This is a genomic window from Paenibacillus timonensis, assembly GCF_022427145.1.
In the GTDB taxonomy this organism is placed as follows: domain Bacteria; phylum Bacillota; class Bacilli; order Paenibacillales; family Paenibacillaceae; genus Fontibacillus; species Fontibacillus timonensis.
Genome location: NZ_JAKSXN010000006.1, coordinates 1 through 57,671, shown reverse-complemented (window position 1 = coordinate 57,671; position 57,671 = coordinate 1). Strand labels below are relative to the sequence as shown.

Annotated in this window: 44 protein-coding genes and 2 pseudogenes (1 of these 46 running past the window's edge); 26 read left to right on the top strand and 20 right to left on the bottom strand. The window is 55.4% G+C overall.

Annotated elements, in window-relative coordinates:
* From MJ257_RS03615 to MJ257_RS03590, 6 genes are all read left to right on the top strand, one after another.
* Positions 1–1,417, top strand: the 3' portion of a protein-coding gene (locus tag MJ257_RS03615) for a response regulator (RefSeq protein WP_240267950.1). It extends 218 nt beyond the left edge of the window; only the last 1,417 of its 1,635 coding nucleotides appear in the window; its start codon lies off the left edge, out of view; it ends in the stop codon at positions 1,415–1,417.
* Between the two features lie 184 nt (positions 1,418–1,601).
* Complete coding sequence (locus MJ257_RS03610; RefSeq protein WP_240267949.1) at positions 1,602–2,900, top strand: ABC transporter substrate-binding protein; 1,299 nt, start codon at positions 1,602–1,604, stop codon at positions 2,898–2,900.
* 66 nt (positions 2,901–2,966) lie between these two features.
* Positions 2,967–3,845, top strand: coding sequence for a carbohydrate ABC transporter permease (locus MJ257_RS03605; protein WP_240267948.1), 879 nt, complete (start codon positions 2,967–2,969; stop codon positions 3,843–3,845).
* The gene (locus MJ257_RS03600) at positions 3,845–4,669 is read left to right on the top strand and encodes a carbohydrate ABC transporter permease (RefSeq protein ID WP_240267947.1); all 825 of its coding nucleotides are present in this window, start codon (positions 3,845–3,847) and stop codon (positions 4,667–4,669) included. Before MJ257_RS03605 ends, MJ257_RS03600 begins: the two co-directional genes overlap by 1 nt.
* Positions 4,670–4,705: 36 nt before the next feature.
* Positions 4,706–6,844, top strand: coding sequence for an alpha-galactosidase (locus tag MJ257_RS03595; protein ID WP_240267946.1), 2,139 nt, complete (start codon positions 4,706–4,708; stop codon positions 6,842–6,844).
* 91 nt (positions 6,845–6,935) lie between these two features.
* Positions 6,936–7,790, top strand: a complete 855-nt coding sequence (locus MJ257_RS03590; protein WP_240267945.1) for a DsbA family protein — start codon at positions 6,936–6,938, stop codon at positions 7,788–7,790.
* A gap of 233 nt (positions 7,791–8,023) precedes the next feature.
* Here MJ257_RS03590 and MJ257_RS03585 read toward each other — a convergent pair whose 3' ends face one another.
* Positions 8,024–8,368, bottom strand: coding sequence for a GyrI-like domain-containing protein (locus MJ257_RS03585; protein WP_240267944.1), 345 nt, complete (start codon positions 8,366–8,368; stop codon positions 8,024–8,026).
* A gap of 7 nt (positions 8,369–8,375) precedes the next feature.
* A pseudogene (locus MJ257_RS03580) lies at positions 8,376–8,477 on the bottom strand (AraC family transcriptional regulator); the annotation flags it as partial.
* A gap of 213 nt (positions 8,478–8,690) precedes the next feature.
* On the opposite strand from MJ257_RS03580, the gene MJ257_RS03575 reads away from it, so the two are divergent.
* Positions 8,691–9,746 carry a copper amine oxidase N-terminal domain-containing protein gene (locus MJ257_RS03575; RefSeq protein ID WP_240267943.1) on the top strand — a complete coding sequence of 352 codons (1,056 nt, stop codon included), beginning with the start codon at positions 8,691–8,693 and terminating at the stop codon, positions 9,744–9,746.
* A gap of 235 nt (positions 9,747–9,981) precedes the next feature.
* On the top strand, positions 9,982–10,428 hold the full coding sequence (locus MJ257_RS03570; protein ID WP_240267942.1) for an Hsp20/alpha crystallin family protein: 447 nt from the start codon (positions 9,982–9,984) through the stop codon (positions 10,426–10,428).
* Positions 10,429–10,518: 90 nt separating this feature from the next.
* On the opposite strand, the gene MJ257_RS03565 is transcribed toward MJ257_RS03570, so the two are convergent.
* From MJ257_RS03565 to MJ257_RS03545, 5 genes and pseudogenes are all read right to left on the bottom strand, one after another.
* Positions 10,519–12,768 carry a molybdopterin oxidoreductase family protein gene (locus MJ257_RS03565; protein ID WP_240267941.1) on the bottom strand — a complete coding sequence of 750 codons (2,250 nt, stop codon included), beginning with the start codon at positions 12,766–12,768 and terminating at the stop codon, positions 10,519–10,521.
* Positions 12,737–13,969, bottom strand: coding sequence for a nitrate/nitrite transporter (locus tag MJ257_RS03560; protein WP_240267940.1), 1,233 nt, complete (start codon positions 13,967–13,969; stop codon positions 12,737–12,739). Before MJ257_RS03560 ends, MJ257_RS03565 begins: the two co-directional genes overlap by 32 nt.
* A 375-nt stretch (positions 13,970–14,344) precedes the next feature.
* Entirely contained in the window at positions 14,345–15,412 is a 1,068-nt protein-coding gene (locus MJ257_RS03555; RefSeq protein ID WP_240267939.1) for a bifunctional glycosyltransferase family 2/GtrA family protein, read from the bottom strand.
* A 1-nt stretch (position 15,413) separates the two neighbouring features.
* A complete protein-coding gene (locus MJ257_RS03550) occupies positions 15,414–16,079 on the bottom strand; it encodes a phosphodiester glycosidase family protein (RefSeq protein WP_240267938.1) in 666 nt (221 codons plus the stop codon).
* A 44-nt stretch (positions 16,080–16,123) separates the two neighbouring features.
* Positions 16,124–17,320: pseudogene (locus MJ257_RS03545) on the bottom strand (spore germination protein); the annotation flags it as partial.
* 134 nt (positions 17,321–17,454) lie between these two features.
* Between MJ257_RS03545 and MJ257_RS03540 the strand changes: the two are divergent.
* From MJ257_RS03540 to MJ257_RS24785, 5 genes are all read left to right on the top strand, one after another.
* Positions 17,455–18,879 carry an aldehyde dehydrogenase gene (locus MJ257_RS03540; protein ID WP_240267937.1) on the top strand — a complete coding sequence of 475 codons (1,425 nt, stop codon included), beginning with the start codon at positions 17,455–17,457 and terminating at the stop codon, positions 18,877–18,879.
* Positions 18,880–18,932: 53 nt separating this feature from the next.
* On the top strand, positions 18,933–19,265 hold the full coding sequence (locus MJ257_RS03535) for an L-rhamnose mutarotase (RefSeq protein WP_240267936.1): 333 nt from the start codon (positions 18,933–18,935) through the stop codon (positions 19,263–19,265).
* Between the two features lie 28 nt (positions 19,266–19,293).
* Positions 19,294–20,187: an aldo/keto reductase gene (locus MJ257_RS03530; RefSeq protein ID WP_240267935.1), complete on the top strand. Its 894-nt coding sequence runs from the start codon at positions 19,294–19,296 to the stop codon at positions 20,185–20,187.
* A gap of 196 nt (positions 20,188–20,383) precedes the next feature.
* Positions 20,384–21,793 (top strand): helix-turn-helix domain-containing protein, encoded by a 1,410-nt coding sequence (locus tag MJ257_RS03525; RefSeq protein WP_240267934.1) that lies wholly within the window; start codon positions 20,384–20,386, stop codon positions 21,791–21,793.
* A 269-nt stretch (positions 21,794–22,062) separates the two neighbouring features.
* Positions 22,063–22,248, top strand: a complete 186-nt coding sequence (locus MJ257_RS24785; protein ID WP_308193150.1) for a Spo0E family sporulation regulatory protein-aspartic acid phosphatase — start codon at positions 22,063–22,065, stop codon at positions 22,246–22,248.
* 33 nt (positions 22,249–22,281) lie between these two features.
* Here the strand turns inward: MJ257_RS24785 and MJ257_RS03520 are convergent, their stop codons facing one another.
* The 9 genes from MJ257_RS03520 to MJ257_RS03480 form a co-directional block, all read right to left on the bottom strand.
* The gene (locus MJ257_RS03520) at positions 22,282–23,253 is read right to left on the bottom strand and encodes an Rpn family recombination-promoting nuclease/putative transposase (protein ID WP_240267933.1); all 972 of its coding nucleotides are present in this window, start codon (positions 23,251–23,253) and stop codon (positions 22,282–22,284) included.
* 75 nt (positions 23,254–23,328) lie between these two features.
* Positions 23,329–24,909 (bottom strand): oleate hydratase, encoded by a 1,581-nt coding sequence (locus MJ257_RS03515; protein WP_240267932.1) that lies wholly within the window; start codon positions 24,907–24,909, stop codon positions 23,329–23,331.
* A gap of 172 nt (positions 24,910–25,081) precedes the next feature.
* On the bottom strand, positions 25,082–25,621 hold the full coding sequence (locus tag MJ257_RS03510) for a TetR-like C-terminal domain-containing protein (RefSeq protein ID WP_240267931.1): 540 nt from the start codon (positions 25,619–25,621) through the stop codon (positions 25,082–25,084).
* 234 nt (positions 25,622–25,855) lie between these two features.
* A complete protein-coding gene (mmsB, locus tag MJ257_RS03505) occupies positions 25,856–27,019 on the bottom strand; it encodes a multiple monosaccharide ABC transporter permease (RefSeq protein WP_240267930.1) in 1,164 nt (387 codons plus the stop codon).
* A 4-nt stretch (positions 27,020–27,023) separates the two neighbouring features.
* A complete protein-coding gene (gene mmsA / locus MJ257_RS03500; protein ID WP_240267929.1) occupies positions 27,024–28,553 on the bottom strand; it encodes a multiple monosaccharide ABC transporter ATP-binding protein in 1,530 nt (509 codons plus the stop codon).
* Between the two features lie 91 nt (positions 28,554–28,644).
* The gene (gene chvE, locus MJ257_RS03495) at positions 28,645–29,703 is read right to left on the bottom strand and encodes a multiple monosaccharide ABC transporter substrate-binding protein (protein ID WP_372489735.1); all 1,059 of its coding nucleotides are present in this window, start codon (positions 29,701–29,703) and stop codon (positions 28,645–28,647) included.
* Positions 29,704–29,919: 216 nt separating this feature from the next.
* Complete coding sequence (locus MJ257_RS03490) at positions 29,920–31,161, bottom strand: response regulator (RefSeq protein WP_240267927.1); 1,242 nt, start codon at positions 31,159–31,161, stop codon at positions 29,920–29,922.
* Positions 31,158–33,173, bottom strand: coding sequence for a cache domain-containing sensor histidine kinase (locus MJ257_RS03485; protein WP_372489734.1), 2,016 nt, complete (start codon positions 33,171–33,173; stop codon positions 31,158–31,160). The genes MJ257_RS03490 and MJ257_RS03485 overlap by 4 nt, the downstream gene beginning before the upstream one ends.
* Positions 33,154–34,152 carry a substrate-binding domain-containing protein gene (locus tag MJ257_RS03480; RefSeq protein WP_178020038.1) on the bottom strand — a complete coding sequence of 333 codons (999 nt, stop codon included), beginning with the start codon at positions 34,150–34,152 and terminating at the stop codon, positions 33,154–33,156. The genes MJ257_RS03485 and MJ257_RS03480 overlap by 20 nt, the downstream gene beginning before the upstream one ends.
* A 247-nt stretch (positions 34,153–34,399) precedes the next feature.
* Here MJ257_RS03480 and MJ257_RS03475 point away from each other — a divergent pair, with 247 nt between their 5' ends.
* Positions 34,400–36,949, top strand: a complete 2,550-nt coding sequence (locus MJ257_RS03475; RefSeq protein WP_240267926.1) for a beta-mannosidase — start codon at positions 34,400–34,402, stop codon at positions 36,947–36,949.
* Between the two features lie 93 nt (positions 36,950–37,042).
* Positions 37,043–38,968 (top strand): LTA synthase family protein, encoded by a 1,926-nt coding sequence (locus MJ257_RS03470; RefSeq protein ID WP_240267925.1) that lies wholly within the window; start codon positions 37,043–37,045, stop codon positions 38,966–38,968.
* Positions 38,969–39,040: 72 nt separating this feature from the next.
* Here MJ257_RS03470 and MJ257_RS03465 read toward each other — a convergent pair whose 3' ends face one another.
* Positions 39,041–39,460: a hypothetical protein gene (locus MJ257_RS03465; protein WP_240267924.1), complete on the bottom strand. Its 420-nt coding sequence runs from the start codon at positions 39,458–39,460 to the stop codon at positions 39,041–39,043.
* Between the two features lie 207 nt (positions 39,461–39,667).
* On the opposite strand from MJ257_RS03465, the gene MJ257_RS03460 reads away from it, so the two are divergent.
* From MJ257_RS03460 to MJ257_RS03425, 8 genes are all read left to right on the top strand, one after another.
* Positions 39,668–40,327: an MOSC domain-containing protein gene (locus tag MJ257_RS03460; RefSeq protein WP_240267923.1), complete on the top strand. Its 660-nt coding sequence runs from the start codon at positions 39,668–39,670 to the stop codon at positions 40,325–40,327.
* Positions 40,328–40,551: 224 nt separating this feature from the next.
* A complete protein-coding gene (locus MJ257_RS03455) occupies positions 40,552–44,010 on the top strand; it encodes a copper amine oxidase N-terminal domain-containing protein (protein ID WP_240267922.1) in 3,459 nt (1,152 codons plus the stop codon).
* A 154-nt stretch (positions 44,011–44,164) separates the two neighbouring features.
* Positions 44,165–45,136, top strand: a complete 972-nt coding sequence (locus tag MJ257_RS03450) for a phosphotransferase (protein WP_240267921.1) — start codon at positions 44,165–44,167, stop codon at positions 45,134–45,136.
* A gap of 308 nt (positions 45,137–45,444) precedes the next feature.
* The gene (locus MJ257_RS03445; protein ID WP_240267920.1) at positions 45,445–46,443 is read left to right on the top strand and encodes a glycosyltransferase; all 999 of its coding nucleotides are present in this window, start codon (positions 45,445–45,447) and stop codon (positions 46,441–46,443) included.
* Entirely contained in the window at positions 46,440–47,210 is a 771-nt protein-coding gene (locus MJ257_RS03440; RefSeq protein ID WP_240267919.1) for a GNAT family N-acetyltransferase, read from the top strand. Before MJ257_RS03445 ends, MJ257_RS03440 begins: the two co-directional genes overlap by 4 nt.
* Positions 47,211–47,365: 155 nt before the next feature.
* Positions 47,366–47,839 (top strand): RDD family protein, encoded by a 474-nt coding sequence (locus tag MJ257_RS03435; protein WP_240267918.1) that lies wholly within the window; start codon positions 47,366–47,368, stop codon positions 47,837–47,839.
* 84 nt (positions 47,840–47,923) lie between these two features.
* Positions 47,924–48,838: a polysaccharide deacetylase family protein gene (locus tag MJ257_RS03430; RefSeq protein WP_240267917.1), complete on the top strand. Its 915-nt coding sequence runs from the start codon at positions 47,924–47,926 to the stop codon at positions 48,836–48,838.
* 36 nt (positions 48,839–48,874) lie between these two features.
* On the top strand, positions 48,875–50,170 hold the full coding sequence (locus MJ257_RS03425; RefSeq protein ID WP_240267916.1) for an MFS transporter: 1,296 nt from the start codon (positions 48,875–48,877) through the stop codon (positions 50,168–50,170).
* Positions 50,171–50,192: 22 nt separating this feature from the next.
* On the opposite strand, the gene MJ257_RS03420 is transcribed toward MJ257_RS03425, so the two are convergent.
* Positions 50,193–51,920 (bottom strand): putative bifunctional diguanylate cyclase/phosphodiesterase, encoded by a 1,728-nt coding sequence (locus MJ257_RS03420; protein ID WP_240267915.1) that lies wholly within the window; start codon positions 51,918–51,920, stop codon positions 50,193–50,195.
* 366 nt (positions 51,921–52,286) lie between these two features.
* On the opposite strand from MJ257_RS03420, the gene MJ257_RS03415 reads away from it, so the two are divergent.
* The gene (locus tag MJ257_RS03415; protein ID WP_240267914.1) at positions 52,287–53,768 is read left to right on the top strand and encodes a glutamate synthase subunit beta; all 1,482 of its coding nucleotides are present in this window, start codon (positions 52,287–52,289) and stop codon (positions 53,766–53,768) included.
* Between the two features lie 71 nt (positions 53,769–53,839).
* On the opposite strand, the gene MJ257_RS03410 is transcribed toward MJ257_RS03415, so the two are convergent.
* Complete coding sequence (locus MJ257_RS03410) at positions 53,840–54,826, bottom strand: LuxR C-terminal-related transcriptional regulator (protein WP_240267913.1); 987 nt, start codon at positions 54,824–54,826, stop codon at positions 53,840–53,842.
* A 352-nt stretch (positions 54,827–55,178) separates the two neighbouring features.
* On the opposite strand from MJ257_RS03410, the gene MJ257_RS03405 reads away from it, so the two are divergent.
* Positions 55,179–56,309, top strand: coding sequence for an HD-GYP domain-containing protein (locus MJ257_RS03405; protein WP_240267912.1), 1,131 nt, complete (start codon positions 55,179–55,181; stop codon positions 56,307–56,309).
* Between the two features lie 100 nt (positions 56,310–56,409).
* Here the strand turns inward: MJ257_RS03405 and MJ257_RS03400 are convergent, their stop codons facing one another.
* Positions 56,410–56,568, bottom strand: coding sequence for a hypothetical protein (locus MJ257_RS03400; protein ID WP_240267911.1), 159 nt, complete (start codon positions 56,566–56,568; stop codon positions 56,410–56,412).
* Positions 56,569–56,812: 244 nt separating this feature from the next.
* On the opposite strand from MJ257_RS03400, the gene MJ257_RS03395 reads away from it, so the two are divergent.
* Positions 56,813–57,619, top strand: coding sequence for a formate/nitrite transporter family protein (locus MJ257_RS03395; RefSeq protein WP_240267910.1), 807 nt, complete (start codon positions 56,813–56,815; stop codon positions 57,617–57,619).
* Positions 57,620–57,671 lie beyond the last annotated feature (52 nt).

Below are 57,671 nucleotides of genomic sequence, written 5' to 3'. Positions count from 1 at the left end.
GTACGGCGATATTCGGGTCATCGTCATTAGCGGGTACTCGCAATTCGAGTATTTAAAGGCGGCGATCCGTTACCAGGCGTGCGAATATTTGCTCAAGCCGGTGTCTGTCCCGGAGCTGCGCGAATCGATGGTCCAGGCGATGGAAGCTCTCCGTCGCTACATGAGCTTGCAGCAGCAGCAAAGGGAAACCCGGGAAATGCGGCGGATGAAGCGCGGGGCTTTCCTGCAAAATATCACGGCGCAGCGGATCGCCAATCGGGCAGATATCCTTCAGCAGGCCAGAGAGATGCAAATGGATGCGGGCATCCGTTATCGGCTGGCCGTGATCCGGTTCCGCCGATTTTCCGAGGTGGCCCGCACCAGCTTCCACGGCAATGCCGAGTTGCTCATGTTCAGCATCGATAACATCTTGCGCGAAATTCTTGGCGACGATCAAATGCCCGCTTTCATCTCGGAGGAGGGGACGGGGTATTGTTTGATCGTACCGGCAAGTTCCTTCGAAGGCGAAGCTTTTGCAGCAGCCGGAACAGCCGGCGTCCCCGTGCGGTTCGAATGGCTGGAAGCCCTGCATGGAGCCGTTCAGCGCACGCTCAAGCTGGAGGTGTTAGCCGGCGTCAGCGGCGTATGCGAAGGGTTCGCGGAGCTGCCCGAAGCGTACCGCGCCGCCGAGGGTGCCCTTCTACGCCAAGCCTTCCATGGGTCGGGGTTGACGGTGTCGCTGGCCGATCATCCGGAACAGCCGCGGAAGACGGAGACCTTAACGTCGTTTGTCGCGCAGGAGATCCGTCAGGCGTTTGCTACCGGCAATGCCAAGGATCTCCGCAGGCTGCTGGATGAATACCTGGCGCGGCTGGACCGATCCGCCGACATCCCGATCGGCCAGGTTCAGCGAGAGCTCGCCATCATTCGGGAAGCGGCGGTGTCGGAGATGAGAGGCATCGCCGCGACGCATCCCGCGTTATATGATGCCGTCGCCGTTGCAGGGGTCAACGACCCCGGCGAGCTTCGCCGGCTTCTGGCCGGATGGGCGGATGCGGCCGAGGAGTACGGGGCGGGCCGCCGCGAAACGGATTCATCGCAGCTGATCCGGCACATCGTCGACTACCTGGATGCCCATTACTTCGAGGATATCAGCTTGATTGACGTTGCAACCCGGTTTCATTTGGATCCCAGCTACCTTAGCAAGTTGTTCAAATCGGCGACTGCCGAGAATTTCATTGAATACGTGACGCGCAAACGGATCGAGAAGGCCTGCGAGCTGTTACGTTCCTCCGAACGGAAAATCAGCGAGATCTCCGAATTGGTCGGGTACGAGAACCAGCGTTATTTCAGCCAGGTGTTCAAAAAAAGCACCGGGCAAACCCCCTCCGAATACCGCGACGCCCAGGCGGGCGAAACCGGAAACACAAAAAATTGAACATTGGACGCACAATTTATTTTATTCCGGCGGAAGCGGCGGACCGATACGATAAAGACAGGACGAAGGATGCCGGGTCCGAAGAGCGGATGCCCGCAGGCGCGGCCTTTCGTACCGACTTTAACGACATAGACGAGGGGGAAGAAAATTGAAAAAGTGGATGTCTATCAGCCTCAGCATCCTGATGTTAAGTTTTTTGCTCGCGGCTTGCGGCGGCGGGAACAACTCGGCAACGCCAACCGCGGATAATGCAGGCGGAAATACGAACGCCGCTCAAGGTTCAGGCAGTTCGAACGACTCCGGCGAGCCGGTGACGATCAAATTCATGCATTTCAAAAGCGACTTCACCGACCAGATTAACCAAATCGTGGAGCAATTCGAAAGCCAAAACCCGAACATCAAAGTCGAAGTGCAACCGGTAAAATACGACGACTACTATACCCTGCTGAAGACGAAACTGGCAGGCGGAGACATCATCGACGTGTTCACCCTGAACGCCGGCTTCAACACCCAGTTGTTCGCGGACGGCGGTTACCTGATGGATTTGACCGGCCAACCGTTCTTAAGCAACTTCGACGAGAATGTGGTGAAGGGTCAAGCGACCGACGGCAAAAATTACATCATGCCGCTGAATGCCAACCCGATCGCCGTGTTCTACAATAAAAAAATCTTCCGCGACTTGGGCCTTGAAGTGCCGAGAACTTGGGACGCCATGATCGCCGCCGCGGAGAAAATCAAAGCCGCGGGCAAAACGCCGTTCGCTTTGGGCTGGAAGGATGCCTGGACGCTGACGATGTGGGATACCCGCGACATGCCAAGCAATTCGGCGTTGATCGGTCAACCGGACTTCTTCGAGAAAATCGAAACCGGCGAAGCGAAATTCGCCGACAATCCGGCCGTGAAAACGACGATGGAGCATGCCCTGAAGCTGTATGAGCTCGGAAACAAGGACCAGCTTGGCGTCGATTACAACGGAGTCGTCGATCTTTTCGCCAAAGGGGATGTCGGCATGATGTACATGGGCACTTGGCCGTTGCCGGACATCGAGAAGAAGAATCCGGAGCTTTACAACAATGACCTCGGCTATTTCCCGTACCCTTTCAGCAATGACGAGAATGCCAACAAGCTTGATTTCAACGCGGATGCATCGCTGGCGATCGGCAGCAAGACGAAACATAAGGAAGCCGCTTTGAAATTCCTGGAGTTCATGAGCAGCAAGGAAGGCGGGGACGCCTGGGTAGAGAACATCAAATCGCTCAGCTACGTGAAGGGCACCTCGACGGATATCGCTCCGGCGCTGAAAGACCTGCAACCGTACTTCGATAACGCGCAAACCTACGATTCCCAGCTCTATTTGGCGAAAACGACGATCGACTGGCGCTCCCAGTTCGACCAGAACCTGCAAAAATTGTTCTTTAATAAAACGACCGTGGATCAGATCCTGGCCGATATGGACGATTGGGTCAGTAAGAATCACAAATAGAGCGAACTTGACGGAAGGCATGGGCAGGGGCCTGTGCCTTTCGCCGGTTTAGGAGAGGGTGAACCGATGGGAACTTTAAAACGCACGGCGAAAAATGAAATGTGGTACGTCTTGTTTATGCTGCCGGGCATGGCTCTATTCGTGCTGGCGGTCGTGATTCCGCTGGTGATGGGAGCCCGGTATTCATTCACGAATTGGGACGGGGTATCCGATTCCTTTGCTTCCGTAGGCTTTGATAATTACGTGCAAGCGTTCGGTGATTCGAGCTTTTGGGACGCCCTGTGGAACACGTTCAAATATGCGATTATTCTAACGATTCTGGTTAACGTGCTGTCTCTATTGCTGGCGTTGGTTCTGGACGCTTTCTTGCCTTTGCGCAACTTGTTTCGGACGGTCTTTTTCCTGCCAAGCGTCATCTCGATCGTGCTGGCGGGTTTCGTTTGGAGCTATAACTACAGCACGGGAATTCCGAATTTGCTGAGCCATCTCGGTCTTGAGGTTTCCAGTCCGCTCGGTAATCCGGATTACGCCCTGTTTGGTTTGATCCTGATCGCTTTGTGGCAGGGCGTCGGATCGCCCATGATTATTTACATCGCCGGCCTGCAGGGCATTCCGGGCGAGTTGTTCGAAAGCGCCCGCATCGACGGGGCGGGAGCCTGGAAAACGTTCCGGCACATCACGTTGCCGTTGCTTGCCCCTTCCGTGACGATCAACCTGCTGCTCGTGCTCACCGGCTCGCTGAAGGTGTTCGACCTCGTTTACGTCACGACGAACGGCGGTCCCGGCTTTGCGACGGAAGTGATGTCCACCTACATCTACCGGACGTCGTTCGCTTCGTTTAAGGGAGGGTACGGGATGGCGCTGTCGATGATGTTTTTCCTGATTCTCGTCCTCGTGACAGTCGTGCAGATGTCCATTTCCAGAAGACGGGAGGTCGAGATGTAATGAAGATGAAAGCAAACAAACTCGTCACGTTCCTCCTGTTTCTGGCACTGGCTCTCGTGTTCCTTTTTCCGCTGTATGTGGCTCTGCTGATGTCGCTCAAAACGGCGAAGCAAACGTTCGACAACTTCTACGCGCTGCCGTCCAGCCTCAATTTCGCCAACTACGTCCACGCCTGGGAGACTTCGAAATTCCCGCTGGCGATCATGAACAGCCTGATCGTCACGGTGGTTTCCGTCGTGCTGATCGTGCTGGTATCCGCTTTGGCCGGCTACTCCATTGCGAGAAGGAATAAACCGTTTTACAACATCATGTTCATGGTGTTTCTGTCGGGCATGATGATTCCGTTCCAGGTCACCATGCTGCCGTTGTACAAACTCGGCAAAACGCTTCAGATGCTCGATACCCATTGGGGAATCATCCTGATCTACGGCGGGTTCGGAATCCAGACAGGCGTGCTGTTCTACGCCGCGTTCATCCGCCAGATTTCCCGCGAGATCGAGGAAGCGGCCAAAATCGACGGCTGCAGCACGCCGGGTATTTTTGCCCGAATCATCATCCCGCTGCTCAAACCGGTGACGGCGACGGTCGTCGTGCTGAATGCCTTATATATTTGGAACGACTTCCTGCTGCCATTATTGTATTTGCAGGATAACCAATACCGTACGATCCCGTTGCAGCAGTATTTCTTCTTCGGACAATACAGCAGCGACTTGAACCTGGCGTTTGCCTATGCCGTCATGGGCATGATTCCGGTCATTGCGTTCTTCCTGCTGATGCAGAAGTTCATCATCAAGGGAATCGCCGCCGGCGCGGTCAAAGGCTGAGGTTAGGGAAGAAAGCGGGAAGGGGAGGTTGTACGTATGCCGATTAAGGTTTTGGAAGCCGCGAACCTATTTGAACTTCGCACGAAAAAAGCGTCTTACGTATTTGGCGTCAACGAAAACGGAGGGGTGCAGCACCTCTATTGGGGCGAGCCGGTGGAGGCCGCGGAGTGCGCCGATTTGCTCCGCATCCGTCACCACAGCTCCTTCGATGCCGAGGTGAACCGGGAATGGGAGGAGTATGGAGCTTGGGGCGGTACCTTATATGCGGAGCCCTGTCTCAAGGTCAAGTTCAAGAACGGCGTCCGCGATTTGCGGCTGCGTTATGAAGGGTATGAAACCGGGAGCGGCGTGCGGGGAGACCACTTGGTCGTCCGCCTGAGCGACGCGTATTATCGCTTGCGGGTGGAGCTGCGCTACCGGGTCGTTGAGGAATACGATTTAATCGAACGTTCGGTGACGGTGCTCAATGAAGAGGACGTTCCCGTCCGAATCGATCAAGTCATGGCGGCGGCCTGGTCCGCCCCGGCCGAGCCGTCCGTCCGGCTGACGCATGTGACCGGCCGCTGGGCCGGCGAATACCAGCTTCGGCGGGCGCCGCTCACCGAAGGCAAAAAAGTGCTGGAATCACGGCAAGGCTTCACCGGTGCGCATGCCAACCCTTGGTTTGCGTTGGATGACGGCAAGGCGGACGAGCGGTCCGGGAACGTCTGGTTCGGCGCGTTGGGTTGGAGCGGCAACTGGAAAATCGTCCTGGAGTCCTCCATCTTCGGCCGAGTCCGCGTCGTCGGCGGGGTCAACGACTTCGATGGGGCGTTTACCTTGGGACCGGGGGAGAGCTGCACGTCTCCTGTGTTTACGGGAGGATTCGTCTCCGGCGGCTTCGGAGAGATGAGCCGGAATTTGCACAACTATCAACGGGATGACGTGCTGCCCGGATCCCGGGAACGGAAAGTGTTGTACAACTCCTGGGAAGCGACGGAATTCGCGGTAAACGTCCGGGAGCAAATCGAGTTGGCCAAACAGGCGGCCCGGATCGGCGCGGAGCGGTTCGTTGTCGACGATGGTTGGTTCGGCGCGCGTCACAGCGACCGGGCCGGTCTCGGCGACTGGCAGGTGAACCCACAGAAATTCCCGAACGGGTTGCAAGAGCTGATCGACGAGGTGAAACGGCTCGGCATGGATTTCGGGCTGTGGGTCGAACCCGAATCGGTCAATCCGGACAGCGAGTTGTACCGGAACCATCCCGATTGGGTATATCAATTCCCGACGAGGGAAGGAACGCTGCTGCGCAATCAATTGATGCTGAACTTGGGCAATCCGGAGGTCAAGGCGTTCGTGCTCGAGTTCATGACGGATCTGCTCAGCACCTACGACATCGCCTTCATCAAATGGGACATGAATCGCACAATCACGGAGCCGGGTGCCATCCCGCTGCGCGAGCATACGGAAGAATCGGTGTGGATCAAGCACGTCGACAGCTTGTACGAGATATGGGCCGAGCTCCGGCGCCGTTTCCCGCGAGTGGAGTTCGAGACCTGCGCCGGGGGCGGCTCGCGCATCGATCTCGGCATGCTGCGGTTTGCGGATCAGGCTTGGATCAGCGACAATACGGACGCCCGGGACCGGCTGACGATCCAGGAGGGCTTCTCGTACGCCTACAGCCCCTCCGTCATGATGTGCTGGGTAACGGAGTCCCCGCACGGCATGAACGGCCGGCGGCTGCCGCTGTCGTTCCGCTTCCACAGCGCCATGCTGGGCGGCCTCGGGATCGGGGCGAACATCGCCCGCTGGTCGGAGTCGGAAATCGCCGAAGCCGGTCGTTATGTGTCGCTGTACAAACAGGTGCGCCATTTGATCGCCCAAGGCGAACTTTACCGGCTCGCCTCCTTCGCCGTGTTCGCTTTCCGGCAAGCGCAATATTTCGGCGACGCGGAGCTGCGGCTGCGCCTGCAGGGCCTAGAGCCGGATGCGCGGTACCGGGTGGAAGTGCCGGGGGAGGAGTTGACCGCGGAGGCGGACAACACCGCCGATCAGCGCGCGGCCCAACCCGTCGGCTCCGCCTCCGACTTGGCCGCAGACAACGTCTGGCACGGCTCCACCTTGATGCGTCTCGGCCTGCCGCTGATCTTGGCCGGCGATTATGCCAGCCGGTTAGTATACTTGAAGCGTCTATAGGAAGCTAAGGCTGTGACCTATATTACTCCCTTGCCGGGGGCCATACGCTAGAATGAGGACGAAACGAATCCATATGGAGGTAGGATAGCGGATGGCCCATAACAAGGGTAGCAATCGTAGCGGCAGCGGGAAACCGGCTCCGAACAACAAGACGGCGTACAACAGGACAACCCAAGGCAAGAAGAACGCCGGTAAGGGGACGGCAGGCAAATCTGCGGGCGGAAAAGGAACAGACCGGGGGACCGCGAAATCCGGTCTGATTTTTGTGATATCGTTGATTTTGATCGGGGCCCTAGTGATCACGCTGGCTATCGTTTTCCTCAAAGATTCGGATGGTTCCAGTTTGAAGGACCTCCCGAACTACACGGAAATCAAAGGCGATTACACCGCCGAAGGCTTGAAATATGAGAAGCAACCGCACTTGGGCGAACCGGACGCCAAGGTCAAGGTGATCGAATTCGCCGATTTCAAATGCCCGGCCTGCAAGAAATGGGAAGAAACCTACATGTCCCGGCTTCAAAAAGACTTCATCGACACCGGCAAAATCGAGTTGTTCTTTACCAACTACGCGTTCATCGACCGGGACTCGATCATGGCGGCCAGCGCGGGCGAGGCGATCGCTGCGCAGAGCAACGAGAAGTTCTGGGAGTTCAAGAGCAAGTTATACGCGCACCAAGGCGACGAGACGAAAATTTGGGCGACGCCAGACTTTTTGCTCGACTTCGTGAAGAAAAATATCGACGGCATCGATTACGACCGGTTCGCGGGCGATTTGAAGAGCCATGCCTACATGTTACCGGTCAAAGAAGACTTCAAAACCGCCGGCTATTACGGAGTCAACGGGACGCCGCAATTCATGGTGAACGGCGAATTGTTGCCGAGCTCTTCGTACGAGGAGTTGTCGGCGGCGATCGAAGCGCAACTGGCGGAGATTGGCGGGCAATAGGATCATTTCGGACGCTTTGCACGATTATCCCCTTTGATCAGATTGCCGAGAACTGGAGAAGGGCTCGACTCACTCCGGGTCCCTGGCCCTCCTGAATGAAAGGGATAATCGTGCAAAGGCAGCATAAGGGACATCAAGGCGCGCCGGAAATCGGCGCTGATGCGCACAAGGTAGAAGTTAGCGCCGGCCGACCGAGGACATCGGCCGGCCTTTTTCTTATGCCGTAAAGCGGGTTAAGACCGTGTCTTGGGCTTCAGTTGGACGGGGATCCAAATTTCGACCTTGCACGTATCCGAAGCCTCATCCCATGCCGCATATTTTTCGATCGTCGGACCGGATTTCTCATACTTGCTTTGCGGCAGGAATTCCGTATTGATCCGTTTCCATACGTTGCCGAGCGTCTGCCCCGTTATGCTGCCGTTCGCCTCGAATTTCAACCATGTTCCTTCCGGATACATATAGCTGTCGAACCCAAAGCATATCCCTAAGTCCAGGGCGCGGCTGCACAGCGTCTGAATGGCTTCATTGCTGCCGTCGCTTTGGACCACAGCCCAGGTACCGCCGCCATGAGGAGTCACGCGCCGGATTCCGGGCCTGAATCGGCGTCACCCCATGTAAGCGCTTGAAGGCCACGGTAAAAGCATCCGCCGATAAATAGCCATACCTCATGGCGATATCGATGATTTTCTCGTAAGGAACAAGCCGCGATTTGGCTGATCTCTTGTTCGTCGATGAGGTCGCACAGGTGCTCCTCCGTTAGGTTTCGCGGAAGAATTAACGGATTTCCGACATGTGGCGTTCCGGCAAAAACTTTGTCGGCGCCCCCCACAATTTTTGATAGGGCAACGTAATAAACAACAAACCCCAATTAACGACAATCATTGAGGAGGACACAACAACATGAAAAAAAGCTGGATGATCGCATTTTTCTGCGTGGTGGCATTAAGCTTGACGACCGGCACGGCGTCGGCCAAGGCGGCGCAGGAGAACGGCAAAGGAGCCGAGAAAAAGGTGGAAGCCGGCGTTCAAGTGGATGCACAGCAAACGAAGTCACAAGAAAAGGCCGCTAACGGCAAGAAGGTAGAGCAGGCGTCGCAAGGGACCGTAGAGGAACAGGCGACGGAGGAAACGCAAACCCCGGAGGGCGAAGAGTCCACGGATACGCAAAAATCCACGAAACCGGGCCACAACGGCTACAAGGGTTTGCTGAATGCAATCCAAAACGTCAAGGACAAGCCGGCGGGTGCGGTATTGGCCGATTTGCTGCTGACGAAATACGATGCCAAACTCACGGATGAGATGAAGGCGGAGCTTACGCAAATCAAGGAAGAGGCTGCGGCTTTATCCAAGGCTGCGGACCTGTTGGAGCAAGAAGGCAGCGTGACTGATGCGGTCTATCTGCAGGAGGAAGCAGTGTTGGCTGACTTCACGAACATCGAATCGTACAAGAAGCTTGGCAAACTGTATGATAAGCTGGGGAAAAAAGGGGTTAAGTTGTTCGTCAACGGCGAACAGCCTACAACGGACGTAGCTCCGATCGTACAAGACGGCAGCACGCTGGTCCCATTCCGGGCCATCTCCGAAGCCCTGCAGGCGGAAGTCGCCTATAACCCGGCGGACAAGTCGATCACGGTGACGAAGGACGGCGTAACGCTGAAGCTGATCATCAATAGCAAAACGGCTTACGTGAATGGCGAACAGCAGACGCTGGACGCGCCGGCCACCGTTATTAACGGCAGCACGGTAGTTCCGGTTCGATTCATCAGCGAAGCTTTTGAAGCGGTCGTGCAATGGGAACCTAGCTCCCAGTCGGTCGTCATCTATAACGAGAACACCGGTACGACGACGAACGATGGAACCGCCACAACAACTACATCAACTACAACCACTAATGCTACAGAAACAACGACGACGACTACCGATACAACGACAACTACTACGGCAGAACAACCATAACGCGAAACTAGAAAAGGCGACCTTCCCAGGTCGCTTTTTTGTTTGAACCGCCGTTGATATAGTCTAAAGGTCAAATAAGGTCAAATCATTGGATCGGCCCCCAAACTCGAGGAAAAATGCCGCAAAATCGCTCATCGAGGGACAAAATCGCCGTAGATCGGTTTTGTCACTCCCCAGACTGAGGCATATAATGAGGATGTAAGGTCAAATAAGGTCAAAGAAAGGGGAATGCATGATGTTTGATTTGATTCCTTTTGGTAGACACAGAGAGGATGCGTTCAGTCAACTGGCGAAGACGTTCAACGATGTGTTTCAAGATGACTTTTTTGCACCGTTGAAACATTCGCCGGTATCCTTCAGAACCGATATTCGTGAGACGGAACAAGCGTACCTGGTCGAAGCGGAACTGCCCGGTTTTCAAAAAGAGGACATCGAGATCGACTATGCCGCGCCTTACCTGACGATCAAAGCCGTTCGCCATGAAGATCAGCGCATGGAGGACTCGAAGCAGCAAATCGTCCGCAAGGAACGCCGGTACGGCGAATACGTGCGGAGATTCTACGTGCAGGACATCGAGGAAGAAGGGATCCGCGCCTTCTTGAAGGACGGCGTCCTGAAGCTGGAGGTGCCGAAACGGCAACCGACCCGCTCCAAACGCATCCAGATTCAAGATGGCGATTAATATACAAGGGGCTATTCCACCAGTGGCACGTTACTGGAGGGACAGCCCCCTTCTATTGTGCATTTCGCAGGCTAACAGGAAACATCCCGACTAATCGCTGAGAGCATCGGCCTTCGCCGTATGGACTAGGGCGGGGGCGGCCTGCTCGGTCCTAGCCCGTTCCGCCCGGACGGCGCAGACTTTGAATTCGGGCATCCGGCTGACGGGGTGGAGGGCGTCGTTCGTCAGCCGGTTGACCGCTAGATCGCCGCCCCAGTGAAACGGGACAAAAATCGTGCGCGGATGAATGTCCGCCGTCACCTTGGCGGCGAAATCCAGCGACCCGCGGCGTGAGGTCAAGCGGACGCGGTCGCCTTCGCGCAGGCGAAGCTGCTCGGCCAGGGCCGGGTGGAGCTCCGCCACCGGCTCCGGCGCCTTCTTCGCCAGCGCGTCCGTGCGGCGGGTCTGCGCGCCGCTCAGGTAGTGCCCGCCCAGCCGGCCGGTCGTCAGCAGATACGGGTATTCCGTATCTGCCACTTCCGCCGGCGGCTGCGGCGCGATCGCGTGCAGGCGGGCCCGGCCGCCTGCACGGGGGAAGACGCCGCCCGCGAACAGGCGCGGCGTCCCGGGGTGCGCCTGGCCGGGCCCGGGGCACGGCCAGAACAGCCCTTGCGCTTCCTGCAGGCGCGGGTAACTTAAACCGCTGTAATCGGCTTTGCCCCCGGCGGAAGCGCGGCATAACTCGTCGAACACTTCGCTCATCGACGAGTAAGAGAAATAGCGCCCTCGGCCCAGCCGCTCGGCGAGGGCGCACAGCAGCCAAGCGTCCGACATGGACGCGCCGGCCGGCTCAAACACCCGGGGCCGGTAGAACACCCGGCCCTCGAGGTTCGTCATCGTCCCTTCCACTTCGAGGAAGGACGTGCCGGGCAGCAGCCAATCCGCGTAGGCGGCCGTCTCCGTCTCGAACAGGTCGACGACGACGAGCAGGTCCAGCTTCGCCAGCGCCTCGGCGACCCGGGCGTTGTTCGGGCTGGACACGACCGGATTGGAGCCGAGGACGATCATCGCTTTGATGTCGCCGTCCAGCACCTTCCCGAACAGCTCATACGCGGAGACCCCTTTGCCGGGCAGCTCGCGGGGATCAAGCCCCCAGACGCCGGCGACATGCGCCCGGGCGTCCGGGTCCTCGATCGACCGGTAGCCCGGCAGTTGGTCGGCCTTGAGCCCGTGCTCGCGGCCGCCCTGCCCGTTGGCCTGCCCGGTGACGGAGCCGAAGCCGCTGCCCGGTTTGCCGATGTGCCCGCATAGCAGGCACAGGTTGATGTACTGCAGCGTATGCTCCACGCCGTTCACCTGCTGCTCCAGCCCCCGCGCCGTCAGGACGATCCCGCGCTTCGCCCCGGCAAATTCCCGGGCCACCTGCCGGATCGTCCCCTCCGGGATCCCGGTGAGGGCGGCAACCCGGTCGGGCGAAAACGCCCGTACCGCTTCCTGCATCGCCTCAAACCCTTCCGTATGTTGGGCCACGAAATCCGCGTCGTACAGCCGCTCTTCCACGATCACATGCAGCAATCCGCTAACCAAGAGCGAATCCTGCCCGGGTTCGATCGTCAGCTGGTGGTTCGCGATCTTGGACGTCATCGTCCGCCGAGGATCGATGGTGACGATGACGGCTCCCTTTTTCTTGGCGGCCAGCAGGTAAGGCATCAACGTCGGCTGGCATTCGGCGATATTGGTACCTGCGAGGATGAGGTAATCCGCTTGGGGAATATCCTCGAGCGGGAAGGGGAGACCGCGGTCGATCCCGAACGCCAGCTGTTGCGCCGCCGCTGCGGAGGACATGCAGTACCTTCCGTTGTAGTCCACGTAGCGGGAGCGCAAAGCGACCCGGGCAAATTTGCCGAGCAGATAACACACTTCGTTCGTCAGCGAACCGCCGCCAAACACGGCAACGCTGTCGGGACCGTACCGTTCCTGGAGCTGCCGGATCCGGGCGGCGATGTCGTCCAACGCTTCGGGCCAGGCTGCGGGCGACCAAGCCGTCGAGGTTGCTTCGGAGGACAAAGACCTCGCCGCTAAATCGCCGGTCCCCGCCCCGTTGCTCTGCCACCATTCCCATTCCGCCGATCTCCGGAGCGGCTGCATCACCCGCTCCGTATGGACCGTATGGTCAAACGCGTGGAAGCCCTTTTGGCATAATCGTCCGGTGGCTACCGGGAAGTCGGGGCTTGGCTTCAATTCGTACCCCAGCGAGGAACCGGGGGCCAAGTGCAGGTCCAGGCTGCATTGCATGCTGCAGAAGGGGCAATGGGATCGCATTCGGTCGTCAGGACGGACGGCTGTAGGGGTATGCGTCATAAGTTGCCTCCTTCCGTTTCAGGAACGTCCGCTTCCATTCACCCTGGATGAAGGTAACCGTGAGGATGCAAGCCAGCGCGATACCGCTCAATATGAGGAAACCGGGGGTATAGGATCCGGTCCACTGCTTTAGGAGGCCAAGAATGTTCGGCAGAAAATAGCCGCCCAGCCCGCCGGCCGCCCCCACGATCCCGGTGATGACCCCGATTTCCTGCTGGAAGCGTTGGGGGACGAGCTGGAACACGGAGCCGTTGCCCATGCCTAGGCACATCATGCCGACGAACAGCAGCACGGTTACGACGGACAGCGGCGGCAGCGACGAGACCGAAGCCATCATGAGGGCTACCCCCGCGTACAATGCAAGCAGCATGCGTACTCCGCCGACCTTATCGGCCAGCCAGCCGCCCACGGGGCGGAAGAAGCTCCCGGCGATCACGCACAAGGTCGTGAAATCGGCGGCCCGCACCGCGCTAAGCCCGTATTCCGTATTGAAAAAAATCGTCAAGTAGTTCGACAACCCTACGAAACCGCCGAACGTCACCATATACAACATGCAGAACAGCCAAGTATCCCTTTGGCGGAGGACGACGGCGTAGTCGCGCAGTTTTTTCGGCTCCGGCTGGTTGGGACTGTCTTTCGCCAGCAGCGTAAAGACGAGGAAGACCAGCGCAATCGGAATGAGGGCGAGCCCGAAGACGACTTCCCACCCGCCGTAATGCTGGGCGATCCGGTTGGCGAATAGGGTGGAGAAGACGGTGCCGCTGTTGCCGGCCCCGGCGATCCCCATCGCCAATCCCTGGTATTGCGGCGGGTACCATCGGCTGGCCAAAGGCAGGGCTGCCGAGAAGGAAGCGCCGGCAACGCCCAGGAGCAAAGCCACTACGTACAATTCGCCCAGCGAATCGACGAATTGCCAGCCCCAGATGAGCGGCACCATCGTGACGGCCATGCCGATTTGTCCGGTCCGTTTGGGACCGATCCGGTCAGCCAACACACCAAGCACCAGGCGAAGCGCGGAGCCGCCAAGGATCGGCAGGGCGACGAGATTGGCTTTTTGCGCGGCGTTCATCGGATAATCCTGCATCATGATGACGGCCAACGGCCCGATCAGGACCCATACCATAAAGCTAACATCAAAGTACAGAAAGGCGCTCAGCAGCGAGGGCTTATGCCCGCTTTTCAAAAAACCGGTACGTTCCATCCTTCCATCTCCTCTCCAAATTCCATCCTCTTCAACCGGGATGTTTCTGTTTCCTTTGGTCACGCCGAACCGGGCGCGCAAAACAAAAAGGAGCCCCGCGCAATCTTGCGATTGCCCGAATGGCCCCTTTGCCGACCGGCGGCACAGCGTTGTGCGAAACCGGAATATATGCGCCACGACGTTGTGAACGTAGTTAAATTATATGAGCTGAAAAAAGAAGATGTCAATATAAATTACAAAAAACGTTCATAAATTTAACTGAAAAGCATCTTGACGATTGCGAAAACGAACTTTTCACTCAAAGTTTGATGAATTTATATGAATTTTGAATGTTTGATGTAAGATAACATAACACAACATAACATAACCTGAAGTTTAGAACACAAATTTTCGCTGTGCCCAAAAGCTGAAGAAGAACAACGAGACCTCCGTCAACAGCTTGGCTGCGAACAAAGGGATGCCGATCGTTTCATGAAACAGATACATCAAACCCATGTTGAACAGCATGACGAGCAGAACCAGCAAGAAGTACCTGGCCATGGAACGGTAGTCCTTTGCAGCGTCCCTTCCCGAATCGATGCTCGTCGTTAATCCGGCTGCGCGGAATCCCAGTCCAGCTTGAGGGGTAAAGACGAATTTTCGGTTCATCGTATAGTTCACGAGGGCGCTGTAGATTCTGGCGCCAGCCACCGAAAAGGCCAAGCCGACCCCCAGCCCCTGCATCAGGAAAAGCAGCGCGAAGTCCAACCCGGCCGCGAAGATCGACGAACCGCTGAATCGCAAGATCGGCAGGAATACCCGGAACGAATCGGCGAATGGCCGGAAGTGGGACGACTTGTTCTGATCGAGATACACCGTGTCGATCCAAATCTCTTCGATCGACATCTCCTCCTTCGCGGCGTTCAGGAGCATGTTCATCTCGTATTCGAAGCGCTCGCCCGGAACCTCGCACAACCATTCCAGCAAGTCCGAGGAAAAGCCGCGCAGCCCGGTCTGGGTATCGTAAATCTTGGCCCCGCTGGATAAGGAGAACGCGGTCCGGGTCACCGTATTCCCGAATCGGCTGCGCAGCGGCACCTTGCCGGCAAACCGGCGGCTCCCCAGCACGATGCGCCGGCCCGGTCCGCGCACGGCTTCGGCTATCTGCATAATATCGGCCGGAAGATGCTGTCCGTCGCTGTCCGCGCAGACTACGCCGCCGGGTTCGCCCGATTCCAGCAAATAGCGAAATCCGGTTTTTAAGGCGCAGCCCTTGCCGCGGTTGAACTCGTGACGGAGCACCGTGCAGCCGGCGGCTTCTGCCGCTTCAAACACCGGCCGAAACGCTTTCCCGCTGCCGTCGTCGACAATGAGCAGCCGGTCCGGAGATGTTTTTTTCAAATGGCAGATAAGTTCAAGCAGTCTATCGTCAGGTTCATAAGCGGGGATCAATATCGTACCCATGTCAGTTCCCCTCCGGGACATACAGGATGTCGCTGACGCCGCGTTCGCGTTCTTTGCCCTGCGGATTGTTGACGACCCTGCCCCTAAAATACATCGTCGACGAGCCGCCACCGTCAAGGTTATACGCTTCGGTGCAGCCGAGATCTTGGAATACCTGCGCAAACTCCGTCAAGGTCATGCCCCGGCTGTAGTTTTCTTTCCGTCCGTCGACGACGACGAACACGTAATGATTCGGAGCAATCAGGCCGATGCCGGTCCGAGGGTTCGCGCTTTGGATCGAACGATTGCCGAAGTTGGTGTCGATCTTGACGTTGTCCAGATCCGCGTTCACCTGACCTTCCTGGATCAGCGCCGGCCCGAACGACAGCGTCTGCGTCACCCCGCGCTCCAGCAGCGACTCGGCGGTAACCTGCTGCTCGTCATAAGCCTCCATCGTTCCGTCCTGGAACAAGGCCAGTCCCGTCCGCGCCGGTTCGTCACGGTAAAGGGTGCCGTTGCGGATGATGACGCCGTCTTCGCGAAATCCGTAATAATCCCCGTTAACCGCAAAAACCGCGCCATGATCTTCGGCGATTTCGGATGTCGTCTGCGTGATGTTGCGGCCGAAGCTGTTTTCGGCCAACGCCGACTGCAGCGCCGCGGAATCCTTCATCTGCACGTCCGCCACGAAATAGGTGATTTGATCCGGGCCCGATCCCGTTTGGATCTGGTCGATGAGCCGATATTTTTGGGCATACGGATGCTGGCTTCCCGCAGAATTTCGAAGGTCAGTTCCATGAGAACCGCTTCGATGAAAGCGGGGAACGGGACTTGCTCCCGCTGCGCCGCCAGGCTGATCAGAAGTTGCGTAGGCAGCATCTCTTGATGAAACGTCGTGATCGCGACATATAAAGATGGTCCGAAAAGGGAAATGAAAATCCCGAGATATCGCAACAACCGAATAAAACTGGCAATATCGGCGCGCTGGTAATAATCCTCTGAGGCATGGAGGAACGAAACGAACGTAGCCGGCGCGACCAGGACGATCGGGGTTCCGTCTACGAGGATGGCCACCTTGCCTTCCAACAGTTCGGCGGCGACGACATCCGGCCGTTCGGTATTGAAAATCGTCGGAAAAGGGGTTAAGGTTTCGTCCTGAATCGCTTCCTCGATGTACCCGCTTTCCAGAATGCTGCCGTAGTCGATCCGGTTCAGCCGGTCTCGCACTTCCTGCACCACTTTGTCGTTGGCGATGCCCTTGATGTACATGATGGCTACGTCGGTTCGCGTAATCCTGCCGATCTGCATCGTTTCCAGCCACAGATGGGGATCCTTGATTTTTCTCCGGATCAGCGCCGTATTGGTGCGCAACGATTCGACAAAGCTCTCTCGAGGACCGCGAACAACGTTTTCCGAGGATGGCTCGCTCACTCCGCGGTCTTTCCAGCCTCGAGTACTGCAAACCACGCCTTGATCCTGCCCGTCGACGAGAATCACGGTATCTCCGGACAACAAAGCCTGATACAAAGCGTCGAAATCGGAGACATCCCGAATATCGCCGATCGTTAAGGCATAGCTTTTCAAGGCTAGCACGACGTCGGAGGGGGGATCGACGCTTCTGTCGGTCTGCCCGAAGATGTTGATATCCAACATGACCGATTTCATGATGAAGTCGGTGATGATTTTCTGATCGGCCAACCCGTCGGTAAAGAGAATCGCCATCGACCGATCGCCTTTGTGGCCGATCGGCAGATTCCGGATAATGATGTCGGTACTGCTTCCGAGGGTTTCCTGGATTGCGTGCAAGTTAGCTTCCAAATCCGTATATAGTGACTGCGGTTCGCCGGACGCCGAGGTTTGGCTGGCTGTTAACGGGCCGTGGACAAGGGCTTGTGCGGATCTGCGCTTCATTCTTCGCCGGTAAGGCATCGTTGTTCTCCCTCTCGCAGGTGTTATTAGCCCCATTATTTCCGGGGACTGTCCCTTCCAAACCAAATCCGGGTTACAATAGGGACAATAGACAAATATCCTTTTAAGAATTCGAGAAAAAAGAGGGATCCGCCTTGAGTGAAACCGAGAATCCGACCCAAGCTCCAACCGAAGCGCAACCATCCGAGCGATCCGTCGCGGCGGCCGTTCGCGCCCAGCAGCAATTCGTCCGCAGCGGTGCCACCCGGCCGGTGGAATTCAGGCTGCGCCAACTGGAGCGCCTAAAGACAGCCATTTCCCGTTACGAAACGCGCATTTTGGAAGCGCTGCAGCGGGATTTGCGCAAACCTGAGCTCGAAGGCTACAGTACGGAAGTCGGTTATGCCTACGACAGCATCGGGTACGTGATGAAGCGGCTGAAGCATTGGGCTAAGCCGGAGCGGGTTCGAACGCCGCTAACCCATCTCGGCTCCAAGAGTTACATTTACCGGGAGCCATACGGATCAGCCTTGATCATCGGGCCGTTTAACTACCCGTTTATGCTGGTGATTGACCCTTTGATCGGGGCCATCTCCGCGGGGAACGCCGCGATCGTCAAACCTTCGGAGTACACGCCTCATGTCTCCGGGGTCATCGCCGAGATGATCGGCGAATATTTTGATCCCGAGTACATCCTGGTCATGGAGGGAGGGCAGGAGGTGACTTCCGCATTGATTCACGCCCCGCTCGATCTGATTTTTTTCACCGGAAGCATTCAGGTTGGAAAGATCGTCATGGCGGCGGCGGCCGAGCATTTGGTGCCCGTCGTCCTGGAATTGGGCGGGAAAAGCCCTTGCATTGTTGATCGCGAGGCGGATCTGGGTCTAACTGCACGGCGGTTGGTTTGGGGGAAATACCTCAACACGGGACAGACCTGCGTGGCTCCGGACTATGTACTCGTTCACGAATCGGTGAAAGCGGAGTTGATCGCTAAAATGAAGGCGCAAATCACGGCTTTCTATGGTGACGATCCGCAGCGGAGTCCCGACTACGGGCGCATCGTCAACGAGCGGCATTGGGACCGGCTGATGGGGTTGTTGGACCCTTCGAAGGTAGCGGCTGGCGGAACCGGCGATCGCGGTGACTTGTACCTGGCGCCGACGATTATGGAGAACGTAAGCTGGGAAGACCCGGTGATGCAGGAGGAGATTTTTGGGCCGATTTTGCCGGTGCTGGAGTATCGGGATCTGGATGCGGCGCTCCGGGACATCGGCGAATGGCCCAAGCCGCTGGCGCTGTACTTGTTTACGAGCAATGCCGAGACGGAACGGAAAGTGGTGGAATCCGTTTCGTTCGGCGGGGGGTGCGTCAACGATACGGTCATGCATCTGGTCAGCCCGTATCTGCCCTTTGGCGGCGTGGGTTCCTCCGGTATGGGCGCCTATCATGGCCGCTACAGCTTCGAAACCTTCTCCCACCGGAAAAGCGTGCTGAAGAAGTCGACCCGGGTCAACCTCAGCTTCATTTATCCGCCTTATAACTCCGGCAAACTGAAGTTGATTCGACGTTTCATGAAGTAGGGGGAACCCGCAGCTGTCAAAGGGAATGAATCTTTCATGGGAGGGATAATATCATGGGAATGAGTCCAAGCCGCAAATTCGCCTGGACCTGGCGCGTGAAGGAAGATCAGCTGGAGGCTTACGTTGACCTGCATTTCAATCCTTGGCCGGAGGTGCTCGAGGAGCATACCCAAGCGGGCATTCGAAACTATTCGATCTTTCAGCAGGGGAATCAGTTCTTCTACTGCTTTGAATGCGATGATCCGGATGCGGCGTTCAAATACATTGCGGACAGCGAAGTTTGCCAGCGGTGGAACGCGATTACGTCGGGGATGGTCGAGGGCTCCTTTGACTTTAATGAGCCGCAGCCGATCGTACCGATGCGCGAGGTTTTTTACTTGAAATAATTCAGAAAACATCAGGAGGATTCGGAAAATGAAATATCGCAAATTAGGCAGAACCGGCTTGAACGTTTCGGTAGTCGGAATCGGAACCTGGCAATTTGGCGGAGAATGGGGCCTGAACTACACGCAGGCGGAAGTGGATGCGATTTTGGACCGGGGCCGTGAGCTTGGCATCAACCTGATCGACACGGCGGAGTGCTACGGTGACCATTTGTCCGAATCGTTTATCGGGGATTATCTAAGCCGGCGAAACCGGGAGGAATGGCTGATCGCTACGAAATTCGGGCATCAATTTCATGAACGGTTCACGCGGACGGACCGCTTTGATGCCGCGGCGGTCCTGCAACAGCTGGACGCTTCGCTGAAGGCGCTGAAGACCGACTACGTCGATTTATACCAGTTCCACTCGGGGCCGGATGCGGCGTTTGACAATGATGAACTGTGGACGTTGTTGGATAAACAAAAGCAAGCGGGGAAAATCCTCCATCTCGGCACGTCGATCGGCAGCAATGACAATCTTCATCAGACCGAAGCTTCGTCCAAGGTAGGTTCGGAAGCGATACAGGTGGTTTACAACCGACTGGACCGCGTGCCGGAGAACCGGGTGTTCCCGTCCTGCGAGCAACAGGACTTGGGCGTGCTTGCCCGGGTACCGCTGGCGAGCGGTTACCTCAGCGGAAAATATAAACCGGGCGCGGTGTTCGGCGAGACCGACGTCCGCCACCGTCATGACCCGGAAAGTACTCGCCGCAAGCTAGAGGAAGTGGAGGAGATCCGGCGGAATGAAGTGCCGGAGGGCGTGGACATGGCCCAGTGGGCTTTGGCCTGGTGCTTGAAGAATCCGATCGTCAGCACGGTTATCCCGGGCTGTAAGAATCCGGCGCAGGTGGAGGCAAATGCGGCTGCGGCGGAGCTGGAAATCTAAGAAAATACAAGAAGGCCGATAAGCAGACAAAATTGTTGCTTATCGGCCTTTTTTCTTATTGACGATTGTCAAATTTAGGATTATTATGTAAACATAAATTGGAATTTTTGAAGTATATGGTGTTGCTTGATGTCATTGGATGTCGTTTGGTTGCTCTACTAGTCGAGAATCATTCGACTGGTAGAAGGAAGCGGGATTGGGGGGCGATAATTTTTTGATATCCACAACCACGATTCGCGCAGAACTGGAAGATTACATCAAGAGCGAAGGGACAACCCTACATCGTTTTTCGGAATCCGCCGGGGTTAACGTTGGAACGTTAAGCGGAATTATCAACGGCAACCGGCCGATTGCCATCGGTCAACTGGACCGGATTACGGCCGCGATGGGGCTGCCCGAGGGACACTTTTACGATTTATACGCCGATGAATGTTTTACTTCGACCGCTCCGCATTGGAGAAGGCTGCGGCCCTTCCTGCTAAGATGCGCCGAACTGCAGCGACATGACTGCATCAAGCAGGTATTAAGCCGATTGCTAGAGGATTTGAAGCAGATTGCGGGGATTTTCGAGACAGCGGAACAAATGTTTGAGCAAGGGCTAAAAGAAGCCGCCGTCATTCTGTATGAAGCCGTAATCGAAAGCGAAAGATCAAGTCATTCAGAACGGCTTGCAATGAGTTACTACCGGTTGTTTAAAATTCACAGCATGGATAGTGACAAGGGATTTAAAACTGCAATGCAATTTTTACCCTACAGACATCGTTTGCCGGAAGTGTATGCGCTCGATGGAATACTAATGTTGGTCGAAGTTTATTCGCTTAAATTTAATTGGTCTGAAGCCGAAGCTTACGCAGATGAACTTTGCACATTAGCTAAAGCGTTGTACGATAGAAAAGTATGGAGATACAGTGATTTCAAGCCACTCCGTCCTCTTGTTTATTATTATGGTAGGGGCTATCTTTTCAAGTCTGGTTCTTATGAATATAGAGGAATGTTTGAGGAAGCAAAGAAATGGATTGCAGAATATGCGGATTTAAGTTGGTTTGATGCCGATGATGAAACCCAAACTGCCGTTATAGAACAATTTAAAATGTTTGCACAAGCCAATTATCTTTGCATGGACATTAAAGCGGGGGATCGATCAAAAATTCCCAAGTATGTTCAATTCTTGGAAGATGAACCCGATGAACTGGTGGAAGGCTTGATAACATTAATAGAATCGGCCAATCGCCATCAGTTTTACATTGATGATATTCTTGATCGATTTTCCGAAGAAATTGAAAAATACAGGTTGATTGGAAAAGATAAGTGGTTTTCAGAATCAGTAGTCAGTGTGAATCGTTGTTCCGTTTTTTTTCAGAATTACGCAATTTATAATCTGAGGAAAAGGAATTATGAAGAAGGTATAAGGAGTTTACTATATAGTTTAAAGATGGCAATTTCTTTGAATAATAAATCTTTGATCGTGAATTGCATGAGTTTATTTGAACTGAACCGCAAGTTCGTAACTGAGGAGCAATATAAAAATTTTGAAGAACTGTGTAGAAAGGTGTGGGAAAATGAAAAAGAAAATGTTTTATATGGTTTCGGCTTTGACAATGGTTAGTTTGGTAGGTTTGGCTAGTGGTACTGGTTTAATTTCAACATTGTCACATGGTTATTGGGGTTAATATATTTTGTCTTGAACCATTCAAAAAAAGTAGGGATCAGCCCTTTTGGGTTGACCCTATTTTTATTTTATAGCGTATACAGAGACAGGGTGAGCAACTTTCCAGGCCGTAACATTTCAAAAAATGGAATTTTTTTGTTTCTTGCATTAGGTTTCATTATGCAATATTTGGCAACCTCTTCTAATATGTTCCTAGGGTGATAGCAATGAACAATTCTGAAAAACTCAGATTTCGTATTGAAATGGAAAGACAAGAATTGAATCGACTGGCCCAGAGATACGGTCTGCGGCATGCACGGGTTCTCCATCAGTCGGTTGTTCTTGACCGGTTGTTAAATAAATATAGTAAAGTCACTTACTCCGACTATCGAAGAAAGATGCCCATCGCTTAGAGGGGGGCCTCTTTATCCTTCGGTCATTTCCCTTTAGTATATTATTTTGTTGATTTCTTCGATTGGTATTTGGAGCGTATCAGCAACCTCTTTCGGAGAGAAGCCTCTGGATAACAACCTTCGCGCGACGTGCTGTCGTTCGATCAGGGTGCCTTGCGCGATCCCTTTCTCCATACCTTCTTCCAGCCCCTTCTCATAACCCTGGCGCATCCAGGATGGCATGAATTCCATGATGGTTTCACTCTCCTTTACATATTGTTTCGCCAGTTCCTGCAGCATTCTTTGGCTGAGCTTCAGCAGCATGCGCAGATAGGAAAAATGGAGCTCCCGTTCCTCCCCTTTATTGTAGCCCATTTTGGCTAGTAATGCAGCAGCTACGGGGTTGTTGGAATCGATAAACTTACGCCAAGGTTGGTTGATTAGCTCGACTTTCAAAAACCGAAACTGAAGAATGTCCTCCCCTGGAATCGACATGATCAAGGAATTCCGCTCGTTCTTACTTTCGGCGGACGTAAAGATCGCGATGGGGATGATGAGTTGATGTTCTTTCCGGTGCCTTTCAAAGAGCCGGCTGAAGTAGATAAACATTCGCTCGTGGAAATCTGTCTGCCGATAAGACTGAGGTTCCAGATGGAGGAGAATGAAAGCATCCGTTCCGATGTATTTGGTCTCTAGCAGAAGATCCAGCGTTCGCGCTTCTTCTCCCACCACATCGACAAGTTGCTCTTGCATTAAAAAGCGAGTTTGGCTGAAGTCCAGATGTTGTTCCAATTCAGGAAAAAACAAAGCGATAAATTCTGCGAAAAACGTATGCAGCAGTTTTTTAAACGCTTCGTCGTGGGGGATGCCCCTTTTCCATAGTTGACGCCTTGCGGCTCCTCTTCGATTTGATGGACCAGGTATACCCCTGTTGTCATAAACGAAATCACGTCCTTTCTGAACGCAAAAAAAGCACACCGCGCACGCCAAAGGTTGGCGGATGCGCGAGTGTGCTTCACTTCGCATATTTTTGATTCCATTAAGCCTAGTTTATCCGAAAGGGGTCATTTTGGCAATTCACGCATCCGCTTTGTTCCGGACTTACCGGAAGGAGGTGACGAAGCCCTGCAGTAGCGTGCGCACGTCGTACTGGTAGTGGTTGATCGGCGCGATGGGCTTGTTCAGCCCCAATAGGCCATACACCGCCATGCGGGCTGCTCTCACGGAGTACTCCTCGGTGAACACCACGTCGTCCGGAATTTCACAAAATTGGCTGATAAACGCCAGGTTGGTGGAACCTTCCGGAATAACCTTCGGCCGGTCGTCGATCGCTCTGGGCATGAACTGCGCCGTAATGAAAGGCATCATACAGGGAATGCAGTTGGCGCTAGAGATGATCGCCTCCCTGTCCTGATCGAAATGGAGATGGTGCAGCAGCTCGGTTAGAATTTCCTCGCCGTTGCATTCGGACATTTTCTTAGGCACATAATCCCCGACACGATCCGGGAACAACCCGTAGCCCCAGAACACTTTCACATGTTCCGGCTGATTGCGGAAATGCGGCTGATGGGCCAACACGATGGACATGAGCCAGCTTGAATCCTTAAAGGTGACCAGCGCGCCGGTGCCCGCCTTATTCCGCGAGAAAGCCTCCATCAGATCAAAAAAACGCGAGTCCTGGCAAGTGACCGTAAAAGACTCCCACTTGGAGCCGTCGATATGATCGTCGAAGGAGGAAGGGTTGCCTAGCCCCGTCTTTTTGGCGGCAATGCGATCCCACAGTTGCCAGGAGCTGCCTTTGCCGTTCAACTTCGGTGCCGTGGACATGGAGCCTAAGCTGTAGCCTTCCGTCATCGAGCCATTGGTGACGATCACCAGGTCGCCTTCCGCCAAATCCAGCGTTCCGGCTACGCCGTCCTTGATATAGTGCATGCGCGTGGCGGTAATCTCGTCGCCTTCCTTGAAATCCAGATCGGTGACGGTGCATTTCAGCGTGAAATCGACCCCTCGCTCCTCCAAATACTTATGAAGCGGCAGGATGATGGAATCGTATTGATTATACGGGGTTCGGGTCACGCCCTCCAAGGTATGGATCCGCGGAAACTCATGCATAAAGCGGATCATGTATCTTTTCAACTCGACGGCGCTGTGCCAGGGCTGGAAGGCAAAGGTCGTCGCCCACATGTACCAGAAATTCGTTTCAAAAAAGTGCGGGCTAAACCAGTCGTTGATTCGTGCCTTGCCCATCTTCTCCTCCGGCGTCACGATCAGCTTGACCATGGCTAGCCGGTCCGCCATATCAAAGCCCATGGAAGTGACGTCCTCTACTTGGCCTTGCTTGTTCACTAGCCGGGCGTTGGAATGCGTAGGATGGGCGGTGTCGAAAGCGATGATCTCATCCCGCACCGAAAGCCCCGGCTGGTCTATTGAAGGGATGGAGCGCAACAAATCCCAAGTATTTTCATAAGTCTCGTCATTCAGCATCCGGCCGCCGCGGATCACATATCCGTGCTCGCCGTCTCCGGCACCGTCGTTACTGCCGCCCAGCACCTTCATTTCCTCCAGCACATGAATATTCCGACCGGGAAAGTCACAATCGCGGACCAGGAAAGCGGCTCCCGCCAGCGAAGCGATCCCTCCACCGACAAAATAAACCTGTCTCGTGTTATGTTCTGCTGACATTGATCTTTCGCCTCCAAAGAGTGTGATGAATGGAACAATCCCAATGTAATCCCTCTTTGGAGCAAACTAAATCCACAATGAAGCGCCGCTGTATAAAAAAACGACACTCCCTCAGGAGTGTCTAGGATTCCGACGGAAAAAGCCATGTTTCGAGTTACTGGCCGTCTCCCCATTACCTTTTATGCGAGGTGGAGGACCTGGTGGCTTTGTGCTCATACCGCTGCAGCGCTTGCTCGAAATGACCATCCACCAATTCGCTGAGCTTTTCGATGATCCTTTCTGGCCGTTCCTTCATTCCATCCCGCATCCACCCAATGATGAGACCGGTAAACGCCAGGGTATAAAAGTTCGCCAGGAACCGTTGATCCGCCTCATCGACATGCATCCCCGCAGACACTTCCTCAACCACGCCCATGACCAGGCTGTTCGTCACGTTATACAGGTAGGAATCCAGGTGGCTGCGCGCCAGGGAGTTCAGCGTGTTCAAACAAAACGCCCGGTTATCTTCGATATATTTGAAGATTTTCAGGAACCCGTTGGTCCAGGTGCGATAGCTGCGCTCCCCGGCAATGGCGTCCACCGCTTCGGTCTGGTATATCCAGCCGAGCAGCTCGTAAATATCCTGGAAATGATAATAGAACGTTTGCCGGTTTAACCCGCAATCGTCCACGAGATCCTTAACGGTGATTTTGTTTAGAGGGGTATGGGTCATCCTGCTTTTCAGCGAGGCGGCAAGCGCCTTTTTGGTGAGATGGGAACTCGACAAAGGGAATCACCTGCTTTAACATGATCCGGTTCGCATTGATAACTCCATTATACGCGGGTTCTGAGTCTTTCACAAAAGAGGGGGAGGAGGGGCAGCGCCTCATAAGGGTATAACACACAAGCAAGCCTCCGTCCGAATTTCCGGCGGAGGCCTGCTTGTTTCTCATGCAAGGGCGGAGTGTCAGTTCGTCTTCGATTTATTGTAAATGTCAAACGCGACGGCGAGGAGCAGGACGAGCCCTTTGATGCCCTGCTGCCAATCGACCCCGAGACCGATGAGCGACATGCCGTTGTTCATGACGCCCATCACGAGGCCGCCGATGATGGCGCCAATGACGGTGCCGATGCCGCCGGAGGCGGAAGCCCCGCCGATAAAGCAGGCCGCGATCGCATCGAGCTCGAAGTTCGTCCCGGCCTTCGGCGTCGCCGAATTGAGGCGGGCGGCGAAGATCAGGCCGGACAGCGCGGCCAAGGCGCCCATGTTGACGAACACCCAGAACGTCACCTTTTTCGTTTTGACGCCGGAAAGTTTGGCGGCTTTCTCATTGCCCCCAAGCGCGTAGATATGACGTCCGGCCACCATGCGGTTCATGACGAACGAGTAGATGACGATCAGGAAGAACAGGATGATCAAGATGTTCGGCAGCCCGTTATAGGTGGCCAACACAAAGGTAAACACGTTGATGACGGCAACGAGCAGCACGAGTTTCGTCACGAACATCCAGACCGGCGCCACCTCGAACTGGTATTTGGCCTGGGTCCGGCGCTCCTTCCATTCCTGCCAAATCAGGAGGAGGGAGAGGATGAGGCCAAGGAGAACCGTCAGGGTGTGAAGGCTGCCGCCGCCGAACCAGTCGGGAATAAAGCCGGAGCTGATCCGCTGGAACGATTTCGGGAACGGCGCGATCGATTGGCCGCCGAGTACGATCATCGTCAAGCCCCGGAACAGCAGCATCCCGGCCAATGTGACGATGAAGGCCGGTATTTTCACGTAAGCGACCCAAAATCCCTGCCAAGCCCCAATCAACCCGCCGATCACCAATGAGATGATGATTGCAAGGAACGTAGGCCACTGAAGATCGACCATCATGATGGCAGCCAGGGCGCCGATAAAGGCGGCGATGGAGCCGACGGACAAATCGATATGTCCTGTGATGATGACAAGCACCATCCCGATGGCCAGCACCAAAATGTAACTGTTCTGCAAAATCAGATTCGTAATATTGAGCGGCTTCAGCAAGATGCCGCCCGTCAAAATTTGAAACAGCACGGTGATGAAGATCAGGGCGATGATCATGCCGTACTGGCGTATGTTTTTTCTGAAAAGTTCGCTAACCGCTTGCATCGGTTTACCCCCTGCCTCGAGTCATGGATTTCATCAACACTTCCTGGGTGGCATCCTCGCGCTGGACTTCCCCGGTGATCCGGCCTTCGCTCATGACGTAGATGCGGTCACACATCCCGAGAATTTCCGGCAGCTCGGAGGAGATGAACAAAATGCCTTTGCCCTCGTCCGCCAGTTGATTGACGATCGAATAGATTTCGTATTTGGCTCCGACATCGATGCCTCGCGTCGGCTCATCGAGAATTAAAATTTCCGGCTGTGCGTAGATCCACTTGCTGAGGACGACCTTCTGCTGGTTGCCTCCGCTCAGGTTGACCGTTTTCTGCAAAATGCTCGGCGTTTTAATATTCAACTTGCTCCGGTACTCCTCGGCGACCAGCACTTCCTCCCGTTCGTTGATGACGCCTCGGCGGGACAGCTTCCTTAACGAAGCCAGCGAAATGTTGCGTTTAATATCGTCGATCAAAACTAAGCCGTACTGCTTGCGGTCTTCGGTAACATAAGCAACGCCGTGCTTGATCGCCTGGCTGATATCGTTAAACCGCACTTCTTTGCCGTGCAGGAACAGTTGGCCTTTAATATGCCTTCCGTAGGACCGGCCGAATAGGCTCATCGCCAGTTCGGTTCGGCCCGCGCCCATCAAGCCGGCGATCCCGACGATTTCTCCGCGGCGGATGTTCAGGTTGATGCCGTCCAGCACTTTGCGTTCTTCTTGCTGCGGGTGAGTCGCTTCCCAGCCGCGTACTTCAAAGATGACCTCGCCGATCCGGGGAACCCGTTCCGGATAGCGGTGGGTGAGATCGCGCCCGACCATGCCCTTGATGATTAGATCCTCGGTCACCTGGTCGGCTTTCATATCCAAAGTCTGAATCGTCTTGCCATCTCGCAAGATCGTGATCGAATCGGCGACCTTGCTGATTTCGTTCAATTTGTGCGAAATGATGATGGAGGTGATGCCTTGTTTCTTCAGCTCCAGGATTAACTCCAGCAGATTTTCGCTGTCCTTCTCGTTCAGGGCGGCCGTCGGTTCGTCGAGAATCAGCAGCTTGACCTGCTTGGACAACGCTTTGGCGATCTCCACCAGCTGCTGCTTGCCGACGCCCAGTTCCAGGACGCGCGTGGCTGGCGATTCGTTCAGGCCAACACGTTGCAGCAGCGTTTTCGTTTTGACCGTGGTTTCGTTCCAATCGATCAGCCCGCGTCGGCTTTGCTCATTGCCGAGAAAAATGTTCTCCGCGATGGAGAGGTAGGGGATCAGCGCAAGCTCCTGATGGATAATGACGATCCCCAACTGTTCGCTTTCCTTGATGTCCTTGAATTCGCAAACCTTGCCTTCAAACAGGATATCTCCGTCATAAGAGCCATGCGGATAAACGCCGCTGAGCACCTTCATTAACGTCGATTTGCCGGCCCCGTTTTCCCCGCATAAGGCATGGATTTCCCCTGAGGCTACCTTTAGGTTGACCTGGCTTAGCGCTTTGACGCCCGGGAAGGTCTTCGTAATGCCCCTCATTTCCAAAATCGTATTGCTCACTTGCGCCACCTGGCCTTTCGCTTAGGGTAAGCGCATAGCGACGGTCGCCCGAATCCGCGTCCGCCGCTATGCCGGTCACCGTAAGTGGATGTTAGAGTCCCAGATCTTCCTTGGAGTAATAGCCGGTGTCGACGAGCGCCGGTTCGACATTGTCCTTGTCGACCGAAACCGGTTCGAGCAGGTAAGAAGGAACGACCTTGACGCCGTTATCGTAGGTTTTCGTGTCGTTGACCTCGGCTTCCGTGCCTTCGAGTATGCTTTGGACCATGGAGACCGCCTTTTTCGCCAGTTCGCGCGTATCCTTGAAGACGGTTTGCGTCTGCTCGCCAGCCAAGATCGATTTGACCGAAGCCAGCTCGGCATCTTGACCGGTCACGATCGGCATCGTTTTGCTTCCGGAGCCGTAGCCGACGCCCTTGAGCGAAGAAAGGATCCCGATGCTGATCCCGTCATAAGGGGATAACACCGCGTCGATATTCTCCGTGGAATAGTGGGCGCTCAGCAAGTTATCCATGCGGGCCTGAGCGGTAGCCCCGTCCCAACGCAGCGTGGCGATTTGCTCCATCTTGGTTTGTCCGCTGCGCACGACGAGCTTGCCGGAATCGATGTACGGCTGAAGCACGGACATGGCGCCGTCATAGAAGAAGTAGGCGTTGTTGTCGTCCGGCGAGCCGCCGAACAGTTCGATGTTAAACGGGCCTTTGCCGTCCTTCAGGCCCAGCTTCTCTTCAATGTAGGAGGCCTGCTGCACGCCAACCTTGAAGTTGTCGAAGGTAGCGTAGTAGTCGACGTACTCGCTGTTCATGATCAGCCGGTCGTAGGCGACGACTTGAATGCCCTGGTCATGGGCTTTTTGCAGCACGTCCGTGAGGGCGCCGCCGTCGATGGCGGCAATGACAAGGACTTTTACGCCTTTGGTGATCATATTTTCGATTTGCGACACCTGGTTTTCGATGACGTCTTCTCCATATTGCAGATCGGTGCCATAACCCAGGTCCTTAAATTCCTTGACCATGTTGTTCCCGTCGTTCACCCAGCGTTCGGATGATTTCGTCGGCATGGCAATGCCGATCGTTCCCTTCTCGCTGTTGCCCGATCCGCTGCCGCCGCCGTTTCCGCCGTTGGCGCAAGCCGCGAGGGCCAATACCATCGCCAGTGCAAGTAAAATAACCGTTACCTTCTTCAAAGCCGATTCCCCCTATACCTGAAATGAATGCGTTTACAGTAGGGAGTATAGCAAGCGAAGGGGAGGCCGTATTTACAGCGAATTGACTCTTTTTATAAAAATCGAACCTTTGTGGAAGGCTTGGCTCAAAAATAGAAGGAAGGGGAGGGGGCGGAAAATCGCGCAAAAAAGGGGGGAGATTTACTCCCCCTGGGCGTCTTCGCGTCCAAATGCGCCTTTGCGGTACTGCAGCGGAGAAAGACCGGTCGACCGCTTGAATGCCGTACTAAAATAATGCTGGGTTTCGTAACCGACTTGTTCGGCGATCTCGGCAATCGTCAGCTCGGTTGCATTCAACAACCGGGTCGCTCGTCGGATGCGAAGTTGCGTCAAATAACTGTTAAACGTCGTCCCTAGCTCCTGCTTGATCATGCGGCTTAAATAAGCCGGGGAAGATTGCAGCTCTTGCGCCATCGCTTCCAGGGTTAGCCCGCCGTCGCCGAAATGCTCCAGCATGTACTGCTTGGCTCGGCGCACCAGCGGCGAAACGACGGTTTCCTTCATGACGGCGGACTTGGCTCTCCGGTAAATGGCCGGAAGCTCCAGCACGTCGCTGCTCCCCTCGGCCAAATGGACCTCGGCGGCGATTTTCAAGTGGGTTCGCACCAAGGACTCGATGCGGTTGAAATCGGCCTCGGCGTCCAAACTCCACAGCAGGACGACGATCAGGCCGAAGGGATCGCGGAAGATGGCCTTGGGATAGGAGGCGAGCACCTCGGCGGCGATATTTTCGACCGCATATCCGTAAAGCTGCCGTTCGTTCTCTTTGAGGACTGTGGAGGAGCCAGCCGATTCAGGCAAACGGATGATACCGAGCCAATCGGGGCAGGCGTCCGGCAGCTTCAAAAACTGCAGCTGTTCGGAGATTTCTACGCCCGTCATTCCGCCGTCCAGCCACTGCTGGCAAAACCGCTCCCTCAGGAGCGGGTAGCTGCGGGTAATTTGCCGCGAGGCTTCTTGCCATTGCTGCTGCTTGGACGTTTCTTCCTCCAGTTCCCCGCGCACCTGGCGCAGCACCTTCTCGAGCTGCGCCGGATTGGCCGGCTTCAGAATGTAATCCTTCACTTGAAGGCGAATTGCCTTTTGCGCATACGCGAATTCGTCATGACCCGTGATGATGACGATTTTACACTCCGGCAACTGCTCGCGAACCCGCTTCATCAGCTCGATGCCGTCCATGATCGGCATGTTCAGGTCAACGAGCAGGATATGGACGCCGTGCCGGATGGCCATCTCCAAGGCTTCCTCGCCGTCTTCCGCCTCGGCGACTACCGTAAGGCGCAAGCTTTCCCAGTCCACGCTGTCACGGATGCCTTCGCGAATAATGCGCTCATCGTCGGCGATGAGTACCTTCCAACGGTTTTCCGAGAATATTCCTTTCATGATTCGTTCCTCTCCCAGCGGGTTTGTTCATCCCGAATGATCGGGTGGGTGACGGTAACTACCGTTCCCCGGCCTTCTTCGCTTTGGATCGCCAGCCCATATTTGGCGCCGAAGGTCAGCGTGATCCGGGCTTGCACGTTCAGCATCCCGTAACCCTGGCTGCCTTCGCCTGCGGCGGTTAACCCTATCGATTCGGAGCCCCGTTCCCGGCCGTCTGCGGTGGCCGCGGCTTGCAGTTCCTTTTGCAATTGGGCCAGCTTATCCGCCGGAATGCCTTTTCCATCGTCCCGGATGGTGATCACCAAGGTGCCGCTGTCCTCGGCAGCCTCGATGACAACGCGGCCCGGGCCGCGGCGTTCCTTGATCCCATGGTAGATGGCATTCTCCACGATCGGCTGGAGGATCAGCTTTAACACATAGACGCCTCGAATTTCCGGGGCGATGTGCAGCGAGTAATCCATTTTGTTTTGATAACGGACGGATTGAATCTGCAAGTAACTGCGGACATGCTCGATTTCATCGTTCAGCGGGATGATGTCATTCCCCTTGCTGAGGCCGATTCGGAACAGCTTCGACAAGGACTCCGCCATTTCCGCGATATCTTCCGCGCCTTTGCGGCGGGCCATCCAATGGATCGTATCCAGCGTATTGTACAAAAAGTGCGGTTTGATATGCGCCTGCAGGCTCCGCAGCTCCGCTTCCCGTTTCTGACGCTCCTGCAGCTCGGTCAAGGAGAGCAGCCGATGGATCTGCTGCAGCATGGCATTGAACCGGCGGCCGAGCAGGCCGATTTCGTCGGTTCGGTCGCTCCAGTGGCGAATCGTCAGATCGCCGGACTGGGCTTTTTGCATAAAGGATGCCAACTGTCCGATTGGCCTGGATATCGTGTGGGCCAAATAGAAGGAGGCCGTCATCCCCAGCAAGCAGACGACAAAAACAAAGCTGACCACGTAAAAGCGAATCTCGCGCATTTCCGAAGCGGACTCCGCCATTGAAAATACGCCGACGGTCGTCCAGTTCGTAAACGGCGAATGCCGGTAAATGAATTGCAATTCGCGGCCGCCCAGCCGCTCCGCGTAGGTTCCAGAGCCATCCTGGCCGAGCCGCTCCAACGGGACGCGGTCGATGTAAGGCTCCGGCGGGGCATAGATCAGTTCGCCGTTTCCGTCGACCACCGTTAAATAGCCCGTTTTCCCCAAACGGACGTCCTGGGCGGTTTCGGCGATGACCCGCAGCTTGAGGTCGATTAATACGACGCCTTTGACCTGCTGGGTCTCCGGGTCGAGAATGGCCCTTACGGCCGAGACGACCTCGCTGTCCTTGTAGTTTACATGCGTAGTCACGTTTCGGCCTCGCGGATGACCGATGATTTTGAAGATTCCTTTATTGCGGACCGCCTCCTGATACCAGGCTTCCCGGGTCAGGTCACCATCGGTTCTGGCGTACATTTCGTTGCTGATATAGTCGCCGCGGCCGTTGACGATCAGAATCCCCGCAACCTCCGAGTACAAGGTAGTAAAGCCCTGCAGGAATTTGCGGATCTCGTAGTGGTCGGCATCCGCCTCGGCCGTTGTCATTGTTGGAGGAGGTGCCGTGGATCCGGCGGAGCGAACTTCCTTCTGTGGGCGGGCTCCTGTGCCTCCAGCGGGTTCGTGTCCCTCGGATGACAATGCCGGCACAACGTTGGGTTCCGCATCCGCATCGCTTCTGTTTTCGAGAAATTGCAGCACCTCCGGGTTAAAGGAGATGAAGAACGTCATGTTTTGCAAATTCTCCACATACGTCTCCAGCGAACGGTTTACCTTGCCGATCAACTGCAGCGTATTGTCCGTGATCTGGCGTTCGATAATGCGGTTGACCGTCCAATTCGTCAGCACGCCCAGCCCGATGGAGGGGAGGATGCTGATCAGCATGAAGTGGACGATTAATTTGTAGCGGATCGGCAGGTTATTCAGCGAAAAACGGCGGATCTCCCAGGTCCGTTTGCCATAGCTATTTCGCATAGTAATCATTCACATTCTGCCGCGTGACGACGGTGATGCCCGTATCCAGCCGTTGGGGAACGCGGGGGCCGGGGTGCTGCGACCCATCCGGGTCATGCTTTAACGAAAATAGCAGATGCAGCGACCAATATCCCATGTTCCACGTTCCCTGGGCCATCGTGGCGGCGATATCTCCGCTCTTGACCAGGTCCAGGGTGCCTTTATCGGTGTCGAAGCTGATGATCTTCGGACCGGATGATGCCAAGCCATATGCCCGCACGGCTTCCGCAACGCCGATGCCGCCGTTCGCTTCGGTGGTGAAAATGCCGGCGATCCCCGGGAAGTCCTGCAGGATCTCTTCCGCCGATTGCCGGGAGTAAAGCTCGTCGCCTTTGCCGTTTTTGGTGGCGGCGATGCGCATGTCGGGGAATTCCTGCTTGATGGTATCGGAGAATCCTTCCGTCCGTTCCTGATGGTTTTGTTGATCCGGCACGGTGACGATAGCCACCTCCCCGCGTCCGCCGGTGAGTTCGGCCATTTTCCGCGCAGCCTCGACGCCGGCCGAATAGTTGTCGGTGCCGAGGAAGGAAAAGGCGCGGCTGCCCGGGGCGTCGGAATCGAACAAGACGACCGGGATGCCGGCGTCGACGGCCTTGTTGATCGTGGCGGTGAGCTCGGTCGGATGGATGGCGGAGATCGCGATCCCGGCCGGTTTTTTGGCGATGGCCTGCTCCAATACCGTGATTTGTTCATGAATGTCGCGCTGGGTAGAGCCGCGGTATTCCACGGAGACGTTCAGCGCCTGGGCCGCGTCTTCGAAGCCTTTCAGCCCGCTTTTCCAATAATCGATCCCCATTTGAAATGTCACCATCACGTATTTCTCATCGATGGATCCTTGGAGGCCGCCGGAATTCCATTGATCGTTCAAATGGCTCTGGGAGCGATAATCCAGCACGTATAACGCGAAGCAGGCGAATAACAGCAAATAAACGATCCATATTTTCTTCATATGAAACCCCTTTCATAGGAAGAGTTACCAATCGGTAAACTTTCGACAACATCATACTATGATTCGGTAAAAATGATAATTATTATTTTATGTTGAAAAGAATCGTAGCCACATCAACATGTACTGTCCTCTGTTTCCGGCCAAAAATCATATAGAAATTTGATTTACCCTATCACTAACAAATATATAACAAATAATAACGGGATTAGTATATAATAAGCCTAACTTACATCATAATGGAGGGCTTATGAACAACCGCAGCTATGTGATCAACCATTGGAACTTCAAAGCGTGTGACGAAACGGAATGGAAGCCGGCCCGGGTGCCGGGCACGGTGCATACGGATCTGCTTCGCAACGGGATGATCCCCGATCCGTTCTATGGAACAAACGAACATGACTTGCAGTGGATCGATCGAAAAGATTGGGAATACGAGGCCTCCTTCGAAATGGATGAGGTTTGGCTTGCCTTGCCGCGAATTGAACTCGTCTTTGACGGTTTGGACACGTATGCCGACGTCGCGGTCAACGGGGTGCGTGCCTTGTCGGCCGACAATATGTTCCGCGTCTGGCGAATCGATGTGAAGCCGCTGCTGCGCGAAGGCCTTAACAAGGTTACGGTCCGCTTCCGCTCGCCGATCGCGGAGGACTTGCCCAAGCTTGAGAAGCTGGGTTACGACCTGCCGGCGTCGAACGACCAATCGGAGCTGGGCGGGTTAGGCGACCGCCGGGTCAGCGTGTTTGCCCGCAAAGCGCCGTATCACTACGGCTGGGATTGGGGGCCGCGCTTCGTGACCAGCGGGATCTGGCGCGAGGTCCGGTTGGAGGGCCGGAGCGGCCCGGTCATTCGCGACCTGCATATTCGCCAGGACCGGGTTAACGTCTCGGTTGCCGAGCTTACCGCCGTGGCGGAGATCGAAACCTCCGAGCGCTGGGAAGGCCGGCTGCGGTTAACCAACGGCGAGCTGACCTGGGAATGCCCCGTGGCGCTGGAGCCGGGAACGCACGTGGCGGAGGTGCCTGCGGCGATCTCGCAGCCGAAGCTGTGGTGGTGCCGGGGGCTGGGAGAACCGGCCATGTACAGCTTCCGCGCCGAGCTTGTGGCGGACGGCGGGCAGGGAACGATCGCCGAGGCGTCCGTCCGCACCGGGCTACGCGACATCAAGCTGGTGCGGGAAAAGGACGCTGCCGGCGCTTCCTTCCGCTTCGAGTTAAACGGGGTGCCGGTATTTGCCAAAGGGGCCAACCATATCCCGAACGACAGTTTTTTGACCGAAGTGACGGACGAACGCTACCGCCATGAGATCGCCTCGGCGGCCGAAAGCGGCATGAACATGCTTCGCATCTGGGGCGGCGGTATTTACGAACAGGACATCTTTTACCGGCTGTGCGATGAATACGGGATCTTGGTCTGGCAGGACTTCATGTTTGCCTGCAGCATGTATCCGGGGGAACCGGAGTTTCTTGACAGCATTGCCCGCGAAGCGGAGGACAACGTCAAGCGGCTGCGGAATCATCCGTGTATCGCGCTATGGTGCGGCAATAACGAAATCGACTCGGCTTGGGCCCATTATGAGGAAGACGGCGGCTGGGGCTGGAAAAAGGATTTCACCTCGGAGCAGCGTGAGAAGCTATGGGCCGATTACGAAGCGATCTTCCATCGGATCCTGCCGCAAGTCGTGGAACGCCATGCCGGCGGGGTGGCCTACTGGCCGTCTTCGCCGCTCCGTAAGCTGACGGGGGAAGCGAACCAGCATGCGCTCCAAGTGACCGGCGAAGGCGACGTCCACTACTGGGGCGTGTGGCACGCGGTCGAGCCGTTCGACAACTATAATCTCCGGGTCGGCCGCTTTATGAGCGAATACGGCTTCCAATCCTTCCCGGAGCTGGAATCGGTGCTAACCTACGCGCCGGAGAGCGAGTTGGCGCTGGAGTCCGACATCATGCTGGCCCATCAGAAGAACGGCCGCGGCAATCAGCTGATCAAAGAATACATGGACCTTTATTTGCCTGCGCCAAAGGACTTCAAATCGTTCCTGTACATGAGCCAGGTGCTCCAGGCCGAGGCGATCCGCACGGCGATCGAAGCGCACCGCCGCAACAAGCCTTATTGCATGGGGACGCTGTACTGGCAGATGAACGATTGCTGGCCGGTGGCGTCTTGGGCTGGGATGGACTATTACGGACGCTGGAAGGCGTTGCAGTATACGGTTCGCAGAAGCTTCCGCGACGTCATGTTGGCGATTTATGAGCCGGAGGATGGTCCGATCTCGATCAGCCTGGTGTCCGATCTGCAGAAGCCGGTGGAAGCCCAGCTGCGGCTGTCCCTATACGACTTCCAGGGCACCTTGTTGAAAGAACAGGCATTGGAGGTTCGCGCGGCTGCGGATTCCGTCGTCAAAGCTGCGGTGTTCACCCGGGCGGAATGGCTGGAGGGCCGCGATCCAAGACAAGTCGTATTGCATGCCGTCCTGGAGTTGGATGGAAAAGCGGTAGACGACAAACCGCATTATTTCGTATCGGCCAAAGCACTTTCGTTACCGCAGGCGAACATCACCGTTCAGGAAGAGGCCGGGAGCGGCGGCAGCCGATTTACCTTGGTCAGCGATGTCTTGGCACGCCAAGTGTGGATTTCGGCGGAAGAAGAGGGCATTTTCTCGGACAATTACTTTGACCTGATCCCCGGCGTTCCGGTGACGGTGGAATTCCGGCGGCGGGGCGGCACGGACAGCGCGGAACCTTTCGTAGCGGGGAATCCGGGCCGGTTGACCGTCCGTTCGATGGCCGACTTCGTGTGAATTCGACTCTGGATTTTACCGTGTTATAATAAACAGATAGAAAATCACGTGTTATGTAAATTGTAAAACACGGTAACATTCCGGAGAAAAGAGATGGGGATCATACGTAACTCAAGCCGAATTCATTTCGTCGTAACGTTCGCGCTGATCGGCGCGAAGCTGTTATTGCTGCGTTATTTTTTCTATGGGAGCCTTGCGGGTCAGGGCTTGCCCGGCGAATGGCTGTCGATGCTGGCGCTGTTGTGTCTGGTTGAACTGCTGACGCCGGCCAAGGGCAAATGGGGGGTATACCTGGGGTTTAACCTCGTCATTTCCGTAATCTTGTTTGCCGCGACGGTGTATAATGCCTATTTCGGGACGGTACCGACTTATGCGGTGCTTAGCGGATTAAACCAGGTCCCTGAGGTCAAAGCAAGCGTAGCTTCGCTCTTGCGGCCCGAACAATTCCTGTATTTCGTCGACCTGCCGGTGCTGATCGCGGTGCGCATCCTCTTTGCGGCTCGGGGCCGCCGGACTTCGCGGGGGTTCGGTCTGTCGGGAAGCCTTAGCTTCCGAACGGATCGGCCGCGTACCTCGTTGACGTGGAAAGTGGGCGTGGCGTTCGTCCTGATCGTCAGCCTCATGTTATCCGGCCTTTACATCCGCTCGGGGAAGAGCATCGATAACGAGCTGGTGCGGGCCGAAAGCGTCGGTTTCTTTAACTTTCAGGTGGATGCGGCGATCCGTAACCAAGAGGAAGAGCGGATGATCGCGGAAGGCAATCTGCAAGAAACGGCGGCCAAAGTCCGGCAGCTGGAGAGCAGTTATCCTTACCAAACGGCTGCGTCGACAGGCGAACCGGCTTACTTCGGCGCCGCCCAAGGGATGAACCTGATTGTCGTGCAAATGGAGTCGTTCCAGAACTTCCCGATCAACTTGAAATTGGACGGCAAGGAGATTACGCCCGTGCTGAACAGTTTGGCGAAGGAAGGCTTCTACTTTCCGCACGTGTTCCAGCAAATCGGGCCCGGCAATACGTCGGACGCCGAGTTTATGTCCAACACCTCGATTTATCCGACGGCCGCTGAGGCGATGTCGACCGGCTACGGCGACCGGCAGATCCCAAGTCTGCCGCGCTTGCTCCAAAGTCAGGGGTACGTAGCTAACACGTTCCACATCAATAAAGTGACGTTTTGGGATCGCCACAAAATGTATCCGGCGCTGAACTTCGATAAATATTACGATAAGCCGTATTATACGAACGATCACTTTAACGATTTCGGCGCGTCCGACGAGGAAATGTACCGGGTTGGCGTGGAAAAGCTGGCCGAGCTCAAGGCGCAAGGCAAGCCGTTTTACGCCCAGTTCGTCACCACCTCGAGCCATAATCCGTTCGTGGTGCCGAAGGACCGCCGCCATATCGAACTGCCGGCGGATCTGGAAGGCACGATGCTCGGGAATTACATCGCGGCGGCCAACTACACCGATTATGCGATCGGCAAGCTGATCGACCGGTTGAAGCAAACGGGCATGTGGGACAATACGATGCTGGCGTTTTACGGGGACCACTTCGGCCTCCAGGAGAAAGACGTTCCCGCCCGGGAGATCAGCGAGAAGCTGGGGATTGCTTACGACGAACGGATCAGCCGTTTCAACATCCCGCTGATCATTCACCTCCCTGGCCAACAGCATGGTCAAATGGTGGAACGCACCGGCGGACAAGTCGATATTCTGCCGACGGTAGCCAATCTCCTCGGCCTCTCGCTGGAGGATGAAGGCTTTACCGCCTTCGGGCATGACTTGTTGAACATCGACCGGAACGTAGTTGGGATGCGCTATTATCTGCCGACGGGCTCGTTCTTTAATGACGAGGTCATGTTCGTGCCGGGCGCCGGCTTTGACGACGGCACCGCCGTCTCGCTGGACACGCTGCAACCGGTCGCCGATATCGCGCCGTACCGCAGCGACTACGATTATGTGACGGAGCTGATGAAGCTGTCGGACGAATACGTCAAGCTGCTCCCCAAACGGGGGCAATAGCAAAAGAAGGCCCTGCCGGATGCCGCTAGCAAGCGGTTATCTGGTAGGGCCTTCTCTTTTTATACCGTCGAATCAACCAAGAATCGTATACCCGGTTCGAGCGCTGTCGGCCACGAGATCGGGCAGCTCTTGCAATTGAAGCTCATAAGCTTCGCGAGTGATGCTTCCTTCGTTCAACCGCTTCTGCAGCTGCTCTTGCAGCTGGGCGACCTGCAGCCGGACAACCCGGTCCGCGTCTTGGCCATGGGATTCGGCGATGTCCGCCAGCGACTTGCCTTCCAGCAAGGCATCGTAGACCTCCTGGTCGGAGGAAGCGCCGAGCAAGCCGTTAAGTTCATCCTCCGGACGCTCCGCGTCATTGCTGAGGCTGGATTGCTTGGACGGATGCGCGGCGTAGGCCAGGCTGGTCAAATAACCGGACATGCTGGGGTTTATCGTAATGACGAGGGCCATCGTACCGAGGATGACCACTTTTTTAAGTTTAAATTTCATCGGATTGAATTCCTCTCTTGAACCAGGGATAGGGATAGGTGAAGCAATGATTCCTAGAAGTAATACGGATGAGAAGCCCGGTAAGTTTCAATTGCCCCGCGCCGATCGGCTGCCTCCTTGGGAAAAAGGGTGGTGCAGGAAGAGTTCCTTACGTATAATGGAGTTCAATTAGGGGTGCTTACGGAGCAAAGGAGGGCGCAAAACGAGATGGCAGAGCATATGGCAATCCGGTCGATAAATGTGGGCAAGCCGACCGAGGTTGAGCATCAAGGCAAAACGGTACGAACGGGGATTTTCAAAAAGCCCGTGACGGATGCGCGGTATTTATCGACGGTGAACTTTGCCGGAGACGAGCAAGCGGATCTCCGATTCCACGGAGGCCCGGATAAGGCGGTCTGCGTGTATCCGTTCGAGCGGTATGCTTATTGGGAGGAGAAGCTGGGGATCACCTTGGACCTTGGAGCCTTCGGGGAAAATATCACGACCGAAGGGATGCTCGAAGAGGAGATCTGCATCGGCGACCGGTTTCACTTGGGCGAAGCCGTCGTTCAGGTCAGCCAGCCCAGACAGCCTTGCTTCAAGGTAGGCGTCAAACACGGCATCCCGGAGCTGCCGCTGGAGATCCAGCAAACGGGGTACACCGGTTATTACTTCCGGGTTCTTCGCGAAGGGGAGGTTCGCCCCGGGGATCGGCTGGAGCTGATCGAACGGCACCCGGCAGGCGTCACGTTGGCCTTCGCGAACCGCGTCATGCATCTGGATAAGGAGGATGCCGAGGGGATCCGGCGCGTTTTGGCCGTAGAGGAACTGTCGGATAGCTGGCGCGAAACGTTGAGCGCCCGGTTAAGTCGGCTGGCGGGGGAATAGGCCTCCTTGTCATGATCCGCTTCCCGCGAGGGGGGCGGTTTTTTTATGCCTTCAGGACTAGGCAGGGACAGGTGGGATCCGGGACTTCCGGGCCTCTTGGTTCAAAGCTAGGCTTCCAGGGGTAAATTTTTTTTGCGGCAGGAAATCATAGAAACTTTTACCTGCAATGATACGTCAAATGGGAAGAGTTATTTTCTTTAGCTCTGTTTATGAGCATGGGGAGGATGAGATTTTTGAAAAAACTATGGGCTTCGCTCTTAGCCGCATTTCTAATCATACCAATGTTTCAACAAACGACGGCGCAAGCGGCTACGCCGATCAGCATCTACATCGACGGCAGCCGGCTGACAACGGATCAGGCGCCGGTCGTCATCAGCGGTCGGGTTATGCTGCCGCTGCGGGCCATTTTCGAGGCGCTGGATGCTACGGTCAACTATAACCAGACGCTGCAAACCGTCACAGCCCACAAAGACGGCACGACGATCGTGCTGAAGCTGAAGTCGCGTTCGGCTACGATCAACAACGAGGCGGTGTTGCTCGACGTGCCGGCGCAAAGCATCAAAGGCAGAACGATGGTGCCTGTCCGCTTCGTCAGCGAAGCGCTTGGCCAGCAAGTCGGGTGGAACAATTCCACCAAAATCGTCACGATCAACTCCGGCTCGGGCACGGGAGGCTCGGATAACGGGAACGCCGATCCTAACCCAGTAGCCTACGTATCTGCGCGCGACGTGGGTAATAACGGGGACGGCCGGGATTTGGAGATCAGCTTCTCGAAATCCTCCAACGAATCGCGCGTCGAACAGTACCGCGTGATGATCGTGAAAGCATCGAATGCTTCCGCCTTTAACCTGACGGCAGCGCAAAGGGTCGGATCGGCCAATTACACCTCGTTGTCGCCATCGGGAACCGATCCGGTCTTGAACCTGTCGGCCGGTGCCCGGGACGTGGACGGATCCGCCATTCGCGAAAACCAATCTTACGTCGCTTATGTATTGGCTATTGGTAAAGGCAATAGCGCCGATGCGTTGTCGAATCCGTCTCCGGCCATTACGTTGTCCAATGGCGCTGCGGTGGCCGCTCCGACGAACGTGAAGGTCAGCGACGTGAGCGATTACGGCGACGGCCGCGACTTGAACGTTACGTTCTCGCGGGCTCAAAACGAAAGCATCATCGCCAACTACCGGGTGTTCGTCGTTAAGACGAAGGATGCCGGAAGCTTTACGCTGAGTTCGGCCAACAACGTGCCGAGTTCGTACTCCACGGTCGTGTCCAAGTCGGGCAGCGGTTCAACGTTAACCGGCCAATTGGCATCTTCCGCCCGGGATACGTCCGGCGATCTGATCAAGACCGGCGTGTCTTACACCGTTTTTGTGCAGTCGGTCAGCAATCATTCGGGATATGCAAACAAATTGTCATCGGCATCTTCCGCCATCACGCTTGCGACGGGTTCGGTGATTTCGCCGGTCATTACGAAGGTGGAAGACTGGAACGACTACGGCGATGGCCGTGACCTGCGCGTTAGCTTCAATCGGATCTCGGACGAAACGCGGATCGGCTCTTACCGGATTTTCGTCGTCAAGGCCAGCGATTATGCCAACTTCAGCCTGGCAAAAGCGAATGCGGTATCCAGCGTGAACTATACGCAGGTCAATAAGACCGGCTCGAATATCACGTCGTATGCCTTGTCCTCCAGCGCGCGGGATGTAGACGGAGCCGCGATTCGCAATGGCGTCAGCTACCGGGTATTCGTCATGGCCGTAGGTACCGGAAATTATGCAGGAACGAATACGCTATCCTCCGCTTCAAGTGCCATTACGCTGACATACGGCAACACGGTGGATACGGTATCGAACGTGACCGTCGAAGATGTGAGCGATTATAATGATGGCCGCGACCTGCGGGTGACCTTTACCCGGGCTTCGAACGAAACGTATATCAGCAATTATCGGATCATGGTGGTCAAAACCTCGGATGCGGGCAACTTCACGTTATCCAAAGCTAACAATGTCGGCAGTTCCAACTATACGACGGTGAGCAAGAACGGCTACACCCTCTCCACGGTGCTGAACGCGGGGGCAAGGGACGTCGACGGGGCGACGATCCGTAACGGGGTAAGCTACCGGGTGTTTGTCCTCTCGGTAGCCACCAACGGATATAATCTGAGTAATGCGTTGTCCTATTACTCCTCGCCGATTACGTTGTCTACCAATGCGGTTGGCGCCGTTTCGAACCTGAACGTCGCCGACGTCAGCGATTACGGAGACGGCCGCGACCTGTGGGTGTCGTTTAACCGTGCCGCCGACGAATCGAATATCAGCCACTACCGGATCATGGTGGTGAAATCGGCGAACGCCGGCAGCTTCAATCTGTCGAAGGCGAATGCCGTACCGAGCGACAGATACACGTATATCAGCAAGGGCAACTATACGTTAACCGGCACCCTGGCTGCGGGAGCCAAGGACGTTGATGGCGCCGCGATTCGCAGCGGCGTCAGCTACCAAGTTTTCGTCCTGTCGTATGGCAGTGGCGGTTATTCCGGCAGCAATGCGCTTTCTTACGCTTCGAACGTCATTACGCTCTCGGGTACCGCCGTTGGGACGGCTACGAACGTCACGGCGAACGACGTGAATGATCTCGGCGATGGCCGGGATCTGCGAGTGACGTTTACCCGGGCCTCGAACGAAACGTATATCAGCCAATACCGGGTGTTCGTGGTGAAGGCGTCGAAGTTCGGAAGCTTTGATTTGAACGCAGCGAATTCGACTAATTACTATACGCCCGTCAATAAAAACGGGGCGACTCTGATCGTTGACCTCGGGGCTGGGGCACGGGATACCGATGGGGAAGTGATCCGCAACGGCGTGGCTTACCGGGTCTACGTCCTGTCGGTTGCCGCGAGCGGCGTTGGATCGAATGCGCTGTCGGGGGTTTCGAACGAGGTTACGTTGAACAACAGCGGGGCGCTCGAGCCATTGAACGTTTCAGTTACAGTTCCGGAAAATGCATACTCTTACAGCGACATTGTAGTAAGCTTCAACAAACAGCCGAATGAAAATAACGTTCAAGAGTACCGCATCATGGTCGTTCCAGCAGCCAATGTCAGCAGCTTTGATCTGAATTATGCGAATAAAGTGGATGTAGCTGATAACTATACGGCCGTTCCTAAGAACGGACAAAATATCCAAGTTCCGTTGGGCAAAGGCAACACGGTATTTGGCACACCAATGGATACGAATACGACCTATCATGTATTTGTATTAACCGTGGCGACTTCCCAATCGGGCTTGCCTAACGTCTTGTCCGGTCCATCAGGCCAATTGAAGTTGAAAGTTAATCCGAGCACTGTACCCGTGCCCGCCGCAACCATTGTTAGTGCTACGGCAAATGGCTCTAACATTGATGTAAACATCAACAAACCTGTTGAAGATCAAAACATCGATAAATATCTTGTTATTGCCGTACCCGATACGGATGTTTCATCGATTATAGCTTCGGGAGGGTACCAAGGGGCAAATGTAGCAAAACAAGGTCCTTATTCAAGTACTGTAAATAAGGATTATCAAGGAAAAGATATTGATATTCAGAGTAAATCCTATAGTATTTTCGTCATCACGGTACCAGATACGAGTAAATCCACGAATTATGCCTTATCCGGACCAACTCCGGTCTCGTCTAATCCTTAAGTGAAATAATAAAAACCTACGAAGAGCGGTTCGCCTAAAAAGGGCGCCGCTCTTTTTTTTCTCCTGTAACCTACTGGACGGAGCCGGCGGATTGACAATCTTTTCAAAATTTATGTACCATTAAGGTCAAACTAGGGAGCGGGAAGGAAACGGAATGCGGAATTTGGGCGAAGCGGTCAAGGCGGACGGAACGCTGGACGATAACCGGATCTGGCGCAGGGAACCGATGTACCAGGGCATGAACGGGCGATGGGTGGAGCGGTTTTATACCGACCCGGGGCACTCTTATATCTTCAAGCCGCTGACCAACGGCGAATCGGTGGATCAGGAGGCGTGGGTGTACCGGAACGTCCTGGCCAAGCTTCCCGAGATTGCGGTACCGAAGCTGCTTCTGGCCTCGCCGGAAGGGAAAGGCGCTGAGGGCTGGACGGTTTTCGAGGATCTGGGACCGCTGCAGCATGCCTATCGATTGGAGTACGCCCAAGCGGCGGCCAGACAGCTGGCCCGCCTACATGCCGCACCGGCGGAACAATGGCCGGGCTTAACGGCCCAAGGCCCCAAGCCGGGCATTGAGGTCATTGCCGCTGATGTGCTGCGACGGCGGGACGAGGCACTGGCCGTCCTTGACGGGCAGGGACTGCCGATTCAATGGCTCGACTGGGAGATCGTCCCGGCGGTTCGGGACGGGTACGGCTTCAACGTCAGGCGGCAGGTGTTGTCGCATGGCGACCTGCATCTTGGCAACTACGCCGTGACGGAGGCGGGGCGGGTAGTTCTGCTCGATTGGGAGCACGCGCATCGGAATCTCCCGTACTGGGATCTGTACCATCTGATCGACATGTCGCATCCACGGTTCCCGAAGGCGATGCCGTCGGAGGATCGAATGAAGCTGCTCGAGACGTATCTGGACGAAGCGGACAAGCAGGGTACGCCATGGATCAGGAAATTGCTGATCAGGGAATATGCCCGGTTTGCCGCGATCTTTTCCCTATGGATGCTGCTGTTGATCGAAAGCGATTTGCGGCGGGGAGGCGGCGTTTGGACGAAGGAAGGGTTGTTGCGGCAACGGGAGGAAACGGCGGACGGCTTGGCCGGATGCCTGGAACTGTTGGATACGCAGCGGTAACGGCAAGGCGCGCGTGCAAACCAAGGACGGCCTTAGAATGTGCAGTGGCTTGCATTGAACCGGTGGGGATTCCTGCAAAAGTGCAGTTATTTTTCCGGAATCAGGCCCAACCCTTGTGAATACCTGCAAAAATACATTTATTTTCGAGAAAAGCTTGAATAACTCGAAGAACAGTAGAAATACCTGCACTTTTGCATCTTTTTTGCCACGTTCTAGGAGATTGGCTGAAATACCTGCACTTTTGCAGTTATTGTTTCCTGTACGCCAGCGGCGTTAGACTAACCCATACGAAAAAGGCGGGATCCCATTTGAAGAAAGTCGGTTTAGTCATGCGAAAAATCCAGTATGCGGAAGCCCAAGGCCCACGCGTGTTCGCGGAGCGGCTGCGCGATATCGGCCGGGAGCTTGGCGTGGAGATCGTATTTATCTCTCCGGAGCGCCATGTCAGCGGACATGATTGGCTTCCCGGCTACGAGCATGAGAAAGGCGATCTGGTCAACTACGATATCGTACTGGATCAAATCCATTCGCATCAGATCGAGCATGTGATATATACGGTTTCCGGGTTTACTTTTCTAAAAATGTTTCTCCCCAAAAGCGTGCTATTCCCGCATAGCTTCCCCGACCCGGCGTTAACCGGGTACGAAATGATGAAGCCGTTTTACGGGATCGTGGATAAGGCCGTCGTGCAGACGGAGTTTTTGCGGCGGCAGATGAACGACGTGTTTGGTGTGACGGACGTGGACGTGATCCCGATCGGGTTCAACGAATCGCTGGCGGAGCGGCATTTTGACCCGGCGGCCATCGTCGGTAACCGGGTGTTGTGGATCGGGCGGGACGAAGAGAACCGGCGGCCGGACCTGGTGTTGGAGTATGCGCGGCAAAATCCGGACAAGGATGTCGTGATGGTATTCGGCGGGGAGCGCTACAAGGAAAGCATGAAAAAATACGACATCCCGCTCAATGTCACCTTGCGGTTCGCCTTAAGCCAGGACGAAATATTCTCGCTGATGAATTCGGCCAAGGTGTATTGGAGCTGCTCCCGGTTCGATACCTTTGCAATGCCGCTAACCGAAGCCCTGGCCATGGGCAAAATCGTCGTTAAGCCGGAGCATCCTTGCTACGGTCATATCGGATCCAAACATGCCTTTGCCGGCAACGAGAACAACTGGTTTGAGCTCGTCAACATGGCTGCGGCCGCGCCGCTTAAGTTTTCCGCGGACAACCGGGAATACGCCTTCGCGAAGTTCTCGGCGACGGTGATGAAGCAAGGGTATGAACGCTTCTTTAGGGAGTGGCTGAAATGAATCGGATGTCGGTGGGATCCAAGCTAGCCGGCAGGATTGAGCAGTTGGCAGCGAGCGGCTGGCCGCCGTGCGAGCTCGAGTCGCTTGGCGCGTGGAAGCTGCGGGCGAACGGAGGCGTCACGACGCGGGCCAACAGCGTGCTGGCGGCCGGGCCGTTTCCGGAGGGCGACTGGCTGGAAGCGGCTGAACGGTTTTACCGGGAGCGCGGGTTGCCGCCGTGCTTTCACGTCAGCGAAACTTCGCCAGTAGAGCTGGATGGGCGGCTGGCCGCCGCGGGTTACGAAGTCTCGATGAATTGCCTGCTGCTGGCGGCCGACATCCGCGAGGTGCTTCAGCATTGCGCAGCTTACGGAATCGGCGAAGCTGAAGTTTGCTTGTCGGCACAGCCGGAGGAGCCTTGGATGGAGGAGTTCCTGCGGATGGAGGGATTTCCGGAAGAACGGCGGGCCGGGTATTCGGCGATTTTCACCGCGATGCCAGAGCCCAAGGCGTTTGCTGTCATTGAGGAGGCGGGAGAACCGATGGGAGTGGCCACGGTGGTCATCGAGAAGGGCTGGGGCGGAATCAGCAACGTTGTCGTCGACCCGCGCCACCGCCGCAAGGGCGTGGCAGGCCGTTTACTGCACGCGCTGGCGTCATGGGCGGCCGAGAACGGGGCGGAAGGCTTGTACCTGCAAGTGCTGGCGGGCAATGCGCCGGCGCTGGAGTTATACGACAAGCTAGGTTTTCGGGCCATCTCGGCCTATCATTACAGGGTTCGCAAGTAACGAGAAGCAGGGGGCGGCCAGATCGGTCCGCCTTTTTTTGCGTGGGGAGGAATTTTATGGGGATGGCGCGAAAATTACAATCAAGGGAACTAGAGGCCGGGTTTCTTACATAAACATGGAGTAGATCCATCGGTCAAAGAAAGGACTTGGGGTGTATGGCACAAACGCTGCTGTATCAATATGGGCCCGATCATTTTGAGACGCGGGCACCGGAACGGGAAGAACGGCGGGAAATGATCTACCGTAATCCCAACCCGGTGTATGTCGGATTCTGGAGAAGGCTGCTCGCTTGTTTCATCGATGGGATAATTTTGTCGGTGGCCGATTGGATTCTCCCCCTTCCCGATTTCACCCAAAGGCTGCTCGATTTGCTGTACTTCGTAATTCTTCCGGCTACGGCTTGGCAAGGCACGATCGGGAAACTGGCGGTGGGAGCGAAGATCGTGGGCGGGAATGGGGATCGGATCTCCATTTTGCGGTCGGTCGGCAGGTATTTTGCTCAATTTTTATCCGGCCTGCTCTTATTCATCGGGTTCATCATGATCGCTTTCAGCGCGGAAAAACGCGGCCTGCACGACTGGATCTGCGACACGTTTGTCGTGAATCGGGATTCGGAGTTGTATCCGTAAACCGAAGGAATTCCTTCGGTTGGACTCACGTGTTATGTAAGCGTTTTATTCAGAGGCCATGAGCGGAAACGGAGGAGATGACGGGTGACACGGACACTGGTAGAGCGATTGGGGTATGAAGGGGACGCTAAATTGTTGATCGTCAATGCGGACGATTTCGGGATGTGCCATGCGGAGAACGCGGCGATCATCCAACTGCTGCAGGAAGGCGCGGTATCCTCAGCCACGGTTATGGTCCCTTGTGCCTGGGCTAAGGAGGCCGCGGCCTGGAGCGTCGCTCATCCCGAATATGACGTTGGGGTACATTTGACGTTCACCAGCGAATGGAGCGGGTATAAATGGGGGCCGGTCACCCGGGACGGAGATGTGCGAACGTTGGTCACGGAGGAAGGTTATTTTCCCGGGGACGTGACCCGCTTCGAATTGCAGGCCAGCCGGCCGCAAGTGCGCCTGGAGATGATCAACCAGGTGGAGACGGCGCTGGCGTTGGGCCTTGCGCCTACGCACCTCGACAACCACATGGGCAGCCTATACGGCTTGGCCACCGGCAATCATTTCCTCGACGTGACGTTCGAAATCTGCGCGGATTATGGCTTGCCGTTTCGCTTGCCGCGTTCGCTGCCACAGGTGAGCACACTGCCGCCCGAGGCGGCCGCCCTAGCCCGGCAGGTCACCGAATTGGCCGATCGGATGGGCGTCATTCTTCTCGATGATCTAATCGGGCTGCCATTCGGTAAGCTGCCGGGCGAAACGTACGAAAGCTATAAGCGGGACATGATCGCCGTCCTTAAGGCGCTAAGACCCGGCGTTTCCGAGATCATCATCCATCCCGCGCTCGCGACGGAGGAGCTGAAGGCCATCCATGCCGAATGGGAAAAAAGACATTGGGATTATCAGCTCTTCCGCGATCCGGAGATCAAGGCGGCACTAGCGGAGGAAGGCATCGAGATGATCCGCTGGAAGGACCTGCAGCAGTTGCAGCAGCAACAGCGGCCTTAAAATCGGTCGGCTTTCGAATTGAAGGAGGCAAGGCGGATGATGCGCACCGCGAATCCGGGGAACCGGTCGGAGCTTCAAAAGGTAGCCTATAGTTCGGGCAATCTGGCGGTTAATTTGATGTCGCAGGCTTTTGCTACCTATCTCGTTTACTATTACGTCGACGTGCTGGGGGTCCGCCCGGCCTGGATCAGCTTGGCGATGGTCTTCCACGGCGTGCTGAACGCCGTGCTGAACCCGCTGTTTGGCCATCTGTCCGATCGGACCCGTTCGAGGTTTGGCAGACGACTCCCTTATATCGGGTTCGGCTTGGTTCCGCTTGCCGCGGCGTTTGCCCTGTTGTGGACGCCGCCGGCGGCCGGGGACGGGGCTTTTCTCTATTTTATAGGGACCGTGATGTTGTACGACGCGTTGTTCGTGTTGGTGGTGTTGAACTACTCCGCCTTGTTCCCGGAGATGTTCCACAGTATGAAGGAGCGCGCTTACGTCTCGTCCTGGAGGCAGATGTTAGGGATCGTTGGCATGATCGTTGGCGTGGCCATTCCGCCGTTGCTCTACTCGCAAATCGGTTGGGATGCGATGGGGGGGATATTTGCGGCGTTGTCGGCCCTATTCCTTGCCTTATCCCTTTGGGGGAGCCGGGAAAATCCCGACGCCCCGCGCACTACGTTCCGCTTGGCCGCAGCGGTTGGACATACACTGGGGAACCGCGCGTTTGTCCTGTACGTTACCGGTAGTTTTCTGGTGCAATTTACGTTTGCGTTGCTGCCGGCAGGCATCCCGTTTTACACCAAATACGTATTGGGCCGTGAGGAGAGCTTTAATACGATGCTGCTGGGGGCCATCTTTCTATCCGCCATTCCATGCGTATTCCTGTGGGGGCGGATGACGGCCAAATACGGGGCGCGGCGCGGGGTATTAACGGCCGTTGCCTGCTATGCGGCCGCGTTGTTGCCGTTCGGCTGGATTACGCAGGAGGGCGGCGCCATCGCTACCGCCGTTGCCGTTGGCATTGGGCTGGCAGGGTTGCTGGTGCTGCTCGACGTCATGCTCTCCGAGGTGATCGACGAGGACGAAAAGCGTACCGGCGCACGCCGGGAAGGCATGTATTTCGGGATGAACGGATTTATCGTCCGATGGGGCGTATCGCTGCAGGCCGCCTGCATGGGAGTGATCCTGGAGGCAAGCGGGTATGACGCCGGCCTAAACGAACAGCCGGCATCGGCCGCGATCGGCATCCGATGGATGCTTAGCGGGATACCGGCTGCGGCGCTGCTACTGGCGTTGCTGTTTTTCTATTTCTATCCCTTGGGTAGAAGAAAGTCACGGCCGTAGCATCACGATGCATCGGCGGACTTTAACTGGATTTCAACAATCCCAAGATCGCTTCTGCATTCAGCGGACGGCTGTAATAGTACCCTTGAATTTGATCGCAGCCGTTTTGCTGCAGGAATTCGAATTGGGCTTTCGTTTCGACGCCTTCGGCCAGCACGGTCATGCCCAGCGATTTGCCTAACTGGATGATGGAACGCAGCAGCGAGTTGTCGCGTTCGGAGCACGGCGTTTCTTGTACGAAGGTACGGTCGATTTTCAGGATCTGAACCGGAAGTGATTTCAAATAATGAATGGAAGAGTACCCGGTTCCGAAATCGTCCACGGACAAGGAGATGCCGCGTTGCTGCAAGGCGGTTAGCGTATCCCTGATCAACACATGATCGTTCAGCAGCGATTCGGTAACCTCCAGCTCCAGGTATTGCGGGGCGAGCCCCGTGTCGGCCAGCACCTGTTCAACCGTACGCAAGAAGTGCGGGTGCCTGAACTGCACCGCCGAAACGTTGACGGACATCGGCAGTTTCGGAAATCCGGCTTCTTGCCAAAGTTTGTTCATCCTGCACGCTTCCAGCAGGACCCACTTCCCCAACTCAACGATAAACCCGTTATCTTCGGCAATGGGGATAAAAGAGCCCGGCGGGATGTACCCTTGCACGGGATCGTTCCAGCGGATCAGCGCTTCAAAGCCGGTCAACTTCTCGGTGGCCGCATCGATCTTGGGCTGGAAATGCAGCTCGAACTCCCCTGCCGCCAGCGCCCGGGTCATTTTTTTCTCTAGCGTCAATCGCGCCATCAGACGATCCATCAAGTAATAATCAAAGTAGTGCGGGCCTTCCAGCGCTTCCTTCTTCGCTTCTTTCATGGCCATTTCGGCATGCTGCAGCAGTTGGTTGACGTCGGATCCGTCGTCAGGATAGAGGCTGATCCCCAACCCAAAGCCGACATGGAACGTTTCGCCGGAAAGCGTATAAGGCTCCTTTAACGCGTCATTCAAATCAAGTGCGAGTGTATGTATAAACAAGGGATCGGACACGCCCGTTACCAGCACGAAAAATTCATCCGCGAAGTTGCGGCACATTGGCGTTCCATCCGGGAAGGAGCGGCGCAATCTTTCCGCGGTCTGCCGAAGCAGCTCATTGCCGTCGCTTTCGCCATAACTTTCGTTGATATGCCGAAACCGGTTCAGATTAATGCATATCACGGCAGCCGTCGTATTCTCGGCCTGGGCCGAACGAAGCTCGGCGTTCGTCAGTTCCTTGAAACGGTTGGAGGTCAGCAGACGGGTGACCGGATCATAATGGGATAATTGGCGGAGACGTTCCGTCGAAGCCCGTTGCTGCTCCACTTCCCGAGTCACGTCAAACTGAAGCCCGATGAAATAGAGAGGGCGGCCTTCCGGATTCAGGATGGGGCTGATGACGAATTGGTTCCAGTAGGTACTGCCGTCCTTCCTGTAGTTCTTGATCGTTACCGTATCGGATCCGTTCTCCTTCACCGCTTTCCGAATGACGTCGAGGTGTTCCTTGTTGGTCTCTTCTCCCTGAAGAAACCGGCAATTCCGCCCCAAGACTTCCTCGCGTTTATATCCGGTAAGGTGCTCGAATCCTTGGTTTACGTAGACCACAGGATTGTCTTCAAGATTAGGGTCCGTAATGGCCAAGCCGACGCCCATCCTGTCGATGGCGCGAAGCAGGGCCGAGGCGGTGAGCATGGATTCTGGTCGGAATGGGGAGCTTGCCTGGTCGTCTTCCACAATAAAAGCCTCCTCGAAATGAACCGCTTAAGATGTAGTTAACCGACGATGTCCGTCATACGGGAGCGTCCGATCAAAGTCAAAGCTTATAATCCCATCATACATGCGGCATGGTGCCGCTGGCAATCGGTTTTTATGAATAAAACGACAAAAGTCGCAAGCCCTTTTACCTAGGAATGTTATTTTTTTCACGAAAGTGATCTTCTTCATTCTGAACGGCCTGGTCCCGGTGATAACATGAGCTTATTTAAAGCGTAATGCGTAAAGTTGCAGCCACATATTTTATTGCTTTATAGCGATAACGTAAGGAAACAATGGCAGTTCAGTTCATGAAAAACAAGCGTTATTTAGATGAGGAGGTTGGAAATGGGGAAGGCTACCGGTTTTTTGGAATATCGTCGGGAGGTACCGGGCGAAATTCGGCCTCAGGAGCGTATCGGTTCTTGGCAGGAATTCGCCGTTCCGCTGGAGGAGGAGAAGCTGAAAACGCAGGGGGCGCGATGCATGGACTGCGGTACTCCGTTCTGTCATGCAGGTCGGCTGCTGTCGGGAATGGCTTCCGGCTGTCCGGTGCACAACTTGATTCCGGAGTGGAACGATCTCGTATACCGCGGCAGTTGGAAGGAAGCGCTGAAGCGCCTGCATAAGACGAGCAATTTTCCCGAGTTTACCAGCCGGGTATGTCCGGCGCCGTGCGAAGGAGCATGTACCGTCGGCAAGAGCGGTCAGCCCGTGACGATCAAAAGCATTGAAAGGGCCATCATCGATCGCGGATTCTCAGAAGGCTGGATACAGCCTCGGGTTCCGGCCTCATCCACCGGCAAGAAGGTGGCGATCGTGGGGTCCGGTCCCGCAGGGTTGGCCTGTGCGGACCAGTTGAACAAAGCCGGCCATGCCGTGACCGTGTACGAAAGGGCAGATCGCATCGGCGGGTTGTTGATGTATGGCATCCCGAACATGAAGCTGGATAAGCAAATCGTTCAGCGCCGCGTGGATTTGTTGGCCGCCGAAGGGATCCGCTTCGTCACCGGGGTAGAGATCGGCAAGGAGCTGCCGGCCGACCGTCTGCGCGCCGAGTTTGATGCCGTGGTGCTGTGCTGCGGGGCGACGCAAGCCCGGGAGCTGAAGATTGAAGGCCGGGGACTAGGCGGCGTTCATCAAGCGATGGAGTTTTTGTCCCAGAATACCAAAAGTCTATTGGACTCGGGGCTTCAGGACGGCCGATACTTATCGGCCAAGGATAAGCATGTTGTGGTCATCGGCGGCGGGGATACGGGGACCGACTGCGTCGCTACGGCTATCCGCCAGGGCTGCAAAAGCGTAACCCAGCTGGAAATCATGCCGAAGCTCCCGCTGTCCCGGCAGCAGGATAATCCGTGGCCGGAGTGGCCGAAGGTGCAAAAGACGGATTACGGCCAGGCGGAGGCGGCCGAGGTGTTCGGACAGGATCCCCGCAGGTTTGAAACTTCGACGAAATCGCTGCTAGGGAATGATCAGGGCCAAGTGACCGGAGTCCATACGGTCCGCGTGGAGTGGAATCAGGTAGACGGGCGCCGGGTGCCGGTGGAAATTCCGGGAAGCGAGCAGGTCCTTCCTGCAGATCTGGTGCTGCTGGCTTTGGGATTCGCGGGTCCAGAGCCGACTCTACCCGAGCAGTACGGCCTGGATCGGGATGAACGCACGAACGTCAAGGCGGATTTGGGCGATTTCCGAACGAATATGGAGGGCGTGTTTGCCGCCGGAGATATGCGGAGAGGTCAAAGCCTTGTTGTTTGGGCGATGCATGAGGGTCGGCTCGCAGCTCGTGAGGTCGACCGATATTTGATGGGCAGCACCGTGTTGCCGTAACTTATATGGTTTTACGCTTTACGCCGTCCTATCGGGACGGTTTTTTTTTCGGACTCGGACCCCATTAAGGTTTAATCCATTAATAGCTTGAGGAGCTGTGTCCGGTTGCTGGCACCGACTTTTTGAAAAATCGAACGCATATGTTTCTTGATCGTGACTTCGCTTAGGAAGAGGCGGGAGGCGATGTCGCGGTTGGTCAGCCCTTCGGCGGCAAGAGCGGCGACCTCCTTCTCGCGGTGGGTCAAATCGGTGCGGGCGTAAATCGCAGCCTCCGGTTTATTCTTCGGCGCGTACTCCGGCAACAAACCGAAGGCCATTGCATCGTGGCGTCCCGTGAAGCTGTCGTTGCGCAAGCCGGGGATAGCCAACTCCCCATCCTTATGTCCGCTGATCAAGGACACCAGCATTAAGGGCAACCCGTCGGTCTGTTTCCAGATGCGATAGACCTGCTCCGGCTCAACAATCCCATGACCTCGCAGATAGGCGACGACACTGTTAAAGTCGAGATTCGTGAGCGGCATCCGGTAGATGGAGCCTTTCCAAAGCGGGTATCCCGTCCATTTTCCGGACAGCGGGTTTCGGCCGGAAATGACGCAAAGGCAGCGGTCCTTGATTTGCGGGATCAAAAAATCGCGCAGCCAATCATCCATCGGTTCCAGCAGTTCATACGTATCGATAAATATTAATGCAGGTCCAAGTTTGGCTTGCTTATTGATGGCCTCGATGGCGGCTCTGGTGATAAAGTCGGGATCGGAGAAGGAGGGGAGGGTATCCAATAAGCCGAGCTGGCCTAGGATTTGCCGGCAGAAATCTTCGGGCGTGGTTCTGAACCTCGCGGCGTCTAGCTCGATCACGGTAGCTCCTTGCTTGGCGGCTTGTTTTTGAAACTCCTCGGCCAACGAGCTCTTACCAACTCCGGCCGAGCCGTAAATGTTGATGATTCGCTCCATATTGGCATAGTGCTTAAGATATACAGAAAAGACTTCCGTCTCCCACTCTCGACCTAATAATCGGAAATGCCTTTCCGAGTCCTGAAGCTCATGCGGCGTCGAATTCATGGTTCTTCATCCCCCCTCGCCTACTTCGAATTTTGTTGTTATAAATTAGAATATCGTTGAAATGTAAGATAGAATAGTGACTTTTTGTATAGTAATGTCGAAAAACCCATTTACAAAGTATACTTTGGGGTAATGTCTCAATTGCTGCCGTCATGATAAATTTTATTTTGTCGAATAGGAAATTTCTGTGGTCTGGACTACATTTCTTGAATTATTATAGGAAGATAACCAGAAAGTGATGATAGGCCGAAAGGCACAATAATAAAACCATAACATAAGGCGAAGGCGTTCGTCATAACTAGCTGATCCGCAAAAAGGATGAGGTGATGTCATGAGACAGGTTCATGTCAGAATGCTCGAACCAGGTGACGTTTTGGCCGAGCCTATACTAAATCAACACGGAATGACCATGCTTGGGGCAGGAACCGCATTAACCGAGAATCATATTGTCCGTCTCAAGAAGCTGGGGATTCAAACCGCCACGATCGGATTGAAGGAGCTGGCCGGCTCCTTCCGCGACGACGACATGAAGGGGCTAAGCCCTATCATGAAGTTTCAGGATCTCAAAGAAAAACGCGAGGCGCGCAAGCAAATTCGGCAAATGCTGGTGCGACTGGCCGACACCGACCTGGGCTTCGGGAGCCCGTCCACCCCTCAGCTGGATGAACAGTTTCGCCGAATGTTCCGCAATATCCTGTACGAAATCACAAGTCATGAGCAAGTGCTGGACGGTCTGATCCGTCTTCAGCAAAGCGATCCTTACCTGTTGGAGCACTCCTTCCACGTGACGGCATACTCAGCGATTCTAGGCATCGCCGGCCAATACTCCGGCGCGGAAATGATCGATCTCTGCGTCGGTGCGCTGTTGTTCGACATCGGGATGACCGAGCTGCCCGACCATACGATCCGGCGCAGCGGCAGCTTGACTGGAGCTGACCGCGAGGCGTTGCGGCGGCATCCCGAGGCAGGCTTCCAAATCATCTGCGATATGGAAGGGGTCTCCAGACGTTCGGCCTTATGTGCGCTGCAACACCATGAGCGTTATAACGGGACGGGTTATCCTTCGCGCTTGAAGCATCACGAAATCGACGAATATGCGCAGATCGTTGCCATCGCGGACACCTATCACGCGCTGATCTCCCGGCGGAACTACCGCTTGGCGTATACGCCGGGGGAAGCGATCGAATATTTGCTGGCTGCCGGAGACCGTTATTTCAGCCTCGATCTGATTCAGACCTATCTGCGTAATATCAGCATTTATCCTCTCTCCTCCGTGGTTAAGTTAAGCAACGGTCAGTTGGGCATCGTATCTTCTCTGGATTCCAGTCTGGTGCACCGGCCGGTGGTCAAGATCATTCGCGAAGCGGACGGTTCGAACGTCAGATCTCCTTATGAAGTGGACCTCATGCGCAAAACGGACCTGGTGATTACCGAAATCATGGAGAACCAGGGGGATGCGCTTCAAATGTCTGCCCGGCTCTGATCCAAGTCTGGATGTGGAACGATAAATAAGGTTTGATGCAAAAAAGCGCGAGCTTGGGACGGTTTTCCCTAGGCTCGCGCTCATTTTATATGGATCCTGTCTATTGACTGACGTCGGTTAATTCGGATTGCATCATTTCGAGCTTGCGGATAATCTCCTTTTGCCACTGTCGGTCGCCCAAATGGGCGGCAAGATTGAGCAGATCCAAGTAGTCATCGATGTTCAGCCTTGTCTTTCTGCGGGCGGATAGCAATCTCATGGGCGTTCGTCTCCTCTTGGCCGTTTTCGGTGGATAAACCGGGGGTTATCCCAAAAGATAATAATGATAATCATTATCAAATGATCTTTTTTTTATTATGCACAAATCCGCGCCCCTTGTAAATAGCGGGCAGACCGTTTAATCTAAAATTTGAATGAAATGTTGCGTAGACGGGATGGCAATAGCTCGCAACGGATAAGCTAAACGAAAACAAAAAATGGAACAGAGAACATTGGGAGGCGTTATGGAGACAGAATCGCTGTTAAAAGTCGAGGAGCTAGCACTTAAGAAATATAAGATTTTTATGCAAAGTCATCTCCGGTATATTGCCAGGGCGATGCTGGCGAGCATGTTTATCGGTTTTGGGGTGATCGTCGCTTTCAAAAGCGGAAACTACTTTTACATGGAGCATTCGCCGCTGACCTATCCGATGGCAGCCATCACCTTCGGCGCCGCGATTATCCTGATTGCCTACGGCGGCGGAGATTTATTTACCGGGAATACGTTTTACTATACATACGCAGCTTTAAGGAAACGGCTGAAATGGAAGGACGTCACCAAGTTGTGGGTATTCAGCTACATCGGCAACATTCTGGGCGCCGGGGCTTTTGCTTTATTGATCTACTTGACCGGTCTGTTCGCCGACGCCTCGGTAAATAGTTTCTTGCTTAGCGTAGTCGAACATAAAATGGCTACCCCGATTACGGAGTTGTTCTTCCGGGCGATCCTCTGTAACTGGCTGGTATGTCTGGCGTTTTTCATCCCGATGGCGTTGCAAGGGGACGGAGCCAAAATGTTTGCGATGATGCTGTTCGTCTTCTGTTTCTTTATCTCCGGCTATGAGCACAGCATTGCCAATATGTGTACCTTTGCCATCGCCTTGGTGCTGAATCACCCCGGGACGATCTCGTTCGGCGGGGTCGTGCACAATCTGATTCCGGTGACGCTCGGGAATTTGGTCGGCGGGGTGTTGCTGATGGGCTTTATGTACTACTTCGCCAATAAGCCGTATTTGGATGCCCAAGATGCATCCGAAACGCCGCATAAATAAGCGCTTTTTCAGGATAGGTGCCCCCGCATTCGGGGGTACCTATTTTTTCTTG

What these genes read in the sequence shown, in the direction of transcription:
- MJ257_RS03610 (WP_240267949.1), top strand. Translation starts at nt 1,602, where the DNA reads ATGTTAAGTTTTTTGCTCGCGGCTTGCGGCGGCGGGAACAACTCGGCA.
- MJ257_RS03605 (WP_240267948.1), top strand. Translation starts at nt 2,967, where the DNA reads ATGGGAACTTTAAAACGCACGGCGAAAAATGAAATGTGGTACGTCTTG.
- MJ257_RS03600 (WP_240267947.1), top strand. Translation starts at nt 3,845, where the DNA reads ATGAAGATGAAAGCAAACAAACTCGTCACGTTCCTCCTGTTTCTGGCA.
- MJ257_RS03595 (WP_240267946.1), top strand. Translation starts at nt 4,706, where the DNA reads ATGCCGATTAAGGTTTTGGAAGCCGCGAACCTATTTGAACTTCGCACG.
- MJ257_RS03590 (WP_240267945.1), top strand. Translation starts at nt 6,936, where the DNA reads ATGGCCCATAACAAGGGTAGCAATCGTAGCGGCAGCGGGAAACCGGCT.
- MJ257_RS03575 (WP_240267943.1), top strand. Translation starts at nt 8,691, where the DNA reads ATGAAAAAAAGCTGGATGATCGCATTTTTCTGCGTGGTGGCATTAAGC.
- MJ257_RS03570 (WP_240267942.1), top strand. Translation starts at nt 9,982, where the DNA reads ATGTTTGATTTGATTCCTTTTGGTAGACACAGAGAGGATGCGTTCAGT.
- MJ257_RS03565 (WP_240267941.1), bottom strand. Translation starts at nt 12,768, where the DNA reads ATGACGCATACCCCTACAGCCGTCCGTCCTGACGACCGAATGCGATCC.
- MJ257_RS03560 (WP_240267940.1), bottom strand. Translation starts at nt 13,969, where the DNA reads ATGGAACGTACCGGTTTTTTGAAAAGCGGGCATAAGCCCTCGCTGCTG.
- MJ257_RS03555 (WP_240267939.1), bottom strand. Translation starts at nt 15,412, where the DNA reads ATGGGTACGATATTGATCCCCGCTTATGAACCTGACGATAGACTGCTT.
- MJ257_RS03535 (WP_240267936.1), top strand. Translation starts at nt 18,933, where the DNA reads ATGGGAATGAGTCCAAGCCGCAAATTCGCCTGGACCTGGCGCGTGAAG.
- MJ257_RS03530 (WP_240267935.1), top strand. Translation starts at nt 19,294, where the DNA reads ATGAAATATCGCAAATTAGGCAGAACCGGCTTGAACGTTTCGGTAGTC.
- MJ257_RS24785 (WP_308193150.1), top strand. Translation starts at nt 22,063, where the DNA reads ATGAACAATTCTGAAAAACTCAGATTTCGTATTGAAATGGAAAGACAA.
- MJ257_RS03520 (WP_240267933.1), bottom strand. Translation starts at nt 23,253, where the DNA reads ATGCGAAGTGAAGCACACTCGCGCATCCGCCAACCTTTGGCGTGCGCG.
- MJ257_RS03515 (WP_240267932.1), bottom strand. Translation starts at nt 24,909, where the DNA reads ATGTCAGCAGAACATAACACGAGACAGGTTTATTTTGTCGGTGGAGGG.
- MJ257_RS03510 (WP_240267931.1), bottom strand. Translation starts at nt 25,621, where the DNA reads ATGACCCATACCCCTCTAAACAAAATCACCGTTAAGGATCTCGTGGAC.
- mmsB (WP_240267930.1), bottom strand. Translation starts at nt 27,019, where the DNA reads ATGCAAGCGGTTAGCGAACTTTTCAGAAAAAACATACGCCAGTACGGC.
- chvE (WP_372489735.1), bottom strand. Translation starts at nt 29,703, where the DNA reads ATGGTATTGGCCCTCGCGGCTTGCGCCAACGGCGGAAACGGCGGCGGC.
- MJ257_RS03490 (WP_240267927.1), bottom strand. Translation starts at nt 31,161, where the DNA reads ATGAAAGGAATATTCTCGGAAAACCGTTGGAAGGTACTCATCGCCGAC.
- MJ257_RS03485 (WP_372489734.1), bottom strand. Translation starts at nt 33,173, where the DNA reads ATGATTACTATGCGAAATAGCTATGGCAAACGGACCTGGGAGATCCGC.
- MJ257_RS03480 (WP_178020038.1), bottom strand. Translation starts at nt 34,152, where the DNA reads ATGAAGAAAATATGGATCGTTTATTTGCTGTTATTCGCCTGCTTCGCG.
- MJ257_RS03475 (WP_240267926.1), top strand. Translation starts at nt 34,400, where the DNA reads ATGAACAACCGCAGCTATGTGATCAACCATTGGAACTTCAAAGCGTGT.
- MJ257_RS03470 (WP_240267925.1), top strand. Translation starts at nt 37,043, where the DNA reads ATGGGGATCATACGTAACTCAAGCCGAATTCATTTCGTCGTAACGTTC.
- MJ257_RS03465 (WP_240267924.1), bottom strand. Translation starts at nt 39,460, where the DNA reads ATGAAATTTAAACTTAAAAAAGTGGTCATCCTCGGTACGATGGCCCTC.
- MJ257_RS03460 (WP_240267923.1), top strand. Translation starts at nt 39,668, where the DNA reads ATGGCAGAGCATATGGCAATCCGGTCGATAAATGTGGGCAAGCCGACC.
- MJ257_RS03455 (WP_240267922.1), top strand. Translation starts at nt 40,552, where the DNA reads ATGAGATTTTTGAAAAAACTATGGGCTTCGCTCTTAGCCGCATTTCTA.
- MJ257_RS03450 (WP_240267921.1), top strand. Translation starts at nt 44,165, where the DNA reads ATGCGGAATTTGGGCGAAGCGGTCAAGGCGGACGGAACGCTGGACGAT.
- MJ257_RS03440 (WP_240267919.1), top strand. Translation starts at nt 46,440, where the DNA reads ATGAATCGGATGTCGGTGGGATCCAAGCTAGCCGGCAGGATTGAGCAG.
- MJ257_RS03435 (WP_240267918.1), top strand. Translation starts at nt 47,366, where the DNA reads ATGGCACAAACGCTGCTGTATCAATATGGGCCCGATCATTTTGAGACG.
- MJ257_RS03425 (WP_240267916.1), top strand. Translation starts at nt 48,875, where the DNA reads ATGATGCGCACCGCGAATCCGGGGAACCGGTCGGAGCTTCAAAAGGTA.
- MJ257_RS03415 (WP_240267914.1), top strand. Translation starts at nt 52,287, where the DNA reads ATGGGGAAGGCTACCGGTTTTTTGGAATATCGTCGGGAGGTACCGGGC.
- MJ257_RS03410 (WP_240267913.1), bottom strand. Translation starts at nt 54,826, where the DNA reads ATGAATTCGACGCCGCATGAGCTTCAGGACTCGGAAAGGCATTTCCGA.
- MJ257_RS03405 (WP_240267912.1), top strand. Translation starts at nt 55,179, where the DNA reads ATGCTCGAACCAGGTGACGTTTTGGCCGAGCCTATACTAAATCAACAC.
- MJ257_RS03400 (WP_240267911.1), bottom strand. Translation starts at nt 56,568, where the DNA reads ATGAGATTGCTATCCGCCCGCAGAAAGACAAGGCTGAACATCGATGAC.
- MJ257_RS03395 (WP_240267910.1), top strand. Translation starts at nt 56,813, where the DNA reads ATGGAGACAGAATCGCTGTTAAAAGTCGAGGAGCTAGCACTTAAGAAA.